Annotated in this window: 53 protein-coding genes and 4 pseudogenes (1 of these 57 running past the window's edge); 3 read left to right on the forward strand and 54 right to left on the reverse strand. The window is 31.1% G+C overall.

Annotated features, from left to right (window positions below; all coding sequences use genetic code 11):
- Nucleotides 1–1173: 1173 nt before the first annotated feature.
- The 10 genes and pseudogenes from DP68_RS19890 to DP68_RS13145 form a co-directional block, all read right to left on the reverse strand.
- A pseudogene (locus DP68_RS19890) lies at nucleotides 1174–1242 on the reverse strand (SEC-C metal-binding domain-containing protein); the annotation flags it as partial.
- Nucleotides 1243–1582: 340 nt separating this feature from the next.
- Nucleotides 1583–1723 carry a hypothetical protein gene (locus DP68_RS19655; protein WP_291549162.1) on the reverse strand — a complete coding sequence of 47 codons (141 nt, stop codon included), beginning with the start codon at nucleotides 1721–1723 and terminating at the stop codon, nucleotides 1583–1585.
- A gap of 690 nt (nucleotides 1724–2413) precedes the next feature.
- Nucleotides 2414–3025: an N-acetyltransferase gene (locus DP68_RS13115; protein ID WP_035310261.1), complete on the reverse strand. Its 612-nt coding sequence runs from the start codon at nucleotides 3023–3025 to the stop codon at nucleotides 2414–2416.
- Nucleotides 3026–3091: 66 nt separating this feature from the next.
- Nucleotides 3092–3829 (reverse strand): class I SAM-dependent methyltransferase, encoded by a 738-nt coding sequence (locus DP68_RS13120; protein ID WP_035310263.1) that lies wholly within the window; start codon nucleotides 3827–3829, stop codon nucleotides 3092–3094.
- A 5-nt stretch (nucleotides 3830–3834) separates the two neighbouring features.
- Nucleotides 3835–3969: pseudogene (locus DP68_RS19660) on the reverse strand (nucleotidyltransferase domain-containing protein); the annotation flags it as partial.
- Between the two features lie 303 nt (nucleotides 3970–4272).
- A complete protein-coding gene (locus DP68_RS19665) occupies nucleotides 4273–4503 on the reverse strand; it encodes a hypothetical protein (RefSeq protein ID WP_035310264.1) in 231 nt (76 codons plus the stop codon).
- A gap of 13 nt (nucleotides 4504–4516) precedes the next feature.
- The gene (locus tag DP68_RS13130) at nucleotides 4517–4927 is read right to left on the reverse strand and encodes a DUF6508 domain-containing protein (RefSeq protein ID WP_035310267.1); all 411 of its coding nucleotides are present in this window, start codon (nucleotides 4925–4927) and stop codon (nucleotides 4517–4519) included.
- The gene (locus DP68_RS13135) at nucleotides 4920–5390 is read right to left on the reverse strand and encodes a hypothetical protein (protein ID WP_291549169.1); all 471 of its coding nucleotides are present in this window, start codon (nucleotides 5388–5390) and stop codon (nucleotides 4920–4922) included. The genes DP68_RS13130 and DP68_RS13135 overlap by 8 nt, the downstream gene beginning before the upstream one ends.
- Before the next feature lie 261 nt (nucleotides 5391–5651).
- On the reverse strand, nucleotides 5652–5831 hold the full coding sequence (locus DP68_RS13140; protein WP_035310271.1) for a hypothetical protein: 180 nt from the start codon (nucleotides 5829–5831) through the stop codon (nucleotides 5652–5654).
- Between the two features lie 381 nt (nucleotides 5832–6212).
- Entirely contained in the window at nucleotides 6213–9398 is a 3186-nt protein-coding gene (locus DP68_RS13145; RefSeq protein WP_035310273.1) for a DUF3427 domain-containing protein, read from the reverse strand.
- Between the two features lie 370 nt (nucleotides 9399–9768).
- Between DP68_RS13145 and DP68_RS13150 the strand changes: the two genes are divergently transcribed.
- Complete coding sequence (locus DP68_RS13150; RefSeq protein ID WP_035310275.1) at nucleotides 9769–10611, forward strand: UPF0489 family protein; 843 nt, start codon at nucleotides 9769–9771, stop codon at nucleotides 10609–10611.
- A gap of 95 nt (nucleotides 10612–10706) precedes the next feature.
- Here DP68_RS13150 and DP68_RS19670 read toward each other — a convergent pair.
- From DP68_RS19670 to DP68_RS13165, 3 genes and pseudogenes are all read right to left on the reverse strand, one after another.
- A pseudogene (locus DP68_RS19670) lies at nucleotides 10707–10813 on the reverse strand (DNA polymerase III subunit epsilon); the annotation flags it as partial.
- A 193-nt stretch (nucleotides 10814–11006) separates the two neighbouring features.
- Nucleotides 11007–12119, reverse strand: a complete 1113-nt coding sequence (locus tag DP68_RS13160) for a hypothetical protein (protein ID WP_035310278.1) — start codon at nucleotides 12117–12119, stop codon at nucleotides 11007–11009.
- Nucleotides 12120–12250: 131 nt separating this feature from the next.
- Nucleotides 12251–12688 (reverse strand): hypothetical protein, encoded by a 438-nt coding sequence (locus tag DP68_RS13165; RefSeq protein WP_035310280.1) that lies wholly within the window; start codon nucleotides 12686–12688, stop codon nucleotides 12251–12253.
- A 280-nt stretch (nucleotides 12689–12968) separates the two neighbouring features.
- Between DP68_RS13165 and DP68_RS13170 the strand changes: the two genes are divergently transcribed.
- Entirely contained in the window at nucleotides 12969–13340 is a 372-nt protein-coding gene (locus tag DP68_RS13170; RefSeq protein ID WP_035310282.1) for a hypothetical protein, read from the forward strand.
- Nucleotides 13341–13547: 207 nt separating this feature from the next.
- On the opposite strand, the gene DP68_RS13175 is transcribed toward DP68_RS13170, so the two are convergent.
- From DP68_RS13175 to DP68_RS13225, 11 genes are all read right to left on the reverse strand, one after another.
- The gene (locus DP68_RS13175) at nucleotides 13548–14660 is read right to left on the reverse strand and encodes an ATP-binding protein (RefSeq protein ID WP_035310284.1); all 1113 of its coding nucleotides are present in this window, start codon (nucleotides 14658–14660) and stop codon (nucleotides 13548–13550) included.
- Nucleotides 14661–14970: 310 nt separating this feature from the next.
- On the reverse strand, nucleotides 14971–15870 hold the full coding sequence (locus tag DP68_RS13180; protein ID WP_291549179.1) for a type II restriction endonuclease: 900 nt from the start codon (nucleotides 15868–15870) through the stop codon (nucleotides 14971–14973).
- Between the two features lie 24 nt (nucleotides 15871–15894).
- The gene (locus DP68_RS19280; RefSeq protein WP_081957225.1) at nucleotides 15895–17790 is read right to left on the reverse strand and encodes a DpnII family type II restriction endonuclease; all 1896 of its coding nucleotides are present in this window, start codon (nucleotides 17788–17790) and stop codon (nucleotides 15895–15897) included.
- Nucleotides 17777–18562, reverse strand: a complete 786-nt coding sequence (locus DP68_RS13190) for a site-specific DNA-methyltransferase (RefSeq protein WP_035310288.1) — start codon at nucleotides 18560–18562, stop codon at nucleotides 17777–17779. Before DP68_RS13190 ends, DP68_RS19280 begins: the two co-directional genes overlap by 14 nt.
- Nucleotides 18563–18624: 62 nt before the next feature.
- Nucleotides 18625–19362 carry a DNA methyltransferase gene (locus DP68_RS13195; protein WP_035310289.1) on the reverse strand — a complete coding sequence of 246 codons (738 nt, stop codon included), beginning with the start codon at nucleotides 19360–19362 and terminating at the stop codon, nucleotides 18625–18627.
- 57 nt (nucleotides 19363–19419) lie between these two features.
- A complete protein-coding gene (locus DP68_RS13200; RefSeq protein WP_035310290.1) occupies nucleotides 19420–19947 on the reverse strand; it encodes a hypothetical protein in 528 nt (175 codons plus the stop codon).
- A gap of 40 nt (nucleotides 19948–19987) precedes the next feature.
- Nucleotides 19988–22051, reverse strand: coding sequence for a DUF262 domain-containing protein (locus tag DP68_RS13205; RefSeq protein WP_035310292.1), 2064 nt, complete (start codon nucleotides 22049–22051; stop codon nucleotides 19988–19990).
- A gap of 499 nt (nucleotides 22052–22550) precedes the next feature.
- A complete protein-coding gene (locus tag DP68_RS13210; protein WP_035310294.1) occupies nucleotides 22551–22922 on the reverse strand; it encodes an HIT family protein in 372 nt (123 codons plus the stop codon).
- Between the two features lie 15 nt (nucleotides 22923–22937).
- Nucleotides 22938–24758, reverse strand: a complete 1821-nt coding sequence (locus DP68_RS13215; RefSeq protein ID WP_291549188.1) for a DEAD/DEAH box helicase — start codon at nucleotides 24756–24758, stop codon at nucleotides 22938–22940.
- Nucleotides 24759–24766: 8 nt separating this feature from the next.
- Nucleotides 24767–26542 carry a hypothetical protein gene (locus DP68_RS13220; RefSeq protein ID WP_035310296.1) on the reverse strand — a complete coding sequence of 592 codons (1776 nt, stop codon included), beginning with the start codon at nucleotides 26540–26542 and terminating at the stop codon, nucleotides 24767–24769.
- Nucleotides 26543–26678: 136 nt separating this feature from the next.
- Nucleotides 26679–29168 carry a DEAD/DEAH box helicase family protein gene (locus tag DP68_RS13225; protein ID WP_035310298.1) on the reverse strand — a complete coding sequence of 830 codons (2490 nt, stop codon included), beginning with the start codon at nucleotides 29166–29168 and terminating at the stop codon, nucleotides 26679–26681.
- Between the two features lie 97 nt (nucleotides 29169–29265).
- Here DP68_RS13225 and DP68_RS13230 point away from each other — a divergent pair, with 97 nt between their 5' ends.
- Nucleotides 29266–29577, forward strand: a complete 312-nt coding sequence (locus DP68_RS13230) for a nucleoside triphosphate pyrophosphohydrolase (protein ID WP_035310301.1) — start codon at nucleotides 29266–29268, stop codon at nucleotides 29575–29577.
- 12 nt (nucleotides 29578–29589) lie between these two features.
- On the opposite strand, the gene DP68_RS13235 is transcribed toward DP68_RS13230, so the two are convergent.
- The 30 genes and pseudogenes from DP68_RS13235 to DP68_RS13360 all read right to left on the reverse strand — a co-directional run.
- Entirely contained in the window at nucleotides 29590–29982 is a 393-nt protein-coding gene (locus DP68_RS13235) for an HIT family protein (protein WP_291549245.1), read from the reverse strand.
- A gap of 88 nt (nucleotides 29983–30070) precedes the next feature.
- Nucleotides 30071–32803, reverse strand: coding sequence for a DNA methyltransferase (locus tag DP68_RS13240; RefSeq protein WP_035310305.1), 2733 nt, complete (start codon nucleotides 32801–32803; stop codon nucleotides 30071–30073).
- A gap of 282 nt (nucleotides 32804–33085) precedes the next feature.
- Nucleotides 33086–33673, reverse strand: coding sequence for a hypothetical protein (locus DP68_RS13245; RefSeq protein ID WP_035310306.1), 588 nt, complete (start codon nucleotides 33671–33673; stop codon nucleotides 33086–33088).
- Nucleotides 33674–34038: 365 nt separating this feature from the next.
- Nucleotides 34039–35334, reverse strand: coding sequence for a PD-(D/E)XK nuclease family protein (locus tag DP68_RS18985; RefSeq protein ID WP_052085799.1), 1296 nt, complete (start codon nucleotides 35332–35334; stop codon nucleotides 34039–34041).
- 383 nt (nucleotides 35335–35717) lie between these two features.
- Nucleotides 35718–37955 carry an AAA family ATPase gene (locus DP68_RS13255; protein ID WP_035310307.1) on the reverse strand — a complete coding sequence of 746 codons (2238 nt, stop codon included), beginning with the start codon at nucleotides 37953–37955 and terminating at the stop codon, nucleotides 35718–35720.
- 228 nt (nucleotides 37956–38183) lie between these two features.
- Nucleotides 38184–39149 carry a WYL domain-containing protein gene (locus DP68_RS13260; protein WP_035310308.1) on the reverse strand — a complete coding sequence of 322 codons (966 nt, stop codon included), beginning with the start codon at nucleotides 39147–39149 and terminating at the stop codon, nucleotides 38184–38186.
- A gap of 117 nt (nucleotides 39150–39266) precedes the next feature.
- Nucleotides 39267–39467 (reverse strand): hypothetical protein, encoded by a 201-nt coding sequence (locus tag DP68_RS13265; RefSeq protein ID WP_035310310.1) that lies wholly within the window; start codon nucleotides 39465–39467, stop codon nucleotides 39267–39269.
- A 184-nt stretch (nucleotides 39468–39651) separates the two neighbouring features.
- Complete coding sequence (locus tag DP68_RS13270; RefSeq protein ID WP_035310312.1) at nucleotides 39652–40287, reverse strand: macro domain-containing protein; 636 nt, start codon at nucleotides 40285–40287, stop codon at nucleotides 39652–39654.
- A 350-nt stretch (nucleotides 40288–40637) separates the two neighbouring features.
- Nucleotides 40638–40733, reverse strand: a pseudogene (locus tag DP68_RS19895) (HRDC domain-containing protein); the annotation flags it as partial.
- Between the two features lie 12 nt (nucleotides 40734–40745).
- Nucleotides 40746–40919 (reverse strand): HRDC domain-containing protein, encoded by a 174-nt coding sequence (locus DP68_RS19290; RefSeq protein ID WP_081957227.1) that lies wholly within the window; start codon nucleotides 40917–40919, stop codon nucleotides 40746–40748.
- A gap of 102 nt (nucleotides 40920–41021) precedes the next feature.
- Nucleotides 41022–41600 carry a zeta toxin family protein gene (locus DP68_RS13275; RefSeq protein WP_035310314.1) on the reverse strand — a complete coding sequence of 193 codons (579 nt, stop codon included), beginning with the start codon at nucleotides 41598–41600 and terminating at the stop codon, nucleotides 41022–41024.
- On the reverse strand, nucleotides 41600–41767 hold the full coding sequence (locus DP68_RS19675) for a hypothetical protein (RefSeq protein WP_186429676.1): 168 nt from the start codon (nucleotides 41765–41767) through the stop codon (nucleotides 41600–41602). Before DP68_RS19675 ends, DP68_RS13275 begins: the two co-directional genes overlap by 1 nt.
- A 181-nt stretch (nucleotides 41768–41948) precedes the next feature.
- Entirely contained in the window at nucleotides 41949–43358 is a 1410-nt protein-coding gene (gene ltrA, locus DP68_RS13280; protein ID WP_035310316.1) for a group II intron reverse transcriptase/maturase, read from the reverse strand.
- A gap of 494 nt (nucleotides 43359–43852) precedes the next feature.
- Nucleotides 43853–44209, reverse strand: coding sequence for a DUF1667 domain-containing protein (locus DP68_RS13285; RefSeq protein WP_035310318.1), 357 nt, complete (start codon nucleotides 44207–44209; stop codon nucleotides 43853–43855).
- Between the two features lie 4 nt (nucleotides 44210–44213).
- Nucleotides 44214–45476: an NAD(P)/FAD-dependent oxidoreductase gene (locus tag DP68_RS13290; protein ID WP_035310321.1), complete on the reverse strand. Its 1263-nt coding sequence runs from the start codon at nucleotides 45474–45476 to the stop codon at nucleotides 44214–44216.
- A 15-nt stretch (nucleotides 45477–45491) separates the two neighbouring features.
- Complete coding sequence (locus DP68_RS13295; protein ID WP_035310323.1) at nucleotides 45492–46931, reverse strand: NAD(P)/FAD-dependent oxidoreductase; 1440 nt, start codon at nucleotides 46929–46931, stop codon at nucleotides 45492–45494.
- 66 nt (nucleotides 46932–46997) lie between these two features.
- Entirely contained in the window at nucleotides 46998–48494 is a 1497-nt protein-coding gene (gene glpK / locus DP68_RS13300) for a glycerol kinase GlpK (RefSeq protein ID WP_035310325.1), read from the reverse strand.
- 20 nt (nucleotides 48495–48514) lie between these two features.
- A complete protein-coding gene (locus DP68_RS13305) occupies nucleotides 48515–49654 on the reverse strand; it encodes an ethanolamine utilization protein EutH (protein ID WP_035310327.1) in 1140 nt (379 codons plus the stop codon).
- 344 nt (nucleotides 49655–49998) lie between these two features.
- Nucleotides 49999–50772 (reverse strand): DeoR/GlpR family DNA-binding transcription regulator, encoded by a 774-nt coding sequence (locus DP68_RS13310; protein ID WP_052085800.1) that lies wholly within the window; start codon nucleotides 50770–50772, stop codon nucleotides 49999–50001.
- Between the two features lie 571 nt (nucleotides 50773–51343).
- Nucleotides 51344–51511, reverse strand: coding sequence for a hypothetical protein (locus DP68_RS19680; RefSeq protein WP_291549209.1), 168 nt, complete (start codon nucleotides 51509–51511; stop codon nucleotides 51344–51346).
- Nucleotides 51512–51574: 63 nt separating this feature from the next.
- Nucleotides 51575–52216: a uracil-DNA glycosylase gene (locus DP68_RS13315; protein ID WP_035310330.1), complete on the reverse strand. Its 642-nt coding sequence runs from the start codon at nucleotides 52214–52216 to the stop codon at nucleotides 51575–51577.
- A 176-nt stretch (nucleotides 52217–52392) separates the two neighbouring features.
- Entirely contained in the window at nucleotides 52393–52830 is a 438-nt protein-coding gene (locus DP68_RS13320) for a DUF86 domain-containing protein (RefSeq protein WP_035310331.1), read from the reverse strand.
- A gap of 1 nt (nucleotide 52831) precedes the next feature.
- Complete coding sequence (locus DP68_RS13325; protein ID WP_035310333.1) at nucleotides 52832–53266, reverse strand: nucleotidyltransferase domain-containing protein; 435 nt, start codon at nucleotides 53264–53266, stop codon at nucleotides 52832–52834.
- 152 nt (nucleotides 53267–53418) lie between these two features.
- Nucleotides 53419–54126: a peptidoglycan editing factor PgeF gene (gene pgeF / locus DP68_RS13330; protein WP_035310335.1), complete on the reverse strand. Its 708-nt coding sequence runs from the start codon at nucleotides 54124–54126 to the stop codon at nucleotides 53419–53421.
- 128 nt (nucleotides 54127–54254) lie between these two features.
- Nucleotides 54255–54578 carry a rhodanese-like domain-containing protein gene (locus DP68_RS13335; RefSeq protein WP_035310337.1) on the reverse strand — a complete coding sequence of 108 codons (324 nt, stop codon included), beginning with the start codon at nucleotides 54576–54578 and terminating at the stop codon, nucleotides 54255–54257.
- A gap of 205 nt (nucleotides 54579–54783) precedes the next feature.
- Complete coding sequence (locus DP68_RS13340) at nucleotides 54784–55146, reverse strand: VOC family protein (RefSeq protein ID WP_035310339.1); 363 nt, start codon at nucleotides 55144–55146, stop codon at nucleotides 54784–54786.
- A gap of 219 nt (nucleotides 55147–55365) precedes the next feature.
- Nucleotides 55366–55854 (reverse strand): rhodanese-like domain-containing protein, encoded by a 489-nt coding sequence (locus DP68_RS13345; RefSeq protein ID WP_052085801.1) that lies wholly within the window; start codon nucleotides 55852–55854, stop codon nucleotides 55366–55368.
- An 11-nt stretch (nucleotides 55855–55865) separates the two neighbouring features.
- Nucleotides 55866–56405 (reverse strand): YeeE/YedE thiosulfate transporter family protein, encoded by a 540-nt coding sequence (locus DP68_RS13350; protein WP_035310341.1) that lies wholly within the window; start codon nucleotides 56403–56405, stop codon nucleotides 55866–55868.
- Nucleotides 56402–56941, reverse strand: a complete 540-nt coding sequence (locus DP68_RS18990; protein WP_052085803.1) for a YeeE/YedE thiosulfate transporter family protein — start codon at nucleotides 56939–56941, stop codon at nucleotides 56402–56404. Before DP68_RS18990 ends, DP68_RS13350 begins: the two co-directional genes overlap by 4 nt.
- 198 nt (nucleotides 56942–57139) lie before the next feature.
- A protein-coding gene (locus DP68_RS13360; RefSeq protein WP_035310342.1) for a dihydrofolate reductase family protein crosses the window boundary here: on the reverse strand, nucleotides 57140–57671 show its 3' portion. Its footprint extends 38 nt past the window's final position; only the last 532 of its 570 coding nucleotides appear in the window; its start codon lies off the right edge, out of view; its stop codon occupies nucleotides 57140–57142.

Below are 57671 nucleotides of genomic sequence, written 5' to 3' on the forward strand. Positions count from 1 at the left end.
TTTCCTGTTGGCTCGAGAGGATAGCAAGTACGTCAAATGCTATTGGTCGTTCAAGGGAATATATCCATTGATTTCTTTTTGTTTACGGAAACATATCAACCTGCTATAGTCAGATTTGACGATATATCATTGACTTGGCAAAAGTTATGGCGATAGATAGAATTTCAATAAATCTCTTTACAAATCAAACAAATCATAAACAGGCGGTTCAAGTCTATCCCAGTAGTCTCCTTCTGCTTCAAACAAAGTTGCCATTCCAAACTCTATTGCACCGAATTCATTACGTTTGTATTCTTCCCAATTATCCCAAGCTTCAGGGTTTACAACAATATTTTCGCTAATCATGGGTAATAGATTATTGATATATATTTTTTTCTTTTCCTCTGATAGACTCAAAAGTTCTTGTTTATACCCTGCAAATAAATCATCATTTTCCTTGAGCCAAGATATAATGCAATACGTTTTCTCCCCTTCTGGAAACACCATAACAAAAATATGCTTTGCTAAAACATTAGGATTTAATAAATCTTGTATTTTGTTTCCTTCTAAATCATGTGTCATAGCTTCAAAACCAGTACCAGCAAATTTAACCGGTTGACCAAACTCCCAAACAATGCTAGAAAGCACATCATAATTACCCGTCAACAAAGCTGTATCAAAGATTTTTTTTACACTTTGAAAATCATCAATTGCCATATGCATTCCACGATATGGATTTTCTTCATCTGGCATATTTGCTAATGATGGTTTTATTTTAAATATGCCTCTTTCCATATTTATAACTTCTTGCTTTTTATGATACTCAATGGCAAAACATCTATATGTATAAAGAAAAATATGCTGTAGACTTTTATCAAACATTCCATCCTCGATAGGTTGAAATACCGTCTTATCGTGATATCCACAAAAGCCTGTAAATACAGTTGCCTCTTTTCTTCCATACACAGTCATTGGTGCAAATGGATTATCTGATTTTGGACAAGGCATATACACTATCCCATTAGAAGATAACCGCTTGATTATTTTATTGTTTTGAATTGAGTGTGCCCCGATTATTTTTTCAGAGCATTCGTCTGATTTAGGATGTAGACATTGTTTAATTCTCGATTCTTTCCGCACTTTTTTATAAGTTTCTAAAAGATTAAGAGGATTAGAATAGTAAACATCATCATCCTTTCCAAGACAACATTTTTTATATTTTTTACCACTGCCACAAGGGCAAGGATCATTTCTTCCTATTCTCATTATTTTTCACCTTCATTCCGCAAATGGTACTATACAACTCCACAAACCGCTGTGTCTTTCTATAGCTTCTTCACTCAAGTCATCCAAGTAACTCTCGTATCATCTCTACTAGGATTGTCTAGCTCTTTTCATCAAAACTAGTAAAATCATAAAATCTATATTTCCTCGCAACTAGTTATTTGCTCAGGCGGAATATCTATTTCGTCTTTTACGTATAAGAACACCTCCGAAAGCAAATTACTATTTGCCCGGTCAATCGCATTAGCAAGCAGTAACTTCCAGTTACTGCTATGGGGCCAGACCCTATGGAATAAAATTGGAAACAATTTTATTCTTGCTAATTTGATAGTACAGTTTTTGCCTCTTCCACATCTATAGCTTCTTTTTCAAGAAAATATTTATCTAAGTCCAGTTCCTTTAACTTAGCTTTAAGTTCTTTATTTATGACCTGCTCATATACACCATTTTTTAATGACATGTCATTGCTCCTTTTGGAATTTTTACATATACATATAAGTATTGTATATTCTAATTATATCCTATCCACTACCTTTATTACAGGCACTATAAATTCCTTAATAAAATTTTCATTACATAAATTTAAATCTCCAGAAATTTAACAAACCCTAAATTTCTGGAGATTCTATATTTAAGTTTATCTTTCCTTCTTTGCTGCCCTATTATAAGTATACTCAAATAAACTTTTTCCCACATCTTTTACAATTATCACATCAAAGTATTCCTTTAAAACCTATACTTGATCTGAAAGCTTTCCATATTGAATACTTATTTTCTGCTTTATAAATAGCTAGCAGTGACTTGCAATTCCTGCCATGGGGTCAGGCCCCATGGAATAAAATTGGAAACAATTTTATTCTTGCTATTAATTCTAAATTATATGGATATCGCTAAAAGGTGCTCAAGCCTATACTGATATGTTACCTTTTACTGGGTGGCTCGAGAGGATAGCATTGATGTCTTTCAAACCATCTGTTCTCGGAAACATATCCACTTCAATCTTGTATGCTTATAAAAATGTCATTAACTAACTACAACACTGTTTATCAATCAGACAAATTAGAATTGAACAAAATGACTTTGCTTACCCCCTTTGATGTAGTATTTCCCTCGGGAGTAATGTTTCCTTTTCATTTTTATTACTGTGTTTCTATTTAATATATTTTAATGCTATGAAATTATTTATTCCAGTTTTTTTGGCACTTTTTTGTGAAACAGGCGTCCGTTTATATTCCACAAAACCTAATTTTTTATATAAGTTCATAGCTGGTGTATTCGAATCTGCAACCTCTTCAATTAAATACTCTCGGAAATTTGTATTCTTAATAATATGATTTATGATCTGTGATGCCACACCCTGACCTCTGAATTCAGAAGCTGTACCAACAAATTCAATGGAACTTGTTTCAGGTAACGGATTTTTAAAAGGGCGTTCAAATTCTTTTTTTAAAGCAATTGCTGCAATGCTGCCCTTGAATAAACCTAAGTACCTTCTCAGTTCTTTTTTATTTAATCTCACTGATAGTGTCCTGCAGTCTGTACATGCAACCATTCCTACTATTTTATTGTCCTTAACTGCAACATAAAATTGATCTAAAACAAACATATGGGCAAATGCTTTGGCTATTATATTTTTATCCGTAGAAAAATACCCCAGCCATTGAGTAAATCCCTCTGCAAATATTTCGGATATTTGCAGCCGAGCATCTAAATCTAATTTATCCGCGCGAATTACTGTAAACTTATAACTTTCGGATATCATATATTATTCTCCTTCCTTAAATAAAAAAGTAGCTTAATCCACTATGAAATAATTTTTGTTTCTATATTATTTACATACTTTTCTTGCAGATACAATCAACATCATGGGACGGCGCATTTCATCCTCCATCCCCGGAATATCCATCATGTTTTCTGGTGGCTGTGGCTCCACAATCTGATTTATTAAAAGGCCATTTGAAAGCAGTGTATTTAGATATGTGGTCAGTGTTCTATGATATTTTGTAACTTTTTCTCCCAAAAATACAGCTGTCCGTTTTCCCTCATAATAATAATTGTCCACCGGGAAATGCAGTATTTCTCCTTTTTCGTTATAATGCCACTCCTGTGTTCCATAGGAAGTAAAAACAGGATGTTCAACCGTAAAAATAAGTGTTCCATTTGGCTTTAACATTTTATACAAGTTATTAATCAAATTCTCATAGTCTTCTATATAATGAAATGCCAATGAACTGAGCATTATGTCAAAGCTCTCATCTGGAAAACTTATATCTTCTATAGCACAACATCTATATTCAATCTGTGGGAAATGCGTTTTTTCTTTTGCTACTTTAAGCATTTTATGAGACATATCAACACCTACTACAGAAGAGGCACCATTTTCCATAGCATAGATGCTGTGCCAACCATAGCCGCATCCTAAGTCAAGCACACGCTTATCTTTAAAATCTGGTAGCAGCTTTTTCAATGTTTCCCATTCTCCTGCACCGGCCAGACCCTGCTGCGAGCGACTCATTTGACTGTATTTTTGAAAAAATGTATTGTCATCATATTTGTTTTCTTTCATCTGAATTCTCCTCGATACATGGCACTTATATAACCATGGGGATGCCCGGTCTGATAATTGGCAGTAACAATTCCTTGCTCCGTATCTTTGATTATTTGTTCCACCCGTTTTATATCACGTAAAATTAAATCCACATGATACACTAACTAATTCTTTTCTTTGATTGTCAAACCGCTACCTCCTACTTGTCTCCTTGTTTTTTCTTTCCATAGTTCTTCGGGAAGTAATCCTTCCCGAGCAGCCAAACATACTGGTCGATTTGCTTCAGGTTATATTTATCCAAGCCATAGAAGGCACGGAAATCAATCAGAATGCCTTTGAATTTTATATATTCCTTCAAATCGCCATCTTGGAAATCTGAGAAGCTATCACGATTTCTAAAATAGCGAAGTACCTCATCGACGTAGCTATCATAAATCGGATAATCGAGTGGATTGTGATGACTACAATACTTTGAGGCAAAAGAGTATTAATGCCTCTTTTGCCACATTCTCAAAATCAGTAGCGGTCACCGCATTCCAAAACAGGTCTTTGCTCCCTTTCCTCCAGAGGTAGAAGGTATCCACATAAGCAGTATTGATTGTTAATTTTGAAATGTTCTGGCTATGTAGGAAGTTCCTATACAAAGCACGCAGCTCATCATATGATAGAGCTTTCATTTTGTTTATATCCAAAGTCAAACCTCCTTTACTCAATACTGTTTAATCTTTCAAGCCACTTCAATATGCAGCCACACTTAAAGAAATCTAATAACGCACCATCACAAAAGCGCTCGGCTCTAACAGCACCCATAATAAGCGCAAGCACACACTGTGCATTCAAATTTGAAACGTCAGCATTCTTCATAGATTCCGTACCCCATTCAAGGCCGTTATCTTTAAGAATATCTCCATAGAGGGTAAGTTCCATATCTTTATTACTTTCTTCAAAGGTGTAAACATCCTTGATGAAGTTATGCACCATTTCAGAATACCCCACAAAAGGCATCTGTATCGGATGCTCCGGCGTTCCATCGTTTTCTTTATCAATAACCCATTCACCAACGCTATCCGCCTGGATCATAGGTATGTATTTTATCAAAATATCAAATTTACTCATCCTCATCCTCCTCTGTATCGTCAATGCCAAATAGCATTAGGAACTTATTAAAGTTGTACGGATATGAGTTATCGCCATGAAATCTCACTGGTTTATGACCATTGTTATATTCAAATTCCAACCCCCACTGCGTACCATCACACACCGTGTATCCAAAGCGTTTAGTTGAATATCTTCTGCACCACTCACCGATGTGAAGGTCTATAAGTGCGGCTATAAATGTAATCTTACATATGGCATCCATATTTGCATCAAAGTCAGCTGTCTTTTCTTCTGATTTTGATAAGGTATAAGTTCCACCAGCTTCAGCATAGGCAAGCTTGGCTCTTTCTAAGTATTCACGAGTCCAGTGAATACGAGTATCTTCGCTCGGATGCATAATAGGCTCTTTGCCATAGTCCGGGCTTTCCATTATATTTTTAAGACGCTCTATTTCTTGCTTAAGCCCACGGATAGCGGTCATAATCTGTTCTTTAGTTTTTCCTTTTAGATACTCTTCATAGTATCCTTCAGGGCTAATCGTCTTGCTAATTCGGAAATACTGATATTCATCTGGTCACATAATTGTCGTATCATATCCGAAGTTTCCATTACGATCCCTCCATACCTCAATACATATATTGTAAACAATTTGGCTTAAATCTACAATATGAACTCGTAAATGTTTCCAAATAAAAAAATCGCAACTCTGCAAAAAAGAGCTACGGGTGTAGTGTTGTATCAATTACTCGTCAGTTTGGAATTCAATTCCGGACTTGAATTCCACTGTAATCTTCTCTTCATAAATTCTAATTTTGCCAATCAATCGTTTTAATAGTTGCTCATTAATGACCGTTTCAATATTACTACTAAGAACTTCTAAAAAATCATCCTTTTGCCCCAGCAAATCATTAATAGCTTTCACAACGGCATCCTTTAATAAATCCTCGAGCACCTTCTTTTATTAATCATTTTACTCAAACAAATTTTGTGATTTTTCATCTATTAGAAAAATTGTAAAGTTGAAAATATCTCTATCTGGATACCATCCATTGTAAACCTCAAATTTAATTAGCATTCATATTATGTATATTAATTAAACTGTTCTTTTATTATCTAACTAAGCTCTTTCTAGACTTGTTTTACTATAATCATAGTACAAGTTCCTGTCATAGGTTCAGGCCCTTTTCCAGGGAATACGATGCGCATTCTCTGGTTGCTATATAATCACTTCTTCCTAAAAAATAAAACTACAGAAACTTATACTATATAAATTCCTGTAGTTCTTTATTAGAATTACTTTTTCCTACACCACACCCTTATTAGCCACTTCCATCATCCAAGCTGGCATATGTTCTTTTAATCTCCAAACAAAACTTATAGGAGTACTTCCACTATGCCTTATATATTCTGCTTCTCCTAGATAGGTGTAAGGTGCGGTGATTCCATCTTTTTTCTTATTTTCTCTTACAAACAAGATTATTTTGTTTCCTGTTTTTAAGTGATTAATATATCTCTGCCCAGTTTCACTTTCCACTGAAGTTCTGCTTTGGCTCTGCCAATGAAACATTCTTTCGTTTATTGCATAATCCTCGTATAAAGTTGATGGTGAATAATCCTTTTCTGCTTTGTTTAATGTTATAAAAAAAGCATCTACCTTTATATCTTTAAAATACTTCACTCCTTCTCTAAAGGATGGCTTTTTATCTTCATTATAATAACCAAAAGCAGCCATAATTTGATCTGTGGAATAAGTACAATGAAGATCTAGTGGAATAGCTGAGCCCAATTCAACAGTTTTATCTATAAAATCAATATGTTCATAATTATATTGAAGGATTTCCACAACTTCCTTCATTATTTCTTTGTTATTATCACAAAGGGCATTTAATGCCTCTAAAAATGACTTATATCCTTGATCTTCAGGAGTTTCTAAATAAAAGCTGTAATACAACATTCCCATCATATACTTTTCTTCTTCAGTTAATTTATTATTTTCTAATTCTACCTTTGAAGTTAACACTTTTACTGCAAATTTTATAAATCTCCTTGAATTAATATGAAACAAATTCTTAAGCCTCTTTATAATAAGTAATTCATCTTTATTTGTATAATCCTCTATTAAACCTGCTTCAGCTCTCATCATAGTAAAACTTCTATCACCATTTTTACCATAAACATCAATAAAACTGTAGCTATAATGTTCTAAGAAGTTACTAAGGGTTGGTTCTTTACCTGTATCTTCTTGAAAGTATTTAAGTTTACTTATAATATTCGCCTTTGTAAGCTTTGCACTTTTTATATTTCTTAATATATATTCCTTAGCCTGTTTTTCTAAATGTATGTGGCAACCCTTAGGAAGATTTAAAAATCCATTATTTATGCTGTACTCCACTGAATGCTTTGATTTTCCCATTAAAGCCTTGAACTTTTGCTCAAAGTTATAACTTTTATGAGCCTGACCTACAAAGTCAAGAACTGTAAGACACTCTTTATCTTCATGTAGTCTAAGCCCTCTTCCTAATTGCTGTAAAAATATTGTTAAGCTTTCCGTTGGTCTTAAAAACAACACTGTATTTATTTCGGGTATATCCACCCCTTCATTATATAAATCTACTGTAAATATAAACTTAACTTCACCTTGCACAAGCACCTTCTTAGCACTGTTTCTTTTTTCATCCTTGCTTTCTCCTAGTACTGCAATGGAAGGTATTCCCGCTTTATTAAATTTATCTGCCATATATTTTGCATGCTCCACACTTACACAAAAACCAAGTCCAACAACCTTATCTATATCCGTAACATACTTATACACACTTTTTATTATTTCATTTACTCTAAGGTCATCACTTGTATACACATTTTCAAGTTCTTTCTTATCATAGCCTCCTCTAGTCCATTTTAACTTTGATAAATCAACCCTATCCGATACAGCAAAATATTGAAAAGGACTTAAAAGCTTTCTATCTATAGCTTCTGGCAACCTCATCTCTGCTGCAATTCTATCATCAAAGCGCTCTAAAACATTTTTACCATCCATTCTTTCTGGGGTGGCAGTTAACCCCAGTAATATCTTTGGAGTATAATAATCCAAAAGCTTTCCATAGGAAGGAGCTTCTGCATGATGAAATTCATCTACAATAATAAAATCATAAAAATCTTGTGTAGTTTTTTCATATAACTTTGAGGAATTAAAACTTTGAATGCTCATAAATAAATGATCAATGTTTTCTGGTATGTTTCCTCCAACATACAAATCTCCAAAATTATTATCCTTTAATATAGCCCTAAAGGTATCCCTACTTTGTTTTAGTATTTCTTCTCTATGAGCTATAAATAAAAGTCTATTTTTCTCTTTCTTATACTGGCGTGAAAAGTCCTTATAATCAAAAGCTGCAATAACAGTTTTACCAACTCCAGTAGCTGCTACTATAAGATTTTTATTCTTACCAAATAGCACCCTTTCAGCTTTTAGTTTTTCTAATATCTCCTTTTGGTAATAATAAGGGTGTATATCTAAACTAAACACAGTATCATTATCGCCATCAATTTTAGCTTCCCTTTTAAGAGAGGTTAAAAGTCTTCTTTTATCCTCTTCAATTTCTCCATTAAAGTCACTAAATTCATCATCATTCCAATAGGTTTCAAAGGTAGCTTCAAACTTTTTAATAATATCAAAGGAATCCTTTTCTGTAACCTTTATGTTCCATTCTAATCCTGAAGTAATGGCTGCACTGGATAAATTTGAAGATCCTATATATGCTGTGGTAAAGCCTGTTTCTCTTTTAAATAAGTAGGCCTTTGCATGAAGCCTTGTTCTATCCGTATCATAGGATATCCTTATTTCTGTATTATTAAGCTTACTAAGTTCTTCTATGGCCTTATAATCAGTAGCCCCCATATAGGAAGTAGTAATAATTCTTAATTTATGATTTTCCTGTTCTGTAAATTCTCTTAGCTCCTCAATTATGCATCTTAAGCCGCTCCATTTAATGAAGGACACTAACATATCTATGGAATCAGAACACAGTATTTCCTTTTTTAACTCACTCATCATGTTGGGCTCCTGTTTTGAACCAGTAAAAAGGGAGCTTTGAGAAAGTGGAGTTACAGGCCTTACTGTCTTTGTTTTCTTTACAGATCTAATACTATTTATTTTCGAATACAGAGCAGTAAGAATTTCCCCCTCTTCGTCAACCTTTAATCCATCAATACCTTTTTCATCTGCTAGCTTACTTAAGATTTCAATAATTTCATTACATGCCTTTATTTCTGAAAGAAGAGATTCTTTATCATCATTTTTCTTATTCTCCCTTATAAAGCTTAAGGATTTTTTTATCACAGAGGACAGATAATTTGATAGTACTGTTTTCCCCTCTTCCACATCTATAATTTCTTTTTCTATAAGATATTTATCTAAATCCAGTTCCTTTAACTTGGCTTTAAGTTCTTTATTTATAACTTGTTCATATACACCATCTTTTAGTGACATTGTCATTGCTCCTTCTTAGATTTCTAACATATAACTATTTAATATTACACAAGTTTATATAATTAAAAGATTCTACAAAGTTATTAGGTTTCCTTTTATATAAAAGATAATGCATTAAACTTATAAAAAAAGATAGTCTCTTGGGATTTTACACCAAGGATTATCTATTTTTTATAGACAAGTTCTTAAATTGTGAGGTTTTACGGGTGGTGACAGTCACCCTAGTGGGAACGGAGTTGCCATGCAAGTGTAGTTTACGTCCCTCGGCGAAACTAGTGGGAGGCTTGCAACCCACTTGCTATTTTTATTAAGGATGTGATATGTTATATATTGTCGAAATTTGCATGTTATTTTTTAGGAGTGATTATCGTTGAAAACAGATAAAGTAACGGAGAAAGTAGTAGGGGGAAAGAAAATTTATATTGTAGAGAATCATCACGAAGTTATAATCCCTTGGTCAGAATATGTTTCTAATAATGAAACTGTACCAGTATTATTAACTTTTGACCACCATATGGATACCCGTAGTGCATTTTACAGGCACTCCCGTAAGGTCGCTGGACTAGAATGGAGACCCGTAAGAGATCAATTGATAGCAAATGTAGATATAAATGAATCAAGTACAATTGCAACAGCATTAGAAATGCTTCGTAATAATGAGCATATAGATTTTGCATTGCAAACAGGGATAATATCAGATGCAGTAGTATTTAGTTTACTTAGTGCAGGTATTTGTAGAGATTATGCCAATAGTAAAATATACTATATAGATCCTTGCTGCACTAGCAAATGTAACAAAAGTTCACATGGCGATGAGTGCCAAATTGATCTATATGATAAGGTAATAGAAGGACAAGAACTATTGTTTAAATTAAGTCAAATAAATAAGTTTATACCTGGTTTTTTCATCTCGAATAGAATAAACAAGAAATATATTTTAGATATTGATTTAGATTGTTTCCATACTAAAAAAGCTATCAATGCCGTGGATATGTCTGTTTTTAATTATTTAGTATCTAATGCAGAAATAGTTACTATAGCAACAGAAGGATATTATGTTGAGTTAGAAAAAAAGGATAATGATATAAATGAGAATTACCTTCTAGAAAAGTTATTAGTGCATATAGAAAATGCTATAGAAAGAACGGAAGATAATAAAAGATTTAAATTCTCTAGGTACAATAGCACAAGAGAACGTAATACAGCATCTTGAAGAAGTCATTGTATTAGGGTCTATGCTGCTGAAATCTTATTCCATTACTATTAATTGGACAAGATTTCAGTAACATATCAAATTTCAAGCTATTAATGATGCATTTTTTCTATAACATGTCCATTTTTCACAACCACAATACCAATTGAGCATGGACTATTTTTTTATTTGCAGTTTCAAAGTCTATAGCTATATAATTCATTTTTTTCCCCATAATTCTTTCATTAGCAAGACAAATTGTTAACAATTTGTTTACGTCCCCCGGGGAAACTAGTGGGAGGCTTGCAACCCACTTGCTAAGAAACCTTTCTCTATAATCTAGTTCCATGACTTCTTCTAGCATATTAAAATCTATAGCAAGCAGTAACTTCCAGTTACTGCTATGGGGCCAGACCCTATGGAATAAAATTGGAAACAATTTTATTCTTGCTATTTATCCTTTCCATATATTTCTCAAATTCCTCTTCTAGCTGGATTATCTTATTCAAATCACATTGTTCATCAATTTCTACGTATCCAAACCATTTTAAAAATTTATTTTCTTTCATCTTTCCAAGTGTTTTGGTTGGAATATTTCGCTTAGTTTCATAAGTTAAAGCATATCCACTATAGTTTAATTTAACTTCATTTTCTATTTTCTTATTTTCCTTCTTTATATACCTTAATGCTAAATCTATGTTATGAATTACATCCTCAGGAAAATCAATAGAATTTATAACATTTCTTCTGATAATAAAATTATTACAGATGTTAAATGTGTCTTCTTCTATTAGCCTAACTATGGGTTTGACTTTAGAAGGCCTGTCCATATGTATCTTATAATTTAAACTATATTTTTTCTTCAAATCTGACACTATATTTAAAGCTTTATCGCTAGATACATTTATATAATCAAAATCCTCCATTGATTCAATAATAGGATATTCCACTATATGAAGATTATTACGCAGGAACTTATACAACTCATTTAATAAATAAATTTTAGAAATAATACTGCTAAAATCTGAATAGTAGTGGTCTATATCACTTACTTCAGTTAAATATCTATATTCATTATGCGTCTTATGTTCTAACTTAATATTAAGCATAGATATAATTTCTACTCTATTTCCTTGATTATCTTGCATATTCACCCTAAGCACAGTATTATCAAGCAGTTCCTTTTTATCAAAGCAATCATGTCCAGTCACCAACTTTTCTATTACATTTTTCTTTTCATAAATGTTACTGATTTTATCAATATGAAGATATATATTTTCATTACTAGATACTAATTCAACAATCCTTTGAATCTTTGTATCATCATCTTCTTCAATATTCAATATTGGCATAATAATTTTATCTTCAATACTTTCTAATACATTTTCGATTGTTTTTTTATGTGAAATATGGATTTTAAAATTAGTATCCAATAATTTCTTAGGAATAGCTCTTTTCTTTTGTTCCTTTTCTATCTCTGAGTTTATTTGTGCTGCTATTTCTCTGGTTATTTTAGATATGATAGTCACCCCCAGTTAAACATATAATACCTTAATTTAAGTAGAAATAAACGTTATAATAGAATATATTTGCTTTCCTCTGAAATATTACCAAAAAAACAGAACAAACTTCTTTGCTCTGTTTTGTTATTGCTAACTATTTACATTAATCTTACAAGAATTTCTTCCCATACTTTGTCAGGTATTTCTGAATCTACAAAGGTAACTAGTCCACCAATTCGGAACACATTATACCAATCTTCATCTAGTCCATTTTCATATAATATATCTTGTATTTCTGCTTTACTTATATTTTTATATGGAGTCCCAATTGTTCTAATTTCAAAAGGAAACATGTAGTCCTCTTTCCAAATATCTGCTTCCACAGTTTCACTTATATGTGACTTAACAATAAAGGGAGTAGTAAATATTTGTTCTTTTGTACTATAGAATATTCCAAAGGAACCAATATTCATTTTCTGACCCTTTGTTTTATACATTTTGTACTTATTATCATTTTGTGAAACTGCCCACTTTTGCGAGCCAACCCCTGCCCAGATATTTTTTAAATCTTCGCTGGTAAAACAATAAATTTTCAACAATATCACTCCTTATAATTATATACTTACAAACATTTATATCTTATTCATTAGTATTTTCAAATATGATTAAGCCGATATTTCTTATAAATAACTACGGCTATAATATAATATATTGTCAATATTCAAAAATATTACCAAAATTCCAAAATATTTTTCATTTGCCAAAAAACTTATTTTATAAGAAAGAGCTTTTTCTTCAGAAAATTACTCATCTATCTGAAAGAGCAGCATATAATAAAACTATATGAAACCAATTAATTATTTAGGAGGAATACATTTGAATAATGATGTAAAATCTCTTATTAAAACAATCCTAGAAGACGGAAAATCATATCATACCTCTGAAGTTGAGAAAATTATATCTCAACAGTATGGCAGCTATACTAATGGCCAATTTGCAGCTGCATGGAGAGATTTACTAAAGAAAAATGAAATTATTAGGATAAATAGAGGTGTTTATAAAATTGCAGATAATGATCTTACTTATGCGGTAAAAAAGATTATTAGCAATGCAATAAAAGATATAGATAAACTAACTAAGAACATTGATATTTTTTCTTTGACTCCTAAAAGTTTAGATGATATTAATAATATAAAATTAGCAATCGAAAAATTAGTTGAACTACAAGATAGCATTATAAACAATTAAGAGATAAGAAATAAGGCCTCAATTTTTAACAACCTAAAGCTAATTTCAAGAAAGGAGTTTCTATGATGAAAAATATTAAAATAACCTCAGAAATGACTGCAACCAAATATATGATTTTAGCATATCTATTTCTAGCCTTATCTATAGCTCTATAAAATTAAACCTCCATAAATCTGATATTCTCAAATTTATGGAGGTCCCTAGATATTAGTTATCTTTATTACTTCCTACATTATTATAAGTATACTCAAATGAACGCTTCCCTACATCCTTTGCAGTTGTTACATCAAAGTATTCCTTTAATACCTGTACTTGATCTGAAGGCTTTTCGTATTGGATACTTACTTCCTGTTTTATAAATGGCGCCCTATATTTATCTACTAAATTATACATACGATTTAAAACTTTCTCGTAAGTTTCTGAATTTATATCAATTCCATCCTTAGTTGACCATATAGGAAGTTTTTTAATATTCTCTCCTTCAATAAATACCTCACCAACAAAGTTTTCATAGCTGTGTCCCTTCTTTATAAGATTTTTTCTCCATAAGGTTTTTTCTGTTTTATCATGCTCAAGCACTACTCTTCCATTTACAATAATATCCCATCCATTTTCTTTTGAGGTAACATTGTTATGAAGCATTATTTTTGTAGTTATTCCATCAAAGCTTTCATATGAAGATTCAGCTATTTTAATACCATTTATTACTGCTGGTTTAAGAATATTTTTATTAACTTCTATACTAAACCCCGCTTGTAATTTATATCTATATCTTAATTCAATTTCATTTATTAATTCATTTATAAACTTGTGCTTAGAAAAGTTTTTACAAATTTCTTCATACAAATTACTTATAATTATAGTCAACCCCTGAGACAAGTTATCTTCAAAAGCTTCTTCCTTAATATTGATATCCCAATTGTCATTCTTCCCCCATTTGTCTACGTCAATTTTTATTCTACAGGAATAATCAGGCCTATTGGATAAAATTTCGATCTTCTTGCCTATCTTTAAAAAAGCTCTCTTAAGTCCTATTCCATGCCCACCAGTGTATTCTATTGAACTTCCAATTTTAAGGGCATCTCCAAATATCTTGTCTCTTGAAATTCCACCACAATTATCACTTATCTGAAATTCAGCTCCGTTAATTTTCAATTCAACCTTATATCCTTGTAATCTCTTAGGATTTGTTAAAGCTTCTGCAGCATTTATCGAATTGTCTATTAAATCAAATATAGCAGCTTGAATTCTTATGTCCTTTGTAATTGTTTGGATAACAAATTCTTTAGTTGGAGCAGCATTCACCTTATTATCTTTCATAAATATACTCCAAAAAATTCTTTTCAGTTTAGCATATTATTGAACTTACCGAAATATAACTAGAGTTACTTGAAGTTTTTAATGTAACATTTTCTAGTTAATCATTATCACATTAGAGGCAAGACCTTGCCATGGAGTCAGGAACCATAGCGGAAACCCAGGTACAGTTTCCTGCTTATTAATTGCTATAGATATCTTTCGATTTTAAAAAGGTCCTAATTAATATCTATTTATGTAAAAATCATTAATAAAAAATAGATACTTATAAGTTTGCTTCAAGTATCTATTCTTATTATAAATATTTATAAAATTATCCTTCTATTAAAATCTCTTCCAACATCCCATCCTGAACCATAGTTAAGTTCAATAAATAATTATTATGCTCAAAGGTTTCTTGCAGTGGTTTACTTGCAGTAATCCATCCTAATCCATCAGTAATCCATATAAGTTCATGTCCATCAGAAGTTATTACATCTTGAAGAGTCTTATATTCTCCTGCGGTAGCTTTAAGCTTAGAGCCTCCCCCACCATAATAATTTGTTTCTACTAAAAATAATTTTTCATTGGTTTTAATGGCAAAATCAAAACGTCTACTTGCCTTATCTACTTTTACTTCTAAATTCCATCTACTCTTTATTCCATTAGGCGTAGCCTGAGCTATATAATCATAGCCATGCTTTTTACATAGTTTTTTTATATATGCCTCTACCAAATCTTCCATAGCAGTTCCTGAGCGATTTTTTCGTCCATTGCTATCAAGTCCAACTTCTACGCCCATTACATAATCAACTAAATTTTTCACCTGTTTATTTTGTATTATTTTAAGTATTCCTGTATTTTCACAAAAATCAATAACCCTATTTATTTCTTCTTCAGATAGGTTTTTATGTTTATTAAATTCATATTCCTCAAGTTCAAAACTTATATCTTCCTTATCTTCAGTTTTTAGTATTTTAAATGTATTTTCTCTACAAGCTATAAGTACAGGTATCACTTGTACAACTTCAGGATATTGGCTTAATAACATTTTAAATTCTTCTTTTACATTTTCTTTTCCTATTAGGTAATTTAATATATTAAGATTAACCTCTACACTTTTAACATTTAGATTTACCTTATTCCAATTAACAAAGTAATTCCATCCTTTTATACTATCCTTTAAAGTACTTAAAAGGTAATTAAATGTCTCGTTAGATTTTATATATTTCATGCAAAACTCCCCCATAAATTATGATTATATTTCAAATACACTCCTAATTATTTCTTCTAGCATTCCGTTTTTACACATATTAAAATTTAATAGGTATTTTAAATGTCTATACCCTTTTAATAGCTGAGGTTTTTCTTCATTTCCCCAGCACTTTTTACCATCCGTTACTAAAGCAAACTCAATTCCATCACTCTTTAAATCTGACTGTCTATTTATATATGAATCTATTATTTCTTCTGGTTTTGAGCCTGAGCCACTGAAAAAATTTGCTTCTATATTCATTACTATCTTTTCTTTTATTAATATAAAATCGGCTTTTCTATTGGCTATATCATCCGATATTACAAATCCCTTTTTTCTTAATGTTTTAAACTGCTTTTGAATCATTATCTCTATTCCATACTTTTTCGCAACACCCAATACTATGGGCTCAAGGGCTAATTCAAATGCTAAGCCACCTCTATTTTTTCTTGCATTGCTATCTAATCCCACTTCACATCCCATTAAATAATCAACTAAATGTTTCTCTAATAAATCTGTGAATAAGTATTTTAATCCTATTTTTTTAGTAAAATCTAAGTATTTTTCTATTTCCTCTTCAGTTAATTTTTCATCCTCTTCAAAATTAAATCTGTACTCAAGTAAGTCATCTTCCATAGACTCTATATTTATAACTTTTAAAACTTCTTTACCCTTTTTCAAATTTTCTCTTTCATCTTTCGATAAAGCAAATAAAGCTGGTAAAACATTTATCACTGTTGGAAATCTCTTAACTATTTTCTTAAAATCTTCATCATAATTTTTGTTTTTAACCAATGCATTTAAAGTATTAAGTTCTATATTATATTGATTTATAATTGTAACTGGCCTTTCCCAATTCACATAGAAATTAAATCCTCTATTTGTTTCTAATAAAGATTGGGTAAATATCTTTACTAATTCACTAGATTCAGCTTCCAAGTACCCTTTTATTTGTGTATTCTCTTGGGTTAATGCTACTTCTATTTTGGCATCATCTTTATAATTTGTTATTAGTAACTCTGTAATCTTACCTCTTCCGCTACCTACAGAATTTATATTTCTTTTAGCATAAACTCTTTTTATATTAAACTCCGAATATAAATCATCAAAAAAAGTATCTTTTTCATCTAGGTTTTTGGGATCTGAATTACTTAACATTACTTTTGCACCTTTAGCATCTATTGCTTTATAAAAATCCCTTAACAAAATCTGTGCTTCATCATTAAAATTACTTTTATTGTAGGCTGTAAACCCCCCGACTGTTACTGGTCTATATGGAGGATCACAATATACAAATGTGTTAGCATCAATATATCCTTCTAGTTCAGTAAAATTTTTATTTAATATCTTAACTTTAAATTCTCCATTTTTATTTTTTAAATTTAACAATCTAGATACTTCCTTCAACTGCGCCTCATCGAAGAAACTTGGATTACTGTATTTGCCAAACGGAACATTAAACCCTCCCTTGGAATTCTCCCTATATAATCCATTAAAACATGTCTTATTTAAAAATATAAAATATGCAGCTGATTTTAAGCTATTACAAGCAGCATTATTAAAGTTATCTCTTATTTCATAAAATAGTTCTTCTCTTCTTTCAGTGTCTGCTTCTAAATATTTAGTTTTCAATTCTTGTATTTCTTGAATTAAGTCTTCTGGTTTATCTCTTATAACCGTATATAAATTTATTAATTTAGAGTTTATGTCGCTTATAATATACTCTTCAAACCAATCATTTTCTAAAAAACAAATGAATACAGCACCAGCTCCTACAAAAGGCTCAACATATCTCTTTAACTGTTTAACATTCGTAGGTAATTCTTGTATTATTTCATCCAAAAGCTGAGTTTTCCCTCCAGCCCATTTCAAAAACGGCTTTACACTATTTTTTATCATTTAATTCACTCCGATTCATATTGTCTTCCGTTAGTCTTTTATATGCTAAATCTAAATAATCCTTTTCTATGTCAATACCAACAAATCTTCTATTATGCATAAGCGCCGAAACTCCACTGGTTCCCGAACCTACAAAGGGATCCAATACTAAGTCTTTTTCATTTGATGCGGATAATATTACTCTTTTCAATAACTCTAAGGGCTTTTGTGTTGGATGCTTTCCAAAGGTTTTTTCTCTTTTGGGAGTGGTAGGTATTTCCCAAAAGCTTCTCATTTGCTTTCCTCCATTTAACTGCTTCATAAATTCATAGTTAAATGTGTGCTTTGCTTTCTTATTTTTCTTAGCCCATATTAAAATTTCATGGCTTGCTGTAAAACATCTGCACCCCATATTAGGTGCTGCATTAGGTTTTATCCATGAAATTTCATTTATTATGTAGTATCCCATTTCTAGTAGTAAATATGTTATTTGATGAATACAATGATAGGTTCCAGATATCCATATGGTACCTTCATCCTTCAAAACTCTATCACAACTCTTAAGCCACTTCTTATGGAATTTTACATCTTCTTTAAAACCCTTTGATTTATCCCATTCTCCCTTATTTACACTCACCATCTTACCACTTTGACAAGTAATTCCATCATTGCTAAGCATATATGGTGGATCTGCAAATATTAAGTCTATAGACTTTTCTTCTAATTTTCCTAAAACTTTATTACAGTCTCCCTGATATAATCTAAAATCAGTATTTTCTTTATATGTATTCATAATAATCACCATTAATATAATTTTTAAACCTAATAACCTTTTTATTGTACATTAAAAAAGAGCTATTGTGGTAGCTCTTTTAAAATTTTCTTAAAAACAAACAAATATTCGTGGGCTATAAGAAGAAAATTCCTCTTCTTGCTTATCTCTATCCACTTTTTTGTAGATGAACAATTATGCTGCTCTTTAATAATTATTTCTTTTAAGATAAACCCAGCATTTATAAAACTATTCATTACATTAAATCCTAATGGCTGAATAAATCCATTCTTCCTTGTATCTCCTATAAGAATAGCACAATAGGAGTTTCCCTTAAGAACTCTAAAGCACTCCTTTGCAACTTTATCCATAGCTTTGTAATATCCCTCTAAACTTAGCAAAGATATATCATCTTTATTATACTTGCTGTATTTAATAATATTTGAATATGGAGGATGAGTACAGATTAAATTTATTGTTTCATCTTTTATATCTTTTAAATCTTTTGCATCGCCTTTTATAATAGATATATTTTTATTAATATAATTACTGCATCTCTTGCTAGCTAAGAGTAAAGCATTATCATTAATATCTATGCCTATAAATTTTCTATTCAACAGTGCAGCCTCTACCGCTGTAGTTCCACTTCCTAGAAATTGATCTAAAACTAAATCGCCTTCTCTGCTGTATCTTAAAATAATATTTCTAGGAACATAGGGACTCCAATTTCCTGGGTAATCGCCTTTATGTGTTGCCCAATCCCCTCTGTCCTTAAAACTCCATATTGTAGTGCATTGCAATTCTTCTTTAATAGAGTTCATCAATAATCACCTCTACTTAGATTATTGACATAAAATTAAAAAGTAATAACAAGATTTCTAAACAAGATTATTTTCCTTTAAACCATTATATAACATAGCCCTGCCACTCCAATTCCAGTATGTTACGTCCTGCTCTATAAATAGCCATTTAATAGCTTTTAATATTGCATCTATAGGATGTCCACTTTTAAAATTAATTTCATTATATTCACTATCTGATACATATTCGCAGTTATATGACTTGTTAATAACATCCTTTACTTTTTCATATTCACTTGAATTTTCCACAACCTTCAACTTTAAATCTTGAATTATATTATCGTGACTTGGCATGTCCACCATGTTTCTAGGCCTAAATTTAATATTTTCAACATGAACTGTAAAATCAACACCCTTATTTAATGCCGCAGGTCTTTTAAGATATATTTTATCTCCATTCTTTAAAGTTTCTACTTCATATATATATCTTGAACACTTATCACCTTTTCCTGTTCCAGGTTCCTCATCTAAAAACTTTGTAATTACTTGACTTCTAATTTCCTTTCTTGTCCCGATCACATTTAGTTTTTCATGGGTTGTTGACATGATAACACATCCTTTTAATTAAACTTTTTTATGCAAAGTTCTAATCTATATAAAATGTTAGCTCATTGTAATCTAAATTATATTCATCAAATATAGCTCTTAAAGTAGCAAGTTTGGCTTCAGTATTTAGATTTTTTTCTATAAACACTTTATCTGAAATCTTTGAAGCAGTTCTTAAAGCATTCTCTTTATTTGAAAAGCGTTTATCTAAGTATTCTTCATGAAACTTTTTATTTGTAAGCTTAATAAATATAGATGGATCAATATCATAAAGTATCATACAAACTTTTTCATATAATTGAGTCCAATTTCTTACTTTATATTTATCACCCATAAAAATAAAAGAACTAACTTTTGTATTAGTAAAATCCTCTTCGTCTACCAGACTATATAGATTATCTATTAGGCGTTCTTCTGTATAGCTTGTTTCGGGATACTTCCAAATTTCTACAGCATTATTAAATAACAATTCAATTCTTTTTAGTATTGTTTCTTCATTCCATGTATCGATTAAAGTTAGGTATTTATTTAATTTTAGCCTACTATCCTTAAAACCTTTATCCATTTCTTTTTTCTCATTAAAAGATCTATTGCTCATAGATGAGTTATATCCCGTAAGAGTTAAATTTCCCATAGTATGCACATATTTATTATATATTTCTTGAAAATTTTCACCTAATTCTTCCTTCCAGGTTTTGTTCAAAGTTTGAGGCATTATATGTTCAATAGTAAGTTCATTGCTTGATATGAGTGTTTCTATATCAACTCTCTCATTATTATTATGATTCTCTAGCCTCTCTAGTAAATATATTTTATTTTTACTTTTCCAATTATAAACGGATTCTTCATAAAACTTTTTTCTAAACTCATCATCATCTGGCATTCTTTGTGAAGACTTTTTATTCATTAAAATATATTTTAATATTTCTACATAGTTTTCTTTGTAATCGCTATATTTTTTTATTTCTTTACCTAATGCCATAAATACCTTATTTAAAGCATTAGTTGCTACTCCACACATAATTCTTCTAAATATATAGCTTTCCAATATGCTTAAAATCTCGTTTACTTGATTATCATTTATTAATCTATTGGAATAGTCATCAATTAATTCCAATAAAAACGGATATGAAACAGTTACCTCTAACTTATTTATTCTTTTTAGCTTCTCGTCAGCATCTTTCAAACCAATATTGTTAGTAATTATCTTATTATAATACAGAGAAAATACAAGCATATCCTTAAGACATATTTCTATATCTATATTATTATCATTTATATATCTTTTAAAATTAACATATATTTTGCTTATATTTGGAATTTTACTTTCTTTCATAGTTATATAATCTCTAATAAAATCAGTAACTCTATATAAGGTATTTTTTTCAACTTTGTGCCAATATTTATTATAAAGCTCTTCTTGCCTTTTTGAAGATTGACCCATTAAAATAAAATTTCTAACTTTATCAGCATCATTTAAATCTAGACCTGTTGAATTTAAGCTTTCAAATATAAGCTGGGGATCATCTTCCCCATTTTTCAATTCAATTTCTACTATCATAAGTCTTTCTATGGCTGAATATATTTCTTCAATTGTAATTTCTCCTTCTAAGATTCTATTATAAAAATACTTATAATTTATAGTTACATTAGAGTTTTCTGTATATTCATCATTACCATTAAATAATTTTTCAAAGGCCTCTCTGTCATCTTTTATTGGCTTTAACTTTAACTTTCTGTCATCATTAATATACTGATTTATTAAGTATTGATTAATAATTTTTTCTTTTATTATACTATTAGTTCTTAATCTCCCCCATCTCAAAATGTTAAATATCGCCAGCAACATCAATGATACTGTAGTAATTCTTTGTTGCCCATCTATTATTAAATACTCTCTGTTTCTTCCACTATCATTATATATAGATACTATAGTACCAAAAAAATGAGCTTTATAATTGTTTCTTATGACACTAATACAGTCATCATATAGTTGTTTACATTGCTCTCTTTTCCAGTCATAATTTCTTTGATAAACCGGAATTACGAAATTAGTATCCGATGATTCTAAAAATCTTAATAAAAGTTTTTCATTAGCCTTCATATTTCTGATCCTCTCTTTTAATTTTTAATAATGCAAATTTTTATGTTTTCATAGAATTAGTCTTAATTAAAATAATAGAGACAATTTTTATCTTATGCTATCTACTTCGCTATTTCTCCTTCAATCTCCTTCTATAAAACTTTCTTTCTCTAAACTCTACTGCATCCTTAAGACGTTTTAGAAATACTTTATTATCTTTAAAGCCTTCCAGTTTACTGTTTAGACAGAAGGTATCCCCCTCTTTATAGAAAAACTGGCTGGTGGATTTTAGGAGGAATTTTATTGGGTTATCTTTAGTTAGTTTTATATATTCTTTTTTACCCCAATTTTTATATTTGCTGGTTGAGTTAAAGCAAAATCCCCTCAAACTATGGTATGAGGGAACATAAAACGCACTTCAATATTTACTTAAAAACCTTAGAAAGCTCCAGTCAAGCCTCTCCCTATGTGTCAGCTCCAATCAAAAACTGGAAAGAGTTTTTCACTTGCTATTTCTCCCCTAATACTCCACCTCAGCCCTCTTAAAATTTCTAATCCCCCCTCTAGGATTCTCCACATCTCCTCTATATCTTGGTATCACATGCACATGAAGATGCATTACTGTTTGCCCTGCGTGGTATCCGTCGTTTACTCCTATGTTATAGCCTTGGGGCTCATATTGAATATCCAGCATTTCTTTTGCTTCATGCAAAAGGCTGTAAATTGCTTTTATTTCTTCCTCTGAGGCTTCAAAGAAACTTTGAAAGTGTCTTTTAGGTATTACTAAAGTGTGGCCTTCGTTTACTGGAAACTTATCCATTATTGCAAAGGCATATTTGTTTTCTGCTATTATAAGTTCTTTATCATAATTACAAAATAGACAATTTGTCATATTAATATTCCCCTCTTATGCTTCTAGTTTCTTAAAGTATTCTTCTAGCTTTTTATCACATATTTCTTCAATGTGTTTTTTATCTTCATCAGTGAGTTTTTTCCATATGTTTGAGTTAAATTCTACATATTCCACATCTCTTGATTTTTTCATAAAATTCATTTGCTCGTATTTATCAAAAGGATTTGAAAATATGTTCTTTTCTATTTCCTTTCTTGTGTAGCTATCCGTACAGTAAGGACTTTTTGGCTTTTCTACTATTAGCCCCTTATTTTTTCTATCTTCATAGAAATCTATGAAGTAATCTACTATATCTTCTATAAGAACTTTTCCTTTATCATTTGCATATTCAAGCATTGCTTTTAAAAGTACTGGCTTGTAGGAATATGCCATGGTCATTTTGCTTATAAAGTCTATAAATTTATCCTTCATGTTTGCAGCAGTTATAAGCTCCCATCCAAATTCCTTAGCATATTTTTCAATGCTTTCTTCCTTAAAATAATTGAAAGTTTTATTTGCCATGGGCACTTGAAAATCTGGAGTTATTAATCCCTTCTTTATCCTATCTGCAATGGCTCCTTCCTGCACATATACTCTTCTTACAAATTCTCTTTCTGAAATTAAGTCCTTAACTTTATCCTGCCAATTGAATAAATCTATATATTCATAGTCATAGGCACTTACAGGAAAGTCCAAATATGCTGCTGGCTTTTCTCCTCTTCTTATAAGCTCATCTTCGATAACCATATCCTTTTTACCTCCAAGTACCAATGCTCCTGGAACGTATTTATCCATATTAAACAATCTATAGGCTGAAAGGGGCATGTTGAAAAGTCCTGCATTATCTATGAAGTCAAATACCATTAAACATTCTTTACCTTGAAATTTTCTAGTTCCTCTGCCTAACTGCTGAAGATAAATAGTTTTTGACATAGTTGGCCTTGCCATAAAAAGCACTTCAGTTCTTGGACTGTCCCATCCTTCATTTAAAAGGTCACAGGCACAAAGCACATTTAAATCTCCATGTTCATATTCTTTAAGTATATTTTCTCTATCTCTTTTCATAAGGTAGCCAGACACCGCTTCTGCTCTTACCCCTTTAGTCCTAAATATTGCTGCTACTTCTTCTGCATGTTTTACCGATGCACAAAACACAACAGTCTTTTCATTTTTAACATATTCTAAATAAGTATCCACTATTAAATTATTTCTATCTGGTACATAAAGCTTGCTTTCCAAGTCACTTGAATTATACTTAATTCCATTTATTCTAACGCTCTGTAAATCCACATTGGTTTTAACTCTAATACATCTTATAGGCACAAGTTCTCCAAGCTCCACAGCTGTTCTTAAGTCCAATTTATGAGCTACCTTTTTAAATAATTCTAATATACTTTCTCCATCAGCTCTTTCAGGGGTTGCAGTTAGTCCCAATGTAAATTCAGGCTTAAAATAACTAAGTAGCTTTTTATAAGTTTCCGCTGCTCCATGATGGGCTTCATCAATTATTATGTATTTAAAATCCTCAGCATTAAAATCCTTTAAATTTGCATTCATGCTTTGAATTGTGGCACATAATATAAAGGCGTCCTTTTCCTTTCTGCCGCCCTTATACACCCCACAGCTTTTATCTTTCCATAAACTTTTAAATGTGTTTTCTGCTTGGTTTATAAGTTCATCTGTGTGAGCTATAAAAAGAGTTCTCTTATTAAATCCCTTGGCATCCTCCACTGCAGTAACAGTCTTCCCCGTACCCGTTGCATGATAAAGTAAGGCTATGGATTCTCCGTTTTCTCTCATAACCTTTAAATTATCTATGCATAAAAGCTTGTACACATTACATGTTAATTTATATCACCATTTCTCAAGAGATGGTAAATAGGATAACTTATAAATGTTTCTTTTTCCCTATCGTTCATTTTATCGATTAAGTGTTTTGCTTCTTCTTTTTTATCTAATAAGATAAAAGTTGCAACTAACATCTCTATGTTGTCATTATAAGTTTCTTTTATGGCTTCTATTTTATCTACATCACATTTACGTAATTCTCCTAACCTATGCTTAACTTGAGCAAGATTTATAAATATGTAATCTTCCTTACTTTCTTCATACAGCCATTCAGATAAACTTTTCATTAGATACCTTAATTGTCCCTGTTGAGCACTATTTCTATCATATGCTTTAATAACTTCTAATAAAAACATATTTACATACCCAATATCTATATTTCTACTATGATACCTTTTAATATCATTTATAATTTCTTGTGCATCAATATTATCAGCTAATAGGCTTTCCTCATCTAAAATTAGAAATTGACTGAGCTCTATATTCTCTGTTGGTTCATTTAATACATAAGTGACTCTCCAGTTGCTTGTGAAGAAGTCTTTAATTTTATAGCACCCATTCCTTTTATCTTCTTCTATCATTAGCATAATGAGAATATTAGCTATTCTCATTTTTACTAAATGCGATTCTGATAAATTTATATTATATTTTTTAATAGACGGGCAATCTTCTGTTATTATGTCTAATTTAATATAATCTTCCTCTGTAATTTTATCCAGATTTAAATCTGTTTTTACTCCATAAAATTTCAAACGCTTTTTTATGAGATTTAACCTATCAATTCTTTCATAGAGTTCTTTTTCTTCGTTTAAATTAAAATGTTGAAATTGAAGTACTTGTGTATTTATACAAAATTCCTTATTTTCTATCATATCTCTCAAAAAATATAAATCTCTTATTCTTTCATTCAATGTGCCTTTAAAATCAATTTTGAGATTAAAATCACAGTATCCAGGATTCTCACTATTAGGCATTATTATTCGAATTGCTTTTCCACATATTATACTCGGAACTCCGTTTTCCCATTGCACATATGCATCTTTATAATAAACCTTTTCTTTCAATGCTATTTCAAATTTTTGCTGTATGTTTATTATTGCATTACTAATCTTTTCAATTGGTATTGGATTTCCTATTCCCTTTGGTTCCATATACACATATATATCACGTGTCGTCAATTCTTTAAAAAATGTTGATTTATTAGGTTCGACTGTACTATAACTAAATTTAAATTGTTTAATTTGATTTTTTATATTTTCTGTATCTTCAATGTATAAAAAATCGGGTAATAATGTACCAAATTGTTTTTTTCTATTTTGTACAAAATTAAGAAATATATCTGCTAAAGCTCTCTCTTCTGTTGGAGTAGGCTTTAATTCTATTTCTAATGTCTTTTGATGATCATATCTTTTAATTAAACGAGCTAAATCCAGGGGTAATAAAGAATTATAATAAATCCTATCATTGTTTTGTGTAATATAGACTACAAAAAATATTACTCCTCCATCTGTATGAAACTTTTTTATGCTTTCTAAATCTATTCTAAATTTTATATTATTATTTTCTATTTTACTTACTTCACGTCCTTTTACTTGGACAGGAACTCTACCTATTAAATCTTCATTTTTCTTGTTACAATTCTTATTTCGATAAACAAACACATTTCCATCCCATATTGGTGTCTTATCATTACTGTCAATATAAGTTTTTAGATATGAATTTCTTGATATTAGCTTTTCAATAGTAGACGTAGCAGCTATTTCAACATCCATAAAAATTTCCCTCCACCCCAAACAATTATACATTCAAATGTTTTTATTAATAGCGTTGTATTAAAGGTTGTTACATAATAAAAATATGTTTCAGAATATCGTTAATATTTTAAATAACTTACTATATCCTAGTGAATTATTTATCTCTCTCCCCCAATCTCCTCCTATAAAACTCTCTTCCCCTAAACTCTACTGCATCCTTAAAATATTTTAAAAATGCCTTATTATCTTTAAAACTTTCCAGTTCACTGTTTAGGCAGAAGGTGTCTCCTTCTTTATAGAAAAACTGACTAGTGGATTTTAGTAGGAACTTTATTGGGTTATCTTTAGCTAGTTTTACGTATTCTTTTTTACCCCAGTTTTTATATTTACTGGTTGAGTTATGTCTTAAAAGGTCTATACCATTGGAGGCTTTAGAATAAAAGTTTTTAAAGCTCATATATATATCTTCATCATCTATTTTTGCTTTAAAGTTTCCTTCATTATAAAAGGCTAAGAATACTGGAAGCTTGTAAGTTTTGCTCATACTTGTGGTTTCCAGCATATTTATAAATTCCTCTGCTTTTGTATTTAAAAGAGCTTTTTCTTCCTCCGTTAGCTCATTTAGTTTATCTAAAAATCTTAAATAGTTATTGAATATATTTTCTTTGGACTTTTTCTTCATATTTTCATATATACTATCGTCCATGTAAGTAAACATTTCAAGTCTTGAAGGAGTTTTACCTACAATTCCCTTAACTCTGTAGTAATCTTCTATTATTAAATCCTGTATCTTTTTATTAGCTTCTTCCATCTTTTTAAATATATCTATAAGCTGCCACTGAAAATCAACTAAGCAATCCTCTGGATAATCTTCTTCACTTGGAATGTAACTTCTATCATTTCTTTCCTTTATATGAGTGCTGTCTCCAGTTAAGAAAAATGGAACTAAATTAGCCTTTTTATAATTCCCTATAAAATCTAGTACATTAAGATACTTTTTATCTCCGTATTTTCTAAGTCCTCTGCCCAGCTGCTGAAGAAATACTGTAGGAGACTCTGTAGGTCTTAAAAACATTACCATATCAATGGAAGGAATGTCTAAACCTTCATTAAACATATCCACTGAAAATATTACTTTAATTTCTCCCTTGGTAAGTTTACTTAAAGCTTCTTCTCTATCCGTATTTCCTTCCTCTTCCCCGCTGTATACTGCACAAGCTTTTATCCCTTGGCTGTTAAAGTAATCTGCCATAAACTTTGCATGCTTTTTAGAAGTACAAAATCCTAGTGCTCTACTGGTTTTATACTTTTTATAATTGTTTACTATAAGCTCTGCTCTTTTATTTATGCTTAATGCTTCTTCTAACTCTTTTTCATTATATTTTCCATTTTTAAATTCCACATTTTCATAATTAATGCTTTCATCATATATTCCATAATATCTAAAAGGCACTAGCCATCCTTTATTTATAGCAGTTTTAAGTCCCACTTCATAGGCTAAGTTATAATCACACAAGGCATATACATCTTTATTATCTAATCTGTCTGGAGTTGCTGTAAGTCCCAGTAAAAACTTAGGATTAAAATACTCTATTATATTTTGATAATTTCCTGCCGCTGCATGGTGAAACTCATCAATTATTATGTAATCAAAATAATTCTGTGGAAAATATTCTTCTGTTAAATAATCCTTCTTACCTAAGGTCTGTACCGTTGCAAAAAGTATATCCACATCCTTATCTCTTAGGGAGTTCATAAAAAATCCTGTTTTAGCGCTTGTTCTTACATTTTTAAAGCTTCTTTCTGCTTGATTTAATATTTCTGCTCTATGAGCCACAAACAGCACCCTACTAAACTCCATAGAATCAAAGGCTGCAAGATAAGTTTTTCCTACTCCTGTGGCTGCTACAACTAAAGCTTTGTCTAAGCCCTCATCTCTGGTTTTATTAAGTTCATATAAGGCCTCTATTTGTGCTTCCTTGGGACTTGGATATAAAATTACCTTATCTTCCTTAGGCTCTTCATCCTTTTCTATTTCCTTGTAAAGCTTAGGTCTTACCCACTGCTTAGAATACTTTTTAAGCTCATCTTCATCTATTATGATGGAATTATTAAAAAATAAATCCTCAAAGGTATCTTTATAATATTTAAAATCACTTTCATTATTTAACTTGCTTATTCTATAATTCCACTCTATACCATAGGTTAATGCAGATTTTGAAATATTGGAGGAGCCTACAAATATATCTCCTCCATCTTCGTACTCAAATATATATGCCTTTGGATGAAAGCTTCTGCTCTTATCCTTGTAAAATCTAAGATCTACCTTATCTCCTAAAATTTCTTTTAAAAGATACAGTGCTGAAGGCTGAGTTATATTCAAGTAATTTCCTGTTAAAATTCTTATGGGAATATCTCTCTGTAAAGCTTCCTTTAAATCATCTCCCAAAAGCCTTACCCCTGATTCCATTAAAAAAGCTACTATTATATCAATGCTGTTAGCCTTTTTAATAGAAGCTTTTAATCTTTTATATAAATGATCATCGTCACCTGTAATGCAGTTTTTATGAAAGGACTCTATATCCTTATTTGCTATTTCTTTTATTATATTTGTTCCTTCTATACTTTCATATAATTTATTCATTTAATCACCTTCTTGTAAAAGATAGTGCTATCATCTTTGACAGAGCACAGCTCCAAGTGTAAAATTTATTTATAAATTAAAACAAGGAGTGTTTCTTATGAAAATATACAATAAATTAGTTCGAGATAAAATTCCTGAAATTATAAAAAATTCTAATAAGGCCTTTGACTCCCATATAGCTTCTAAAGATGAATCTCTTGAGCTTCTACATAAAAAACTTGATGAAGAAGTAGCTGAGTTTCACAATGATAATAATTTAGAAGAACTTGCAGATATTATGGAAGTAATTTTTGCTCTTAGTAAAAACCTAGGTTATACTGAGGAAGACCTTCTAAATAAACGCCTAGAAAAACGTGAAACTCGCGGCGGCTTTGATGAAAATATTGTTCTAGAAAAAGTTTATGAATAGTATGATGGTTTATTATCCGTCATACTCTACCAAAGCCCTTTTAAGATTCCTAATCCCCCCTCTAGGATTCTCCACATCTCCCCTATACCTTGGTATTACATGTACATGGAGATGCATTACTGTTTGTCCCGCGTGGTATCCATCATTTACTCCTATGTTATAGCCTTGAGGCTCATATTGAATATCTAACATTTCTTTCACTTCATGCAAAAGGCTGTAAATTGCCTTTATTTCTTCTTCTGAGGCTTCAAAGAAGCTTTGAAAATGTCTTTTAGGTATTACTAAAGCATGCCCTTCATTTACTGGAAATTTATCCATTATTGCAAAGGCATATTTATTTTCAGCTATTATAAGTTCTTTATCATAATTACAAAATATACAATTCATATTGTTATTTCCCTCAATTCTCCTATTTTCTATTTATATTTTAGCATAAAAATAGGACATTTGTAGGGAAATTACAAATGTCCTTGAGGGTAATTCATTCTACTTATCATGTAGATGGCACTATATATTCCTGATACAACCCAAATAAATACTCAATCCTTTTTGATTCACCATCAAATGGCTGTTTTCTATAGCATAAATCAACTGCCCTATCTAACTTTTTATGAATATCATTTAACTTCTTAGGCATAAGTAATGCATTGTATAAGTTTGATAATGATTCATTTTTATATTCAGCTCTTATTGCTAATAATTCACTAGCTAATTTTTCAACCTTGTTTTTATTTAATTCATATGGATCTTGGGGCCAAGGAAAGTTATTATAAACAACGGTATTTGAGTATCTATAATCACTTTTAATTCTTCCACATACATATTTTATCCATGTCATATGCATAAGAGAAGTTAGCACTCCAAAATGGTATAAAGTTACATTCTTTATAATACAGCAAGAGTCTCCAACTATATTATCTTTATTAAGAAAGGCAATAGGTATATATTTTCTATTTTCCGAGCTGTGCCTCGGGATGACAATAAAATCATTATTAGGCTGTCTTATTTCCCCAAACAAATAGGGATACTCAGCTAATGTCTTTGTTGCTTTTCTTTTGCTTTTTAATCTATAGTCTTTAACTTTTTCAATTCTCTTCATTACTTCTGGCAATTGTTTAATGTCCTGCGGATTGCAATCATTCAGCCATAAGCACCATCTCTTTTCCCCATTTAAAAATTCCTTTGCACTAATAAAAGGTCTTATAAATTTTTCAGCTTCAGGCTCTTTATTCAAAAACTCTTCTTTCTCTTTATTAGTAAATAAGAAATTGCCATCATCATTTGGCATATTTCCAAAGGATATTTTAGGAATATTGTTATCCAAATGATGCTTTCTGCTAGTTATGATAAAATCTTCTTGATTTACTAAATAAGGATTGATATTATTTACCTTTATTTTTATAGGTGTTGAACTTGGAGTTTCATAATCGTATAAAAACTTTTCATGATTTTGCGATGCATTGTCAGAGAATCCTATTATTGACACATGCACCTGAGCATTATTCTTAGTTTCATTACTCCACTTAAAACTTCTATGTGCAAAATTTATCTTAATATTTTCTTTTAGTAAATAGTCCCATAATATTACCACCTGCTCACCCTGAGTTATAGAATTAGTTGAAACAAGTGCTGCTTCTATTTTAGTATTCTTTATATACTCACAGGTTTTTATATACCAACAACAAACATAATCTAACACACCATAGTTTTTAATTTTATCTTTAAAAACTATCTCCATCTCTTTATTTTGAATATCTAGCCTATTTTTCTTGCTAATAAAGGGAGGGTTGCCCAATATATAATTTAAGTCTTGCTTTTTTATTATATCTTCCCAATCTACACTCAAAGCATTAGTATTAAATATATTTGCAGACTTTAATAATGGTAACCTTACAAAATATTGTCCAAATTCTTGAGATAACTTCATATTCATTTGATGATCAACTAACCATAAGGCTACTTGAGCTATTCTAGTAGGAAACTCTTCAATTTCAATTCCATACATTGAGTCAACATCTATTCCTTCTTGAATTGTCTGAGCAATTATTCCTGTTTGTATATAATTATCTAAAATAGATATCTGTTTTTTTATCTCCATCTCTAGCTTTCTTAATTCCATATAGCTTACCACAAGAAAATTCCCACAACCGCAGGATGGATCTAATATTTTTATGTTTTTTATCTTTTTTAATAATTCTTTTAAATATTTTTTATTATTTTTATTCTTATAGAAATCCTGCTGTAAATCATTTAAAAATAAATCATTTATAACTTTTAAAATATTTTGTTCTGATGTATAATGAGCACCTAAGTTGATTCGCTTATTTGAATCCATTACAAATTGAAACATTGAACCAAATATTACAGGAGATACCCCGCTCCAATCGTATCTGCAACATTGTAGTAACATATCTCTCATTTTCTTATCAAATGTAGGGATAGAAAATTGTTCTCTAAATAATGCACCGTTAATGTATCTGAAATCATTAAGATCTTCATCCAAGTTCTTTTGTCTTTTATCATAATTAGTATCTAACACTTGAAATAATAATGATAAATACATTCCTGTATCCGATCCATCTTCTTTTGTTTTTTTCTTAATAAAATGATAAAATTGCTTATAATTGAATATTTCTGTATTATCAGCAAATAAACAAAACATAATTCTAACAAGGAATACTTCTAATGCATGTCCTACATATCCTGTACCCTTTAACATATCATGTAATTTTCCCATTAATTCAGCAGCTTGAATATTAACAACGTTTTCTTCTTCATATATTTCTTTTTCTTGTCCTAAAATAAAGCTGAATAAATGAATATGCTTGTACAACTCTTTTGTTTCAAAGTTATATACTCTATCAGCTTCTAAATCATACAGTCTAAAATTTAGAAAATCTGAAACTATAACATATTTAGGCAACTCTTCTTCCTTCAATCCTGCAAAGTAATCTAATGCTTGAGAATATGCTCTATCTAAATTTTTGCCCTTTGATTTATGTTCAACAATTAATGTGCCTTTCCAAAACAAATCAATAAATCCAGGCTTATCTCCTAATTTTTTTACTGGTTCCTCAAAAGATGCTACTCGTTTACGTTTAATTCCAAATATATTAAAAAAGTCATCCCAAAATGTTTTTGCCTCAGATTGTTCCTTTGTATCATTTTTCCACTCATTAGAAAATTCTATCGCACGTTTACGTATTTCATTCCATGATAAACTCATTGATACATTCTTTCCCTTACATATTATTACAATTTATTATATATAGGAAGAACCGAAAACATGCGATAATATTTAAATAAAAAACTAATGCAGTTGAAACACGCCTCCAAGTTTACAAAAGAAAATTTCTATGGCTTAATTGTACTCATAGAATTTTAGCCTGATATTGAATTAAAATCCATTTTATGATTTTGCCATAGAGCATTTTATCACATTTAATAAAATAAACTTATATTATGTTTCTGCATCTTTACCTATACATAACTTTTATAAATTTATTTTTTATGTTAGTAAATCCACTATTGCTGTTAATTTATCAGTTAATTCAAGTAAACATTTAACTAGTTTATCTCTATCTATATATATAGTTTTAATTACAAAGTCTTCTATATCACTTGTCATCTTATCTTCTTGTTTATTATATGAAGTATTAGCCTTATTCTTTTCTGTAGCTACATTAATCTCATAGTCATAACCATGGAATACATTTTTAATTATTTCTTTAAGCTTTTCAGTGTGTATATTATGTTCTTCTAGCAAATCAGGAATATTTTTCATACCAGTATTTGTAACATTCATCGCTACTCTTTTCCAACTAAGACTTATGTCAATATTATTATTTTCTCTGTCTTCTAAATATACCTTTAACATTATTATATCCTTATAATATAAAAAAAACGTAAGTCTATTATTTTGTTTGTCCAATTTAGGGCGATCTAGAAAAACCTTTTTAGAATCTGTATTTACTTTCTCATTTGTACTTTTCCAAAACTCCTCAAGTATATCTTTCTTAACACCTGAGCACTTAGTTAAAATCTCTTCTACTTTTTCATTAAAAAAACCTTCATAATGCAAATCTTCTTGCTTCATTCCAAACCCCTCTTTCACTTAAATTTAATAAAATCATAGATAAACGACACTAACATATATACGATTCAAGCTATGATATTATTACTAATATTTATTCATTTATAGCTGAGAAATTTATTGAATTCTTTCTTGAAACTCAAAATCAATACTTTCTTATTGACTATTATATTGTTATTCTTTAAGCCAATTTTATATGCTTGATAAGCTAAAGATTAAATTTACAGTTATAGGGCATTCTTTTCTTTACTTATAATATCCATAATAATCTTAATAAAAAATAAGCATGTACCACAAAAACTCATGCTTATTTTTTTATAAATATACCAATAAGAATCTATCAATATCTTTCTAAAATGCTAATTATTTTACTCTTCAACTCTTGTTATTTCAAATCCTTGCTCAACAGCAACTTTAATAAATCTATCAATATTAGGCTTTCCCCAATCATTACTAACCACAAATTCAATATTGTCTGAAGATACTAGTATTTCATCGGGCTTCATAAAAAATCTTTTTAAATCCTTGTTCTCAGCATCTTCTAAAGTCTGTAAAACGCCTGAACTTCCTTGAATATTATCACTAAATGTATGTTTTAGTTCATCAAAAGTAGGATTTTTTGATTTTACATATTCTTTTATAACAGCTAAAACCAATCTTCCCTTACCATACTTATTACCATTAAACAAATACTTACCATAATCTTTATTTGATTTCTTTGATATTGTACTGATCATGTTATCTATATTTTCTCTTTCTTGCTCATTAATATCTTCATTATCCTTTAATGCATTTAGCACTGCTAAAAGTAATGGCTTATTGCCTTCCCAAAAATCAAGTAATAATTTTTTTTCTCTCTCGCTGATTGCCATAACTAATCCTCCATTTTTGATATTTTCTTCTTTATCTATTGATGGGTAACTCAAGCATCTCAAATAATTATCAAGAAATGAACTTGTCTCTGGTGATAATTGCTGCATTTTACATGGCTCCAATACATAATCAACTAAGTATTGATAATTTATTTGAATATATTTTTTACATTGGCACTGCTGTTCAATCAAACTATATAACTCACTATTAGGTATTGGTGAAAGGTATAAAAATACCAATTCGCTATTTTCTTTAAAATTTTTACTTGCCCATTTATAATATTCAATTGTTTGCTCTGAGTGCTCTTCAGAATAAACTTTATTTTCCAATATTATTTTCATATCAATAATTTGTGATTCTTCACAACCAACCTGTAATGACAAATCAATAAATATATCAATTCTTTTATTTTTGTCAATAACCTTTTCTCTTTCTATTTTCACATCAATAATTTCATAATTGCCTGTTATTATATAATCAATAAGGTATTCTGGAAATAAGTCTAATTTCCCTTTTGCATACTGACAATCAAATAATGACATAACTATCATTTCGAGAAATTTCCTTATTGGATAATTTCCTAGTCCATGATTCTGATCTGGGTTTATTATCCATGCTAAAAAATTACTATGAACATTCTCATTTCTCATAATACCCAAAGTATCGAAAATACCCTTAAAATCATAATATGATTTTAATTCATGGTATTCTTTTGAATTAAAAAGTTGAATAATTGATTTTTTAACATCTAGGTCAATATTTTCTGTATTTATTTTAATTCCCTCTGACATGTAAACACCTCTTTTTTATATTATTTAGGCTTAATCGTAATAATCAGCCTTTTATTTCAAGACTCAATGGAGAGTCTGAAAATCATTAGTTCTTAGACTTGTGCATGTCCATTTAATTTCGATATTTAAATGTGACTTTTAAAATATATAAATATTAAATTTTTAATATTTAATTACTATATATACAACCCATTCTATTCTAACACAAAATATGGATATATATTATAATATTACATAATTTATCAATTATTTTACATAAAGGCATTTGTACATTACAAAATCCATACTTATTTTTTAATGCCAAAATTCAAATAAAACTCATTTTGCTGCTAAAACATATTTTTTATTTATTATTGCTTTTCTTTCATATAATGCTCAACTTCCTATATTGCAAAGCCTATTTTCTTTTTTAAAGTAAAATCTTCAAGAATCACTGCTATATCCTGATCATAACAAAGGCTTTTTATATCATCTATATTTATTTTGACTAATTCCTCTACGCTATTTAAACCATTATTCTTTATTCTAATTGCTTGATACATTTTAGCGCGTTCAAAACATTTTCTTATTATTCTTCCATTAGAAAAGTTGCAATCTTTATTTATATAGATTTTATTGACTATCTTATCCATTTCAACTAGGGCATCTTGCTCTACTTCGTATTGGTTATCAATAAAGAACTTTTTCCATATCTCAAGAAGTTCTATAGGTTTATAATCTTGAAACTCTAGTTTAAATTGTACTCTATCTCTAAGTCCTGGATTCATATTGATAAATGTAGACATTTCCTTAGGGTACCCTGCAAAAATTATCACTAAATTTCCTCTTAAATCCTCCATTTTCTTAACTATTGTACTTACAGCCTCCAAACCGTAGTCTATTTTCGAATGAGATTCTAGAGAATAAGCTTCATCAATAAATAAAATTCCACCTTCAGCTTCCTTTATCTTCTCTGCTGTTTTTATAGCTGTATGACCTACATATTTTCCTACTAAATCCTCTCTAGATACCTCAACAAACTTTCCTGTACTTAAAATACCCATCTTATTAAATATTCTACCTATTAACCTGGCAACAGTGGTTTTCCCAGTACCAGGGTTACCTACATAACTCATATGAAGGCAGAGAGGCTGTGTTTTTAATCCAAGTTCTTTTCTTCTAAGCTGTGTTTCAACATAAGCTGAAATCTCTTTAACCTTTTCCTTTACTTCACTTAATCCTATTAGACTTTGTAATTCCTCAAATGGATCAGGATCAGCAATTTCTGTTTCTTTAGTCTCCTTTTCTAAAGTATTTATATCCTCTAGTAAAAAATTCTCCTTAACAAGGATGGATAAGTTATTATATATTCCATTATTTATAATGGCCTGCTCTACAATTCTTCTTGAAGTATAGATATTCTCAAATAACTTTTTACCTTTTAAATATGAAATATAATTAACAATTGTGTCATATGCTCGTTTATCAACTCTATACTTTTCTATACTCGCAAAATGCTTAACTAGTTCTAATGCTTCATTTTCAGTGAAATCTGGTATATCTAAAGGGAAATGGATGTGCTTTTTAACTTTGTGACTTTTCATAAATTGTCCTATTCCTTCTACTTCACCTGCAAGAATAAACACAAAATTTGATTTATAAGCTGACATCCATTCATCAAGTGTATCAAAATTGTCCTTTCCGCCTCTTTTATCATTAGTGGATATAAGATGTACATTATTAATAAAAACAACTCCACTTTGAGCGTTTCCTAATAATCTATCTAAATTATTTCCTGGCCATACTTCTCTACTATCAACAATAATGAATTTACCATTTCCGATAACCCCTAAATGATAGTAAAGGTGATATAAAATTTTAGCTATTGTATTCTTACCAGTACCTTTATTGCCACTTATCACTACATTATAATATAAACCCGGATTATCTATATTGAGTCTAATATACCTGTCATTGTTTCTTGTAATAAATGAAGTAATTTGCTTTATCTTTTGTTTAATGTGATTTTGCCCAATTAAATTATCAAGGTAATTAAGTGTATCTTTAAGCGTTTTAAATTCTATATTATCCTTTTTTTCATTAATACCTATTCTAGTAGTCCCATTTGATAAACTTGGAAATTTTCTTTTTGGCACTCTCATTTCTTCATTATTTATACGATTATTCCCTGCCTTATCTAAATTGTCACTATTTTCTTCTAGCTCATCTCCATTATCGTACAGTATTTGTTCTTCACTGCCTTTATCAACATCCTTGTAATTTCCCCCTGTATTTAACACTATTTTCATTGAAATACTACGATAATCTTCTTCAGTTAAAGCTATATTTTCTTCAATAAAGAAATACTTCTTACTGTATTCCATATTATATAACGAGCAAATTTTCTTTAAAAAATCAACAACATGCCTTAGCGTAAATTTTTCGTATCCCTTATTTGCGTTAAATATAACTAATAAATATATAATATTGTTTTCAATAGTAATTAATCTCAAAACTTTTTTATAGTCACTTCTCTCATTAAATTTTTGTATATCATCATTTATTTTATTTAGCTTATTTTTTAAATCAATTTCTTTATGAAAATTTACAGATATACTAACTTTATAAAGTCTTCTTTCCATAATACTCTCTCCTTTTAAGTTCAGACATGATAGGTCTAAAACCTTATTTTTAAGTATTTACAAAATTCATATTATATTTTCAAAGAACAACTTTATACTAATGATACATCATTAGGTGGAAAACTTTTTTCTCTGCAAATTAACTTTTATAAAAACACGCAAAAAAGAACCCAGCTAACATACATGGGTTCTATAACTTTATACACTGCTCTTTAAAACTTTATACTCCTAAATACCATAAACCTTTATCATATTCTGAACAATTTCCTTCATCTCTTCCCTAAGCTCTACTGGTTCTAATATTTCTGCCTGTCCCCCAAAGCCTAAAAGCCAAAGTTTTATTCCTTTAGTACCATTACAAATAAATTCATACTTAAAATAATTTTCATCTTCTTCTATAATTCTACCTTCTACCATATTTCTTTCCGTAACAACTTTCTTGCATGTATTTTTAAATCTAACTAAAACCTTTATTTCTGAACCACCATACATATACCAAGTTTTCTTTAAATAATTATAGACATTAAATTCTTCTAGCCTTTTCCCTTCCTCTTGTAATATTTGTACATCTCCTATCCTATCGATTCTTAAATGCATTAAAAAATCCTTATCTTCTGGTTTTCCAATTATATAAAACTTACCCAAATCATAAGCAAAGCTGTATGGAACTATTTTATAATTTTTTCGTTTTCCTTCATAGCTTTTATAATTAAAAGTAATTTTCTTTTCCTCTGTTATTGCTTTTCTTATTTTCATCATATTAAATTCTATGTTTTGATCATCATAGTTATTTGTCTTTTCAAAATGCAGCATCTCTTTTAGTTTCTTGCTTTCCTCTTCAGGTAATAGGCTTAAAAGGCTGTTTTTAATAATAGACATTTTTGTTTCCATAAAAGATTGAGACTGCATTAAAGTGGAAATTATAATCATTACATCATCAGCTGTAATAGGATAATTTCTTTTTAAAAGTCCCATTGTTCCTTCGTGCTCAATAATATATCTGCCATTATCCTCATCAAAAGTAATAAGCGTCTGAAAATCTGAATTTAATTGTTTTATATAATTAGATATAGTTTTTTCAGAAGTTTCAAAAAGACTTGCAAGCTCTTTCTTATTCGTTGCTTGTCCTGATTTTATTAGATAAAATGTATCAAATAGCAAGCGGGGTTTAGTATATTCAGAATATGGTAACATTTCTCTCACCTCATAAAAATAACATTTCAGTAATATGATTATACTACTTTTATGAGCAATGTGTAAAATTATCCTATAAAGTAATTAATATGCTAAAATTCTATCATTCATTTTAAATTATTCTTTTCTAAATGCCTCCCATCCGCTGCAGCAAGCCCCTTCATCCATTTCCAATCCTCTGAAGCTTCCAGCAGGACCTGCACATTCCCCCGCACCTTCTATTGCCTCAAAAAAGCAAGCCATAAAATCCACCTTTCTTCTTCCGCACCAATATCTACAAGATGCACATACTTGTTGATTAGATCCCCATGTTGACATATTTATTCCTCCTTTAATTTGTTATATTTTTATTATAAAACTTAGGCAGGTAAAATATTTTCCTTCTTTAATAAAATTTTTAAATCTTTTAATAAAAAAAGTCATCCTTAAACCGGACAACTTTTTCTCTATATTATATATACTTTTTTGCAGTATCAAATTGCATACATTTTAAAAGTAAAATTTATAACTCCTTAAGATAGCTTGAATAAGTTTCCTTATTAAAACATACCAACATTACTTTTTCAATACTGCTATTTATATCAAGAAATTCTTTTATTGTATTTATTGCAATATGGGCAGCTTTTTCAAGTGGAAAATGATATATCCCTGTGCTTATTGAAGGAAATGCTATAGTTTTAATTGGATGCTCTTTTACATATGATTTGGCAACATCTAAAGCCTCTTCCATAATCTGAATTTTAATTTTTTCATCCAATGTAACTATATGCTTTTTTAATATTTCTATACATTGCTTTGGATATACTTCAGTAAAACTCTGTGATAAATTCAAACTATTTTTATACGCATTTTTTAATAAGTTTTCCTCATCTTTAAATCCTCCAAGCCATCTAGGCCCAACTGCATGTATAATCCACCCAATACCTATACTTTGCAAATTATAGGATTGAGTTATTCTTGCCTCTCCTGTAGGGCATCCACCTATTTCAATACATTCTTCTTCTAATTCAATTCCAGCAGCACGATGAATTGCTCCATCTACACCTCCACCTCTTAGTAAGCTGGCATTAGCTGCATTAACTATAGCATCTGCTTTTATCTTTGTTATATCTCCTAAAACAACCTCAATTTTCCCCATTTTAACAACCTCCCATTATGAAAATATTTATCTGAACATACACATAGATAATTCATCTAATATTTTAAATTATTTATTCATAAATAGCTCCCATAAATATGTTGTATAAATTATCTTATTTGTAACCATTCTTTAATAAAGTCCCAATTCTTAACTGTTACGTCATCATTTAATATTTCTAGATAAACTCCATCACCTTTGCCAACTTGCCATTTTGCCTGTGCTGAGTTATCTTTATCAGATATATTGTTTTTCTTTGAATATCTCTTCCTCTTAAATTATTTGGTAAATTATAAGTGTTAACATCTTTTTTCTTTAATAAATCATAAAACATTTTTACCATACCCTATCTATACTTCTAACTGTAAAATCCCGAATATCTCTTCCCCATACTTCTCAACCTTAACAGGTCCAAAACCTCTAACTTTTAGTAATTCTTCCTTTGTCTTAGGTCTTCTTTAGATTATTTCTTCTAATTCTGCATTATTAAATATGAAATAAGGTTTTAGCCCTTCTGCTCTACATGTATCGGCTCTATATTTTCTGAGGAATTCATAGAGCTTTTCATAATCATCCTCTACTGATTTTATTGACATGCTTTTTATAATACTTTCTTTATTCCATCTTAACACAAATTTTACCCATATATTGAGTATTATGTAATTTGCACAGTAATTTTACATAAAAATAAACATGTGCTATAAAAGCCATGCTTATTTACTTATTATATATTATTATATATTATTAAAATACTCTAAAATACTTTTTGACCAATCAGGTAAGTTTTTGTCTTTCCATATTAATTTGCCTTCACTAATATAAATTATCTGCCTAAATTTTTCGCTGTTATCATATATATTAACTTCATCACACATTTGCAAAGCTTCATTTAAGTTTTTTAGTGACTCATAATATCTTCTTTCAATAGTATCCTCTGGTATACCATGACCACCCTTACTTACCCTAAGCTTAACTCTATCCTTTGCAATTTCAGGACTATTTACACCAATATAATTCATTGCAACATAAAATCCATTATCCTTTGCAAACTTTATATTTTTAATAATACTTTTACCTGATAATGTAGTTTCCTGATTAAATGATATGCCTTCTCTAATATAGGCTTTAATCAGCCTAACGGCCTCTCTTGCACATTTTATTTGCAAATTATTATCTTGCCATGATCCTATTATTGCTACCATCTCATCAGTATTTATTCTCTTTTCATGTTTATTATCATTATAATATATTGATTTATATATTGATGTCTTACCAGCACCATTAACCCCTGCAAATATGGTATAAGTAAGCATTATTGTTTACCTATTACTTTTTCTTGTTCTCTTTGTAATACCATGTTAGATAAAGTCATGTAGAAATCTCGTTCCTCTTTGGTCTTTGCTTTCTTAAATAAGTTTTTCAAGTCGCTATATGAATAATTTAAAAACATATCATATAATGTATTTTTCTCAACTTCCATATTAACTCCTCCAAAATCATAATATATTTGTAATAATTATATACTATCAAATAAAAATTTAAAAGTTTTTAGTTCCATATACTAATTGACCTAATTTGCCAATTGAGTAGGAGGAAAATAACTATTTTATTTTCCGTCCTCTCACACCACCGTGCGTACCGGTCTGGTACACGGCGGTTCTTTAAGTAGAATGAATTTTAATATATTGACGTTTTAGGCTTTTTAAGCCTAAGTCCGAGAAAAATTGATTTGTAAGAGTTGTGTTTAGGATGACACTATTAGCTGTTCGCCAGTATCCCTTACGGGTATTGGCGAATTTTATTGCTTGATAGTGACTTAGTCCTAATTTTTTAAGATTTTTGTATCTTGTTCTGACCCTTTTCCATTGTTTCCATATACACATTCTTAATCTTTGTCTTATCCAAATATCTAACTGCTCTACTATTCCCTTGCATTTAGCAACTCCATAGTAATTAATCCAGCCAATGTTAATTTGGTTTAGTTTAATTATTCTTTGTTCTAATGTTATAGGCTTAGACCTTGAAAGTACTTCTCTGATTTTATTCTTGTATCTTTTAATTGATTGTTCAGATATCCTTGCATTTGCTTTACCAAACATTAAGAATAATGAGAAACCAAGGAACTTTCGTTTCCATGGTCTATCGACCGCACTTTTACTTACGTTAACTTTTAATTTAAGTTTATTTCTAATATAAGAACTTATGCTATCCATAACCCTTTTACCAGCTCTTTGACTTTTAACGTATATATTACAGTCATCAGCATAACGGCAGAATTTATGTCCTCTTTCCTCCAATTCTTTATCTAATTCATCTAGCATTATATTAGATAATAATGGGCTTAACGGACCTCCTTGCGGAGTTCCATCTTCGTTTTTGCGTACTATTCCGTCTATCATTATTCCTGACTGCAAGTACCTTCTTATTAATTTAAGTACTCTCTTATCCTTAATATCTTTAGAAAGCTTATACATTAGAATATCATGGTTGACTCTATCAAAGAAGTTTTCTAAGTCTATATCTACAACCCATCTATAACCATCTGTTACATAGCTTTTGGCTTTCTCTATAGCATCTTTCGCCGACCTATTCGGTCTGAACCCGAAGCTGTTATCTGAAAAGCTTTCATCGTAGATTATGTTTAGTTCTTGAGCGATAGCTTGCTGAATAAGTCTATCCAAAACTGTTGGAATTCCTAGCATTCTAGTTCCTCCACTTAATTTTGGAATTTCAACTCTTCTAACGGGCATTGGTCTATACTCACCATTAAAAATCTCCTCTCTAATGTGTAGCCAGTTTGTCTTAAGGAATTGTTCAAGTTCATGAACTTTCATCCCATCCACTCCGTGGCTGCCTTTATTAGAGATAACTCTTTTAAGAGCAGAGAACATATTGTTTCTAGATAAAATTCTTTCTAGTGAGCCATATTGAAATTCATTGGTTCTTCTGTTTGAAGTTGCCGAAGATTCTCTATGCACTCTCTGCTTACCTTCAAGTTCTACTCTATTCTTAGCACTAGAGCCTAAGTATTTAGTTTTCTGCAATCTTTGATTGTCTTGCGAAACTTTCAAAACTTCTAAACCTCCTTAAAGTTCAGTCCTTCCCACGCTAACGCGTTTAGCGTGGTACTATGACCTCTGCTGACTTCTGATAGTTCAGCTACATATCACTATGTAGTTTATCACTTTAGAAATTCATCTTTATTAGTAATGTATCTATCAGACCTCCCCAGGTAAGAACAACAACCTTCATCTCATATATCTGCTATATTTACTCCTAAGGATTTGGGTAGTGTTGGACTTTGTTTTGTTTAGCAAACTCATCCGTCCTTAGTAAGCCTTATATATAGTTCGTGTTCCTCAGACCGAGATTTTGCCTCCGACTTCCTTCAGATTCCACCTCACGGTGGACACCCTTGTCATTGGCTAGTGGTTCCCACTACCAAGCCCACAGCAGACTTTCACCGCCAAGTTGTTGCCCATGCTGGGCACACTAAAAAATAAGCATGTCTTCTAAAAGCCATGCTTTATCAAAGTATCACTTGCCACTTGTCATGTGGGTGGCACTAATCAATGCAACCTGTAGCCACAATATCCACTCCGCAGCCGCAGATATTTTCAATGATTACATCATATCTTTTTACAGGAGGGGTAACCTTAACCCTTTTGATTTCTTCCATGCACTCCATGAGTAGTTCTTTAGGAACTGGTTTATTGGAGCGAACTGCAAGCAGTGCAGAACTTTCGCTGTCTAGTCTTACAGTTGTTGTTAAAATGCGTACTGGGTGACTAAATTCTGCCTTTGCATGTTCTAAACCTAGCTTACAGGTATATCCCTCTATGGATTCGATGTTGTCCCCTTCCCCTTTAACGGTAATATGACAGCCTATAGGGCAAATTGTACAAATAACTTCCTTTACCATGCCTCTATGCCTCCTTTATGATTTCTACAGTAACTTCATTACCAGAAATCTTTGATGTGCTGACTTCTATACTTTCCATTTCACCTGGGTTAATTCTTATTGCTTTTTTCTCTGCAATGACCTTTCCATTTGATGTTGCTCTAATTTTCACCTTTGCATCTGGAGTAAGTACTCGGAAGTAAAGCTTAACCTTTTCATCTTCTTCAGAAATATTAATGCTTTGTGGACATAAATATCTAACGTTGTTTCCAGTTACTGCTTGAACTATTTTAGTGTTCTTAGGGAATGTGCCCAAAGCATACCTTGCTGCGTAGGTTCCTGCTTTAATGCTTTCAACACTTACATTATCCACCAGGTCATTTACATGAACCACATTTCCACAGGCAAAGATTGAATCCACAGAGGTCTGCATATATTGATTTACAGCTGGTCCACTTGTAATGGAGTTCATTTGTATTTCAGCTTTTCTTGTTAATTCGTTTTCTGGTATTAATCCTACAGATAAAAGTAATGTATCACACTGAATAAACTCTTCTGTTTCTTTAATTGGCTTTTTATCCTTATCAACTTCTGCAACATAAACTCCTTTTACACGTTCATTGCCAACAATTCTAGTTATTGTGTGAGAAAGCTTAAGTGGAATATTAAAATCATCAAGACACTGAACTTTATTTCTTGTGAGTCCTGCTAAGAAGTCCATAATTTCTATAACCGCTGCAACCTTTGCTCCTTCTAAGGTCATACGTCTTGCCATAATCATTCCTATATCCCCAGAGCCTAATATAACAATTTTTCTTCCTACCATTTCATTTTGCCTATTTACAAGCCTTTGTGCTGCTCCTGCAGTATAAATACCTGAAGGCCTTGTACCTGGTATCATTATATTTGCTCTTGTTCTTTCACGGCATCCCATGGATAAAACAATGCTTTTTGCACTAACCTTAGTGATGCCATTTTTAGAACTTACACATATTACTGCATTTTCCTCTGGCAAAACCTCAAGTACCATTGAATTTAATAAAACTTCAACTCCAAGACTTAAAGCTTCTTCCCCAAATCTTCCTGCATATTCAGGACCTGTAAGCTCCTCTTTAAAATAAGTTAGTCCAAATCCTGGATGAATGCACTGCTGAAGTATACCTCCTATATTAGAATCACGTTCAATAATAACTACCTTTTCTGCCCCTTCTTTTTTAGCAGCAACCGCAGCAGAAAGTCCAGCAGGGCCTCCGCCAATGATTACAACATCACAATTTATCTCAAACATTTATATCCCCTCTTCCTATCTAGTTTTACCTACAACCATATATGAACCTTCATTATTTTTATTTACCTCTTCGGGGGTAATTCCAAGCTCACGAGCAATAATTTCTAAAACCTTAGGTCCGCAAAATCCTCCCTGACAGCGTCCCATTCCAGCACGAACACGGCGTTTTACTGCATCCATGCTCTTTGCTCCTAAAGGCCTATTTATTGCATCAACAATTTCCCCTTCTGTTATGGTTTCGCATCGACATATTATGTTTCCATAGAGAGGATTCTCAGCTATTGCCTTTTCCTGCTCTTCTAAGGAAAGTTCATGGAAGCGCTTAATGCCCTTTCTTTTAGATATAAAATCTTTCTTAAATTCAGCATTCATACCGTGAGAAATCATCATCTGTGCCACATATTTTGCTATGGCAATGGAAAGTGTTAATCCTGTTGAACGTACTCCTGAAAGATTTACATAGCCCTCTAGATCATCATACATATCAACGTGAAGTCCCTCAGGATTTCTATTTGGACGAAGACCACTGTATTGAGTAATAGTGTCTTTTATATTTACATTAGGCACAAGCCTCTTTACATCTTCAAAAATACTGTCAAGTCCCTCTACAGTTACAGACTTATCAACCTTATTATCCAAATCCTCTGCTGTTGGCCCTACAAGCATATTTCCATGAATGGTTGGACACATAAGCTTACCCTTTGTAATTTTTGTAGGAATAGGAAGTACGATTTTATTTACTTTACAGGATGTATTCTTGTCCAAAATATAAAACTGTCCTCTACGAGCTACTACTTTATAATCAGCCTTTCCAACCATGGCTGCAATTTCATCACAATATAGAGCTGCTGCATTTATTACATAAGTAGTTTCAATGGTTTCTCCTGTGGTTTCAACGGATTTAATTTTGCCATTTTCTGTGTTAATTCCTATAACCTTTGTATTTAAAAGAAAACTTACTCCATTGGCATTGGCATTTTCCGCTAAGGCAGTTACATATATAAATGGGTCAATAATACTTTCACGAGGAATATAAAGTCCTCCCTTAACCTCAGGATTTAAATTTGGCTCCATTTCTAAAAGCTGTTTTGGTGAAAGATATTCCACATCATAAACTCTATTTTTAAAGGCTTTTTCCTTTATGGCTGGTAACTTTTCAAGCTGCTCATCGGTAATGGCAGGTAAGATAGCACCTATTCGCTTAAAGGGTACATCTAAATCCCTAGTAATTTCCTCATACATTGGGTTAGCTGCAACCACTAGCTCGGACTCAAGTGTTCCAGGAGTTGCATCATAACCTGTATGTATGATAGCACTGTTAGATTTTGAAGCATCTCCTCCAATATCTTCGTTTTTATCAACTACAATAATATTAAGCTTATATTTTGAAAGCTCTCTTGCAGTGGCACAGCCAACGGCACCAGCTCCTATAATAACCACATCTGCTTTTAACATAGTCAAATCTCCCTTCTATATTTAGGCATTTGGCCAGGTAAATCCTGACCAAATGTATATTATCCTTTAATTTTCTTCCCAGCTCTTTGCTCTCTCAACGGCTTTATGCCAGTGATGCAGTAGTTCTTCTCTCTTTTCAGCACTCATTTTAGGTTCATATCTCTTGTATAATTTCCAGTTGCTAGATAGCTCCTTAAGGTCATGGAATTCACCAATTCCATAGGCTGCAAGATATGCTGCTCCAAGGGCTGTAGTTTCAGTAATCACAGGTACATCTACAGGAATACCTAATATATCTGCTTGGAACTGCATTAGAAAATCATTAGCAACTGCTCCCCCATCTACTCTCATGACTTCAATTGGAATACCTGAATCCTTTACCATAACATCAAGGTTATCCTTTACTTGATAAGCAATGCTTTCAAGGGTTGCACGAGCAATGTGTTCTCTTGTGGTTCCTCCAGTAATTCCTACAATGGTTCCTCTTGCATATTGATCCCAGTGAGGTGCTGCAAGTCCTGCAAAGGCTGGAACAAAGTATACTCCACCAGTATTTTCAACACTTTTAGCCATTTCTTCAGTTTCGCTGGCTTTTCCAATAATTTTAATTCCGTCCCTTAACCACTGAACTGCTGCACCAGCAATGTAGATACCTCCATCAAGAGCAAAGGTAATGTTTTTGCCGTTTATCCCCCAGCCAACGGTGGTCAACAATCCATTTTTAGAATATACTGGCTTATCTCCTGTATTCATAAGCATAAAGCATCCTGTTCCGTAGGTTGTCTTTACTGTTCCAGGTTCAAAGCAAGCCTGGCCAAATAAAGCTGCCTGCTGATCCACAACGGAGCCGGATATAGGAATCTTTGCACCAAAGAAATCCAGAGGATCTGTGTATCCATATAATTCTGCACTATCATGAATTTCAGGTAATATGCTCTTTGGAATACCAATTGCCTTTAATATTTCGTCATCCCAATCCCCTGTGTGTATATTTAAAAGCATTGTTCTTGAAGCTGTGGAGTAATCAGTTACATGAACTTTACCGTGAGTAAGCTTCCAAATCATCCAAGTATCTAAAGTGCCCGCTATAACTTTTCCTTCAGCTATTTTATCTTTTACACCTTCAACATTATCTATAATCCATTTAATTTTTGTTGCACTAAAATAAGCGTCTACCACAAGTCCTGTTTTTTCTCTAATCATATCCCCATAATTTTTAGAAAGTTCATCTGCCATTCTAGCTGTTCTTCTGTCCTGCCAAACAATTGCATTATACACAGGCTGACCTGAATATTTATCCCAAAGCATCACTGTTTCCCCTTGGTTATCAAGTCCCATACACTTAATATCAGAAATAGATATATTTGCACTATTTGCTGCCATTTGAATGGATTCTAATATCCTATTCCAAATTTCCATAGGATCGTGTTCAACCCAGCCGGGATTTGGATAATATTGTGTATGCTCTTTATATCCCTTTCCAGCAATATCCCAATTTTCATTAAACAATAACGCCGTAGTCCCTGTTGTTCCTTGATCAAGACCTAAATAATACTTCCCCATTTGATTACCCTCCCCATAAATTAGGCTTCAACAGTTTTATTTTTATTTTCATTACGTTTTTTAATTTGTGCGCTTTGCTCTATCTCAGATGAAATATTTTTGCTCATTATGATTGCCAGTGCTACAGCTATAACACCTGCTGAAAGTTTTCCAAGAACCATTGGTGTAATCATATCTGGTCTAACTCCTGCAGCAAAACCCAAGTGATCTCCAAGGGCTGCTGTAGCAGGTACAAGCCATGCTGTATTTACTATCTTTCCGCGGTGATTCATGTCCTTCATCATTTTGTATACTGGTATTGAGTTAGCCAGTGTAAAAACAAGACCTGCTGCACTTGTTGCATCTAAACCAATTTTTTGTCCTATATTATTAAGAGGCTTATCAAGAACCTTAACTAAAATTGAAAGTATAGGGAATGTTCCAAGAAGGACTATACCAATACTTGCTATTATTGACATACCATCCATAATTGGTGCCATACCAGGAATTATTACAACCCCTGTTATAAATTCAAAGGCTGCAGCTGCTAGTCCAATATAAATAACAACTGTAATGAATTGACCAAAAACCATACATCCTTTAATCATCTTGTTTGGAATAAACTTTAATCCGAGTGCAAGTATTACTGAAAAAATAATAACGGGAACACTGTTTTTTAAGATGAGCATCGTATCAAATTTTGCTATGAATCCGCCTATAATTGTGCCGAAAGGAATAGCTATTAAGCCTATAAGTAAACCTTTTGCAAAGAATGGTTGGTCTTCTTCTTCAATAAGTCCAAGGCCAACAGGAATTGAAAAAACTAAAGTACATCCAAGCATTGATGCAACAATAAGTCCTGATAAAAGACCTGCTTGTTCACTTTGTGCAAGTTCCATAGCAAGTGGATATCCTCCCATATCGTTTGCTAGTATTGCACCAAACATTGCAGGGTCAGCTCCCATAGCTGTAAATATAGGAATGATAACTGGTCCTAAAACCTTAGAAATAACAGGAGTAAGGCACACAATACCTACCATCCCTAAAGCCAATGGACCCATAGCGCTGAAGCCTTCGTCGAATTTTTCTCCTAAGCCAAACTTATTACCAATAATTTTGTCCAAAGCCCCTAGAAGAAGCCCAACCGCCATGACCCACATGATCATCTTGTCAAAGGTCATAAATATCCCTCCTAAAAAAATATTAATTAGAAATGTGTATTTGTGATAACTTATTATGTATTTATATCTATATTGTATTTATGTGGATTTGATAATATTACTAGAATTTTATATGTTTTTATTTTAAAATATCTATTATTAGTGTTAGAAAACATTTTCATTTAGCTAGATTTTCATATTTTTAACAATCTATATTCCTGTGGATTGCTTACTAGCTTGTACTAATTATTTAAAATCCACAAAAGTCCACATTTATCCGATGGAGATAAGTATTCCTCATAAGCAAACTCCACCTGAGTCTAAGAATCACTTTATTATAAAAGAGCAGATTTCTCTGCTCTAAATTACTTATTATTTATATCTGCAATTATAATATTTACGCCTTTATTTCTTATATCTGATACTATCTTTTGGGATGCCTTGTTATCTGTAACTATTGTAGTCACCCTTTCAACGCCGCATATCCTATTCATTGCAATTACGCCAAACTTGCTAAAATCCGCTAAACCTATAACATTTTCCGCTCTATCAATAATGTGTCTGCGTAAATTAGCTTCTTCTATATGATAATCTGTGATGCCTTCATCTGCTGTAATGCCGCCAATACCAATTATAGCTTTATCCACATTAAACATATCCATGGATTTTTCTGCTAAAAATCCTGATGTGGAACATTCCCCTCCTCTAACATCGCCGCCAAGCATAATAACCCGTATATCCTTGTTATCTGATAAGGCTATGGCAACAGGTATTGCATTGGTCAAAACTGTTATTCCCTTCTTTTCGCTTAGCGCCTTTGCAAATTCCAAGGTGGTTGTCCCAACATCTATGGCAATTGTATCACCATCTTTAATAAGCTCAGCTGCCCTTTCTCCTATAGCCGTTTTTTCAGGTAAATGCTTCACTTCTCTAGAGGAATACTCCGGCTCCAGTCCATATGCAGATTTAATGATTGCCCCTCCATAAACCCTGCTTAAGTACCCGTTTTTCTCTAGATATTCTAAATCACGACGTATTGTCTCTATGGACACATTGAATAATTCACAAAGCTCGCTTACCTTAACCATTCTATCCGTTGAAATCATTTGTATTATCTTAGATCTTCTTTCATGCAGCATCACATTACCTCCCGTTGTGTACTTACATAAACTCCACAGACTTTCAAATAAAAAATCGATATAATAATATACATCATAAAATTAACTTGTTAAATATTAATCATACTAAATATATATCTACACTTAGCATTTTACCATATTATGGATAAAGATTCTATATTCATTGTTTCTAGGGATGCTTAACAAGTATGATAACACTGCAATTTCTTCATTTGTTATTAAAATAAAATGTATAAATGCTTGTTAGCTTATATTTTGAGAAAATAAAAACAGCTAGCAAATCTCACTTGATTTTACTAGCTGTTTTATAATATATGCTTTCCCATACTGGGATTTTCTTATCTTTTCATAAAATATATTTATTCTAAAGTATCTTCTATGTAATATTATGATACCAGGTAATTTGTGCAAGTACCTCTTGCACAAATTGAATATCCTTATATCCACCACTTTCCTTTTCTATTAAGACCTTATAGCTTTCAATTTTATCAGCGGACTTTTTATTTATACAGTAATTACACATAAAAAAATAAGCATGTACTATAAACCCATGCTTTTTGTTATTAAAATATTATTGTTTACCTATTACCTTTTCTTGCTCCCTTTGTAATACTAAGTTAGATAGGGTCATATAGAAATCTCTTTCCTCTTTGGTCTTGGCTTTTTTAAATAACTTTTTTAAGTCGCTATATGAATAATTTAAAAACATATCATATAATGTATTTTTTTCAACTTCCATATTAACTCCTCTACACTCATAATATTTTATAATAATTATACCTCATCTACTAAAAAATGAACCTTATTTTAGTTTTTTCTTTATCATCCTTATACCTTCAATAAATTCATTCTTACCACCTTGTGCAGGATGTCTCACTTTCTCGCAGCTAATACCCAATTTTTTAAGGCTTTCCTCTGCTTTATTTCCCATGGCAACCACCTTCTCAATATTAAACATTTCAATCATTTGAAGGAGTGGCTTCTCACCTATTAATAGTTCCTTTTTTAATGGTGTTCTATTACTTTCCCCATTGTCCTTTTTATGGGGGTGAAATGGAAACGCATTCCAGGACAGTACCATCATGTCATATTGTACAAGAGTGTTCCATATTATTGTGGCCGTTGCCTCTTTAAGAAGCTTGTCCTTTTCCAAAGCTAGTCTATATCCATTTTCCCTGCCAAATATATCTAGGCCATTTATATTATTCATAAGCAAATGCTCACTAGTAAAAGGTACACCAGTAAGACGGCAGCCCCTATAACCTGGTGCTTCTCCCACAAGTATTATTTTAGGCTTTAATTTATACATTTGCTTTAAATAAATCATCAAATTCTCTCTTCTTATAGAATTCTCCTCATGTTCATAGGAGTATTGATTACATACATTGGGCATGGCCTCTATTAATGCTAGTTCTTCCACAAATGTTTGTATATTCTTTATCATTTAATCAATCCCCTTTTCCTTTATATTTTAATGTGTTAACTTTAGGAACCAATAAAATAAGCATGTGTCATAAAACTCATGCCTATTTTCTTATTTATCTATTTTATATAGAAGCTCTTTTTATTCTACAAATCAACTTGTCACTTGCCATGTGGGTGGCACTTGGTGACACTTTATTATCTATAGTTTTCTTCAGTCCATTGATTTATATAATTTACAAACTCAGCAAAGTCATCTAAATGATTGTGTAATATATCTATTATTATTTTTTCATCAACTCTCATATAATCATGAACAAGAATATTTCTAAAGGATATCATGTTAGCTATTTCCTTTGAAAACTTTTGTGGTAAAATCTTATTTTCTCCTAAAGCTAAAATGACTTCCCTATATGTATCTGGTTTTTCTATATCTAATACTGAAATAATTATATTAGCTATATCAAGTACACATTCAATAGATATCTGTATACCTCTTTCTACGCCCCAATATCTTAACATATCTTCTTTTAAATTATCTTCGTTTATATAAGCAGCGGTTGATTTTAATAGCAGCACATTCTTTTGCAATTCCTTTATTTTTAAATTAATCGTCTCTAATAAACTTCTTGTCATACTATATATCCCCCGATTCTTTTTTTGCCCACTCTTTTATATATTTCATTTGAGTTCTTCTAAAAGGCTCCATATCCATATATTCTTTAAGAACTCTAACCTCAAAATTTACCTTAATATCTTCATTTTCCATATAAACAAGTTTTCCATACTTAATAACTTGATGCTTTAATACGGAATTGGCATTATTTAATATAACTAAATCTATATCATTTCTTTTAAAAATATCAGTATACTCTCCTATTAATGCTAACTTATCTAAGGGATTATAATTATCTTCCAAAAGTACAGCTATGTCTAAATCGCTGTCTTTGCCATTTGTCCCCTTTGCGTAAGATCCAAATATATAAATCAATTTTATTCCATAACTATCTATTAGTGTCTCTAGATTATTTTCAAGTATATCTTTAACTTCACATAAATCTTTTTGAATCATAGTTTTACCTACCTTGAAATTAGTACTTTGTAAGTATTATATCATTATTTTCAGCTATTATATCATAAATTTTACAAAAATAAGCATGGCCTCTAAAAGCCATGCTATCAAAGTATCACTTGCCACTTGCCATGTGGGTGGCACCACGCTTACTACTTTAAAAAGATAAATGAAAACAATCTAGATTCTTTATCATTCCTTCTATATGAATAGGTTTCGTATTCTTTGTTACAAAAGGTGCAAATATCCACATCATGAATATTATCTTCCAAGACTCCTTTATATTTTAATTGGTGTATAATGCACTTCTTCAAATTAAGCTTTCTTCCATCATGAAAATCTATATCTTTATACATGCTATTATTCTTAAAGAGCTCTATTAGTTCTTCACTTACCTCATAACAACACCCGCCAATATGGGGTCCAATACACACAACTAAGTCCTCAGTTTTTGTCCCATAGTTTTTAATTAGCTTATCTATAGTTTTAGAAGCAATACTCATTTCAGTTCCCTTCCATCCGCTGTGTACTGCTGCAATTACATTATTCGTTTTATCATACATTAAAATTGGAACACAATCTGCAGTAAAAATTCCTACTGCAATATTCTTTTCCTTTGTAATTATTGCATCTCCTTCATGAATTTTACCATCATAAACATATATATAATCACTATGGGTTTGATTAAGATATCCAACTTCTTTTAATCCAAACCATTCTTTTAAATTTTCTAAGTTACTAATACCCTCTTTAGAATTTTTACTTAAATTAAGATTGTTCTTTGCTGTAGAAAAAACAAACTCTGCATTTGAGTTTGAATAACTAATAAACTCATATCCGTCTTTATTTAAAACCTTCATTGTACCCTCCATAAAATGTTCTCATTATATTTCATTAATTTCTTCATGTAATTATATCAAAATAAAAAGTTTCTGAAAAACAAATAAAGCACAGAGCCTTATCTCTGCACCTTATATTTATCACTATCTTATTCCTTTTCTAATTTCCCTCTATAGTCAATGGTTCCACCAGATACATTTATCACCTTAAATCCCTTTAGCATAAGTTCATTACAAGTAAAACTGCTTTTTCTTCCAGACCTGCAAATTATATGGTACTCTTTATCCTTGTTTAAATATTCATCTGGATTTCTTAGTACTTCATACATTGGAATGTTTTTAGCCGTTGGCAGGTGCCACTCTTCATATTGATCAGATTCCCTTATATCTATTAAGCTTATTTCCCCTAGTGACTCTTCCAAATCATTTACATCTACTGATTTTACTCTATCTTCCCTAAAAAATGAAGGCATGTTATCATCTCCCTAATAGTTAATTACTCAATTTATCTTAAGTATCTCCTTTTTATCAAATTAATATAATCTTCTTTAATATGCTATAAATCCCCTTATAATAAAGTTTTGATAAAAATAAGCATAGCCTCTAAAAGCCATGCTTTATCAAAGTATCACTTGCCACTTGCCACGTGGGTGGCACCTAATTTTTGGTGGCACTTTATTAGCTTGGAAAAACTCGTAACTGTACAGATACCCCATTTGGATCATAAACATAAAAATAACGAGTTCCATCTCCAGGATTTTGTATAGGGGAAGGATTAAGCCCTCTGTCCTGAACAAGCTTATGCATTTCATCAAGTTTATCAGTCTCAAAGCAAATGAACATACCCTTACCTTCAAACCTTTGACCTTGCGGCCTGTATAGAAGTTCAATTTCAGTTTCTCCACTGCCATTTGTTAAAAATGCAAGTTCTGCATCTCCTGCTTTAAAGCGTCGAGAAATAGTAAGTTCTGTAATTGTCTCATAAAATTCGATAGATTCTTCTAAGTTGTTCACATTTAAAGTTATATGTTTAATGTGCATAGTATATCTTCCCTTCTATTGTAATTTAAATAATTATCACACAATAAGGTATATAATTCAAGCAATGGGTTATTCATGGATCTTAAATTTTCCACGTTTTACGTAAAAGCAAGCATGCGCCACAAAAGCCCATGCTAAAAATTTTAAAATATAAAACTGTAGTAGTCTTCAATATATACTTTTTTACATTTATCAAAATAATTTATAACATTTATATTATCAATTACCTGCTACTACAGGGTAAGATACCTTTAGCCAACCATTATTCATTCCACCATTTAAGGATCTTGCCTTAAATCCAGCTATATTTAGAGCAGCTGTTGTTTGCCCTCCAGTTTGGCCGGTATAACAGTAAACAATAATTGTCTTATCCTTAGGAAGCTTATCTAAACTTTCCCCAACTTTTTTAAATGGACTATTATGCGCTCCCGATATATGACCTTTTGCAAAGTCTTTACTTTCCCTTATATCAAGGATATAAATGTCCTTATTATTTAAATCTACTAATTGTTTTAATTGGGCTTCCGGTATTTTATATATGTCCTCTGGCATACGTTCGTAATATGCTACAACAGCATCTACGGTTGCTTTAGAATTACTAGATGAGCCAGCCTTTGGCCATCCACCAATAATAGTAGTAATAACTAAAAAAACTAATACAACTATTGTAAATGTTAAAATTGATTTTTCACCATTACCTTTAAACATATTTATTCCCCCTAACCTTGAATTTTCTTTTTTTCTAAATAGTCTATTGCATAAATGATTATAACTAATATAGAGCTAAACATAACTGCTAGTGAAAAAGGATTTATTTGTACTATATCTACTAGACTTATCTTTCCAATATCAAACTTAGCTATTGAAAAATTAGTATACTGCTGGATAAGGGTGTAAAGCAGCACTCCAAAAACTCCCCCAATAACTGTATATTTTGCATCTCTTTTTCCTTCTCCCATGGCTCCTATACTTGTTCCAGGGCAATATCCTGAAAATGCAAAACCTACGCCAAAGATTAAACCTCCTATAATGTTTCCTACAACATTGGTTGTTATTAAATCCAAGGAAACTAATCCTGCGGTTCTCAAACTAAATATTCCTACACAAGTTATTGCTACACTAAATAACATAAACTTAGGTATAGTTAAATCTTTAAGCCTTAACGCGTTTATTATATTTTTGTATTCAAGGGCATCAACCCTTTGGAGTATATATCCGAACCCTATTCCAAATAATAAAGCTAATAATAAGCTCATCATATTCTCCTCCTTCTAAATAACAAGATAGCTGTTGGAATACCAGATGCAAAAACTGCTACAGCAAAAAGAATGCCGCTTAAAGCCATTTGGCTCATTCCACTTATAATGTGCGAGCTGGTACATCCTCCTGCAAGTCTTGATCCAAATAAAAGCAAAACTCCTCCAAAGAAAGCATGTATCATTCTAAGTTTAGGATTGTTACCAAATCTTTCAACCCAAAGAGACGGTGTCTGTGTTTCATCAACTTTATCAGTAGCTATGCTCTTTGGATGGATACGCTTCCCCAAAAATCCTCCTATAAAAATACCTAATACAAGCATCCACTGCCAACTTACTTCAAGGGTTCCTGTTGTTCCGCAGGTACCTGCTGTCCATGTACTAACGGGTATAAGCTGTGATGAAAAAAACTGTGTTACATAACCAGTTGTTTGGGCATATGCGGTAGTCGTTCCTAAATGATTTCCGCTTAAAAATATAAGAATATTTAGGATTCCTAAAGAAATGCCCCCCTTTACCCAAGACCATTTTGAATTCATACCTATTATCTCCTCTTTATATCAATATCATATTATCACTATATTAAGATATTACGATATAGTTGCCATTTTTTTTATATTTTTATAATAAAATTTTAGATATGATTTTTATATAAATATAATCTTACAGGTGGGTTTTTATATTTTTAACAACTAAAAAGAAGTGAGATTGTTCCCACTTCTAAGATTCTTCGTATATTAATCCCCTGCAGGATGATAGCAGAGCTGAACAACCCCTGAGGAAAATGTCTTAGTATCAACAAGCTTGAGACCTACCCTCTCTTTTATATCAATGAACAGAGGTTTACCCTGTCCTAGGATGATAGGATGAATAGATAATCTATATTCATCAATAAGACCTAGATTTAAAAAAGTTGTTATAAGACTTGATCCTCCATAAAGCCAAATTCCTTTACCTGGCTCATTCTTTATTTTCTTTACTTCCTCTACTATATTGCTGCTTATTAAATTAGCTCCTGGGTACTCATTGGTAGAGGTTTTTGAAAACACATATTTCTTCTTACTATGAACTAAGTTCCAAACCTCTTTTTCAGCATCTGATATTTCATCTCCAGGAATGTATTGTCCCCATAAATCATAGCTTTTACGCCCATATAAAATTGTATCAATGCTATTTAGAAAATCAACAAACTTCATATCTGGATCCATAATACACCAATCTACTTCACCGTTTGGTCCCTCGATAAATCCATCTAATGTTACCGCTAAG

The sequence above is a fragment of the Clostridium sp. HMP27 genome, assembly GCF_000765165.1.
Classification (GTDB): domain Bacteria; phylum Bacillota; class Clostridia; order Clostridiales; family Clostridiaceae; genus Clostridium_AK.

What these genes read in the sequence shown, in the direction of transcription:
- DP68_RS19655 (WP_291549162.1), bottom strand. Translation starts at nt 1,723, where the DNA reads ATGTCATTAAAAAATGGTGTATATGAGCAGGTCATAAATAAAGAACTT.
- DP68_RS13115 (WP_035310261.1), bottom strand. Translation starts at nt 3,025, where the DNA reads ATGATATCCGAAAGTTATAAGTTTACAGTAATTCGCGCGGATAAATTA.
- DP68_RS13120 (WP_035310263.1), bottom strand. Translation starts at nt 3,829, where the DNA reads ATGAAAGAAAACAAATATGATGACAATACATTTTTTCAAAAATACAGT.
- DP68_RS13130 (WP_035310267.1), bottom strand. Translation starts at nt 4,927, where the DNA reads ATGAGTAAATTTGATATTTTGATAAAATACATACCTATGATCCAGGCG.
- DP68_RS13135 (WP_291549169.1), bottom strand. Translation starts at nt 5,390, where the DNA reads ATGACCGCTATCCGTGGGCTTAAGCAAGAAATAGAGCGTCTTAAAAAT.
- DP68_RS13145 (WP_035310273.1), bottom strand. Translation starts at nt 9,398, where the DNA reads ATGTCACTAAAAGATGGTGTATATGAACAAGTTATAAATAAAGAACTT.
- DP68_RS13175 (WP_035310284.1), bottom strand. Translation starts at nt 14,660, where the DNA reads ATGAAAGATAATAAGGTGAATGCTGCTCCAACTAAAGAATTTGTTATC.
- DP68_RS13180 (WP_291549179.1), bottom strand. Translation starts at nt 15,870, where the DNA reads ATGAAATATATAAAATCTAACGAGACATTTAATTACCTTTTAAGTACT.
- DP68_RS19280 (WP_081957225.1), bottom strand. Translation starts at nt 17,790, where the DNA reads ATGATAAAAAATAGTGTAAAGCCGTTTTTGAAATGGGCTGGAGGGAAA.
- DP68_RS13190 (WP_035310288.1), bottom strand. Translation starts at nt 18,562, where the DNA reads ATGAATACATATAAAGAAAATACTGATTTTAGATTATATCAGGGAGAC.
- DP68_RS13195 (WP_035310289.1), bottom strand. Translation starts at nt 19,362, where the DNA reads ATGAACTCTATTAAAGAAGAATTGCAATGCACTACAATATGGAGTTTT.
- DP68_RS13200 (WP_035310290.1), bottom strand. Translation starts at nt 19,947, where the DNA reads ATGTCAACAACCCATGAAAAACTAAATGTGATCGGGACAAGAAAGGAA.
- DP68_RS13205 (WP_035310292.1), bottom strand. Translation starts at nt 22,051, where the DNA reads ATGAAGGCTAATGAAAAACTTTTATTAAGATTTTTAGAATCATCGGAT.
- DP68_RS13210 (WP_035310294.1), bottom strand. Translation starts at nt 22,922, where the DNA reads ATGACAAATTGTCTATTTTGTAATTATGATAAAGAACTTATAATAGCA.
- DP68_RS13220 (WP_035310296.1), bottom strand. Translation starts at nt 26,542, where the DNA reads ATGGATGTTGAAATAGCTGCTACGTCTACTATTGAAAAGCTAATATCA.
- DP68_RS13225 (WP_035310298.1), bottom strand. Translation starts at nt 29,168, where the DNA reads ATGAATAAATTATATGAAAGTATAGAAGGAACAAATATAATAAAAGAA.
- DP68_RS13230 (WP_035310301.1), top strand. Translation starts at nt 29,266, where the DNA reads ATGAAAATATACAATAAATTAGTTCGAGATAAAATTCCTGAAATTATA.
- DP68_RS13240 (WP_035310305.1), bottom strand. Translation starts at nt 32,803, where the DNA reads ATGAGTTTATCATGGAATGAAATACGTAAACGTGCGATAGAATTTTCT.
- DP68_RS13245 (WP_035310306.1), bottom strand. Translation starts at nt 33,673, where the DNA reads ATGAAGCAAGAAGATTTGCATTATGAAGGTTTTTTTAATGAAAAAGTA.
- DP68_RS18985 (WP_052085799.1), bottom strand. Translation starts at nt 35,334, where the DNA reads ATGTCAGAGGGAATTAAAATAAATACAGAAAATATTGACCTAGATGTT.
- DP68_RS13255 (WP_035310307.1), bottom strand. Translation starts at nt 37,955, where the DNA reads ATGGAAAGAAGACTTTATAAAGTTAGTATATCTGTAAATTTTCATAAA.
- DP68_RS13260 (WP_035310308.1), bottom strand. Translation starts at nt 39,149, where the DNA reads ATGTTACCATATTCTGAATATACTAAACCCCGCTTGCTATTTGATACA.
- DP68_RS13265 (WP_035310310.1), bottom strand. Translation starts at nt 39,467, where the DNA reads ATGTCAACATGGGGATCTAATCAACAAGTATGTGCATCTTGTAGATAT.
- DP68_RS13270 (WP_035310312.1), bottom strand. Translation starts at nt 40,287, where the DNA reads ATGGGGAAAATTGAGGTTGTTTTAGGAGATATAACAAAGATAAAAGCA.
- DP68_RS13275 (WP_035310314.1), bottom strand. Translation starts at nt 41,600, where the DNA reads ATGCTTACTTATACCATATTTGCAGGGGTTAATGGTGCTGGTAAGACA.
- DP68_RS19675 (WP_186429676.1), bottom strand. Translation starts at nt 41,767, where the DNA reads ATGGAAGTTGAGAAAAATACATTATATGATATGTTTTTAAATTATTCA.
- DP68_RS13285 (WP_035310318.1), bottom strand. Translation starts at nt 44,209, where the DNA reads ATGGTAAAGGAAGTTATTTGTACAATTTGCCCTATAGGCTGTCATATT.
- DP68_RS13290 (WP_035310321.1), bottom strand. Translation starts at nt 45,476, where the DNA reads ATGTTTGAGATAAATTGTGATGTTGTAATCATTGGCGGAGGCCCTGCT.
- DP68_RS13295 (WP_035310323.1), bottom strand. Translation starts at nt 46,931, where the DNA reads ATGTTAAAAGCAGATGTGGTTATTATAGGAGCTGGTGCCGTTGGCTGT.
- glpK (WP_035310325.1), bottom strand. Translation starts at nt 48,494, where the DNA reads ATGGGGAAGTATTATTTAGGTCTTGATCAAGGAACAACAGGGACTACG.
- DP68_RS13305 (WP_035310327.1), bottom strand. Translation starts at nt 49,654, where the DNA reads ATGACCTTTGACAAGATGATCATGTGGGTCATGGCGGTTGGGCTTCTT.
- DP68_RS13310 (WP_052085800.1), bottom strand. Translation starts at nt 50,772, where the DNA reads ATGCTGCATGAAAGAAGATCTAAGATAATACAAATGATTTCAACGGAT.
- DP68_RS19680 (WP_291549209.1), bottom strand. Translation starts at nt 51,511, where the DNA reads ATGGAAGTTGAAAAAAATACATTATATGATATGTTTTTAAATTATTCA.
- DP68_RS13315 (WP_035310330.1), bottom strand. Translation starts at nt 52,216, where the DNA reads ATGATAAAGAATATACAAACATTTGTGGAAGAACTAGCATTAATAGAG.
- DP68_RS13320 (WP_035310331.1), bottom strand. Translation starts at nt 52,830, where the DNA reads ATGACAAGAAGTTTATTAGAGACGATTAATTTAAAAATAAAGGAATTG.
- DP68_RS13325 (WP_035310333.1), bottom strand. Translation starts at nt 53,266, where the DNA reads ATGATTCAAAAAGATTTATGTGAAGTTAAAGATATACTTGAAAATAAT.
- pgeF (WP_035310335.1), bottom strand. Translation starts at nt 54,126, where the DNA reads ATGAAGGTTTTAAATAAAGACGGATATGAGTTTATTAGTTATTCAAAC.
- DP68_RS13335 (WP_035310337.1), bottom strand. Translation starts at nt 54,578, where the DNA reads ATGCCTTCATTTTTTAGGGAAGATAGAGTAAAATCAGTAGATGTAAAT.
- DP68_RS13340 (WP_035310339.1), bottom strand. Translation starts at nt 55,146, where the DNA reads ATGCACATTAAACATATAACTTTAAATGTGAACAACTTAGAAGAATCT.
- DP68_RS13345 (WP_052085801.1), bottom strand. Translation starts at nt 55,854, where the DNA reads ATGTTTAAAGGTAATGGTGAAAAATCAATTTTAACATTTACAATAGTT.
- DP68_RS13350 (WP_035310341.1), bottom strand. Translation starts at nt 56,405, where the DNA reads ATGATGAGCTTATTATTAGCTTTATTATTTGGAATAGGGTTCGGATAT.
- DP68_RS18990 (WP_052085803.1), bottom strand. Translation starts at nt 56,941, where the DNA reads ATGAATTCAAAATGGTCTTGGGTAAAGGGGGGCATTTCTTTAGGAATC.